This is a genomic window from Pseudomonas sp. BMW13 (assembly GCF_013357275.1).
In the GTDB taxonomy this organism is placed as follows: domain Bacteria; phylum Pseudomonadota; class Gammaproteobacteria; order Pseudomonadales; family Pseudomonadaceae; genus Aquipseudomonas; species Aquipseudomonas khazarica.
The window spans coordinates 107953-164389 of the sequence record NZ_SUKD01000002.1; the positions used below are offsets into that span (position 1 = coordinate 107953).

54 protein-coding genes, 1 pseudogene and 1 riboswitch (2 of these 56 running past the window's edge) are annotated in these 56437 nt (G+C 64.0%); of the genes and pseudogenes, 29 read left to right on the plus strand and 26 right to left on the minus strand.

Features of this window, described 5'->3' with window-relative positions; translation table 11 throughout:
• The 6 genes from rodA to lipB form a co-directional block, all read left to right on the plus strand.
• Positions 1-521, plus strand: the final stretch of a protein-coding gene (gene rodA / locus E4487_RS01595; RefSeq protein WP_172979229.1) for a rod shape-determining protein RodA. Its footprint begins 583 nt before the window's first position; only the last 521 of its 1104 coding nucleotides appear in the window; its start codon lies off the left edge, out of view; the stop codon is at positions 519-521.
• A 17-nt stretch (positions 522-538) separates the two neighbouring features.
• Positions 539-1546 (plus strand): lytic murein transglycosylase B, encoded by a 1008-nt coding sequence (mltB, locus tag E4487_RS01600; RefSeq protein ID WP_134675751.1) that lies wholly within the window; start codon positions 539-541, stop codon positions 1544-1546.
• Positions 1546-2556 carry a septal ring lytic transglycosylase RlpA family protein gene (locus tag E4487_RS01605; RefSeq protein WP_175252576.1) on the plus strand — a complete coding sequence of 337 codons (1011 nt, stop codon included), beginning with the start codon at positions 1546-1548 and terminating at the stop codon, positions 2554-2556. The genes mltB and E4487_RS01605 overlap by 1 nt, the downstream gene beginning before the upstream one ends.
• A 165-nt stretch (positions 2557-2721) precedes the next feature.
• Positions 2722-3897 (plus strand): D-alanyl-D-alanine carboxypeptidase family protein, encoded by a 1176-nt coding sequence (locus tag E4487_RS01610; RefSeq protein ID WP_037051576.1) that lies wholly within the window; start codon positions 2722-2724, stop codon positions 3895-3897.
• 60 nt (positions 3898-3957) lie between these two features.
• Complete coding sequence (locus E4487_RS01615) at positions 3958-4236, plus strand: DUF493 domain-containing protein (RefSeq protein ID WP_175252577.1); 279 nt, start codon at positions 3958-3960, stop codon at positions 4234-4236.
• A 5-nt stretch (positions 4237-4241) separates the two neighbouring features.
• The gene (gene lipB / locus E4487_RS01620) at positions 4242-4865 is read left to right on the plus strand and encodes a lipoyl(octanoyl) transferase LipB (RefSeq protein ID WP_037051580.1); all 624 of its coding nucleotides are present in this window, start codon (positions 4242-4244) and stop codon (positions 4863-4865) included.
• A gap of 61 nt (positions 4866-4926) precedes the next feature.
• Here lipB and lipA read toward each other — a convergent pair whose 3' ends face one another.
• From lipA to leuS, 6 genes and pseudogenes are all read right to left on the minus strand, one after another.
• Positions 4927-5979: a lipoyl synthase gene (lipA, locus tag E4487_RS01625; RefSeq protein WP_037051582.1), complete on the minus strand. Its 1053-nt coding sequence runs from the start codon at positions 5977-5979 to the stop codon at positions 4927-4929.
• A gap of 137 nt (positions 5980-6116) precedes the next feature.
• On the minus strand, positions 6117-7373 hold the full coding sequence (locus E4487_RS01630; protein WP_037051583.1) for a lytic murein transglycosylase: 1257 nt from the start codon (positions 7371-7373) through the stop codon (positions 6117-6119).
• 81 nt (positions 7374-7454) lie between these two features.
• Positions 7455-7601, minus strand: a pseudogene (arfA, locus tag E4487_RS01635) (alternative ribosome rescue factor ArfA); the annotation flags it as partial.
• 96 nt (positions 7602-7697) lie between these two features.
• Positions 7698-8726 carry a DNA polymerase III subunit delta gene (gene holA, locus E4487_RS01640; protein ID WP_175252578.1) on the minus strand — a complete coding sequence of 343 codons (1029 nt, stop codon included), beginning with the start codon at positions 8724-8726 and terminating at the stop codon, positions 7698-7700.
• Positions 8727-8785: 59 nt separating this feature from the next.
• Positions 8786-9397, minus strand: coding sequence for an LPS assembly lipoprotein LptE (gene lptE / locus E4487_RS01645; protein ID WP_175252579.1), 612 nt, complete (start codon positions 9395-9397; stop codon positions 8786-8788).
• A gap of 55 nt (positions 9398-9452) precedes the next feature.
• Entirely contained in the window at positions 9453-12065 is a 2613-nt protein-coding gene (leuS, locus tag E4487_RS01650; RefSeq protein WP_175252580.1) for a leucine--tRNA ligase, read from the minus strand.
• A gap of 178 nt (positions 12066-12243) precedes the next feature.
• On the opposite strand from leuS, the gene E4487_RS01655 reads away from it, so the two are divergent.
• Positions 12244-12672: a hypothetical protein gene (locus E4487_RS01655; RefSeq protein ID WP_037051595.1), complete on the plus strand. Its 429-nt coding sequence runs from the start codon at positions 12244-12246 to the stop codon at positions 12670-12672.
• Positions 12673-12760: 88 nt separating this feature from the next.
• Positions 12761-13531: a YdcF family protein gene (locus E4487_RS01660; protein ID WP_175252581.1), complete on the plus strand. Its 771-nt coding sequence runs from the start codon at positions 12761-12763 to the stop codon at positions 13529-13531.
• Between the two features lie 94 nt (positions 13532-13625).
• Here the strand turns inward: E4487_RS01660 and lnt are convergent, their stop codons facing one another.
• The 5 genes from lnt to miaB form a co-directional block, all read right to left on the minus strand.
• On the minus strand, positions 13626-15149 hold the full coding sequence (lnt, locus tag E4487_RS01665) for an apolipoprotein N-acyltransferase (protein ID WP_134675744.1): 1524 nt from the start codon (positions 15147-15149) through the stop codon (positions 13626-13628).
• 92 nt (positions 15150-15241) lie between these two features.
• Complete coding sequence (locus E4487_RS01670) at positions 15242-16081, minus strand: HlyC/CorC family transporter (RefSeq protein ID WP_047584688.1); 840 nt, start codon at positions 16079-16081, stop codon at positions 15242-15244.
• 6 nt (positions 16082-16087) lie between these two features.
• Entirely contained in the window at positions 16088-16567 is a 480-nt protein-coding gene (gene ybeY / locus E4487_RS01675) for an rRNA maturation RNase YbeY (RefSeq protein WP_037051603.1), read from the minus strand.
• Complete coding sequence (locus E4487_RS01680; protein ID WP_037051606.1) at positions 16560-17552, minus strand: PhoH family protein; 993 nt, start codon at positions 17550-17552, stop codon at positions 16560-16562. Before E4487_RS01680 ends, ybeY begins: the two co-directional genes overlap by 8 nt.
• Positions 17553-17639: 87 nt before the next feature.
• Positions 17640-18983, minus strand: a complete 1344-nt coding sequence (gene miaB / locus E4487_RS01685) for a tRNA (N6-isopentenyl adenosine(37)-C2)-methylthiotransferase MiaB (RefSeq protein WP_037051608.1) — start codon at positions 18981-18983, stop codon at positions 17640-17642.
• 221 nt (positions 18984-19204) lie between these two features.
• On the opposite strand from miaB, the gene E4487_RS01690 reads away from it, so the two are divergent.
• Entirely contained in the window at positions 19205-19528 is a 324-nt protein-coding gene (locus tag E4487_RS01690) for a DUF1820 family protein (RefSeq protein ID WP_004424773.1), read from the plus strand.
• A gap of 87 nt (positions 19529-19615) precedes the next feature.
• On the opposite strand, the gene E4487_RS01695 is transcribed toward E4487_RS01690, so the two are convergent.
• The 5 genes from E4487_RS01695 to E4487_RS01715 all read right to left on the minus strand — a co-directional run bounded on the left by E4487_RS01695 (position 19616) and on the right by E4487_RS01715 (position 23622).
• Positions 19616-20164, minus strand: coding sequence for a tetratricopeptide repeat protein (locus E4487_RS01695; RefSeq protein WP_175252687.1), 549 nt, complete (start codon positions 20162-20164; stop codon positions 19616-19618).
• Between the two features lie 95 nt (positions 20165-20259).
• Positions 20260-20892, minus strand: coding sequence for a hypothetical protein (locus tag E4487_RS01700; protein WP_037051616.1), 633 nt, complete (start codon positions 20890-20892; stop codon positions 20260-20262).
• On the minus strand, positions 20892-22181 hold the full coding sequence (gene hemL, locus E4487_RS01705) for a glutamate-1-semialdehyde 2,1-aminomutase (protein ID WP_037051619.1): 1290 nt from the start codon (positions 22179-22181) through the stop codon (positions 20892-20894). The genes E4487_RS01700 and hemL overlap by 1 nt, the downstream gene beginning before the upstream one ends.
• 23 nt (positions 22182-22204) lie before the next feature.
• A complete protein-coding gene (gene thiE, locus E4487_RS01710; protein ID WP_175252582.1) occupies positions 22205-22828 on the minus strand; it encodes a thiamine phosphate synthase in 624 nt (207 codons plus the stop codon).
• Entirely contained in the window at positions 22825-23622 is a 798-nt protein-coding gene (locus tag E4487_RS01715; RefSeq protein WP_037051623.1) for a hydroxymethylpyrimidine/phosphomethylpyrimidine kinase, read from the minus strand. The genes thiE and E4487_RS01715 overlap by 4 nt, the downstream gene beginning before the upstream one ends.
• 143 nt (positions 23623-23765) lie before the next feature.
• Between E4487_RS01715 and E4487_RS01720 the strand changes: the two genes are divergently transcribed.
• The 8 genes from E4487_RS01720 to E4487_RS01755 all read left to right on the plus strand — a co-directional run bounded on the left by E4487_RS01720 (position 23766) and on the right by E4487_RS01755 (position 34691).
• The gene (locus E4487_RS01720; RefSeq protein ID WP_037051786.1) at positions 23766-24926 is read left to right on the plus strand and encodes an MFS transporter; all 1161 of its coding nucleotides are present in this window, start codon (positions 23766-23768) and stop codon (positions 24924-24926) included.
• A 148-nt stretch (positions 24927-25074) separates the two neighbouring features.
• Positions 25075-25842 (plus strand): ABC transporter ATP-binding protein, encoded by a 768-nt coding sequence (locus tag E4487_RS01725; RefSeq protein WP_047584710.1) that lies wholly within the window; start codon positions 25075-25077, stop codon positions 25840-25842.
• 2 nt (positions 25843-25844) lie between these two features.
• Positions 25845-27821: a Fe(3+)-hydroxamate ABC transporter permease FhuB gene (gene fhuB, locus E4487_RS01730; RefSeq protein ID WP_175252583.1), complete on the plus strand. Its 1977-nt coding sequence runs from the start codon at positions 25845-25847 to the stop codon at positions 27819-27821.
• Complete coding sequence (locus E4487_RS01735) at positions 27818-28687, plus strand: ABC transporter substrate-binding protein (RefSeq protein WP_134675739.1); 870 nt, start codon at positions 27818-27820, stop codon at positions 28685-28687. Before fhuB ends, E4487_RS01735 begins: the two co-directional genes overlap by 4 nt.
• Positions 28688-28823: 136 nt before the next feature.
• Complete coding sequence (locus E4487_RS01740; RefSeq protein ID WP_175252584.1) at positions 28824-31211, plus strand: hybrid sensor histidine kinase/response regulator; 2388 nt, start codon at positions 28824-28826, stop codon at positions 31209-31211.
• 206 nt (positions 31212-31417) lie between these two features.
• Positions 31418-32059, plus strand: coding sequence for a TetR/AcrR family transcriptional regulator (locus E4487_RS01745; RefSeq protein WP_150606616.1), 642 nt, complete (start codon positions 31418-31420; stop codon positions 32057-32059).
• The gene (locus E4487_RS01750; protein ID WP_047591529.1) at positions 32056-33705 is read left to right on the plus strand and encodes an acyl-CoA dehydrogenase family protein; all 1650 of its coding nucleotides are present in this window, start codon (positions 32056-32058) and stop codon (positions 33703-33705) included. The genes E4487_RS01745 and E4487_RS01750 overlap by 4 nt, the downstream gene beginning before the upstream one ends.
• A gap of 48 nt (positions 33706-33753) precedes the next feature.
• Positions 33754-33958: riboswitch (cobalamin riboswitch) on the plus strand.
• 52 nt (positions 33959-34010) lie between these two features.
• Positions 34011-34691 (plus strand): energy-coupling factor ABC transporter permease, encoded by a 681-nt coding sequence (locus E4487_RS01755; protein WP_175252585.1) that lies wholly within the window; start codon positions 34011-34013, stop codon positions 34689-34691.
• A gap of 9 nt (positions 34692-34700) precedes the next feature.
• On the opposite strand, the gene E4487_RS01760 is transcribed toward E4487_RS01755, so the two are convergent.
• Entirely contained in the window at positions 34701-35429 is a 729-nt protein-coding gene (locus E4487_RS01760) for a hypothetical protein (RefSeq protein WP_175252586.1), read from the minus strand.
• A gap of 100 nt (positions 35430-35529) precedes the next feature.
• Here E4487_RS01760 and amn point away from each other — a divergent pair, with 100 nt between their 5' ends.
• Positions 35530-37029 (plus strand): AMP nucleosidase, encoded by a 1500-nt coding sequence (gene amn, locus E4487_RS01765; protein WP_052178386.1) that lies wholly within the window; start codon positions 35530-35532, stop codon positions 37027-37029.
• 104 nt (positions 37030-37133) lie between these two features.
• Positions 37134-37943: a hypothetical protein gene (locus E4487_RS01770; RefSeq protein WP_134675734.1), complete on the plus strand. Its 810-nt coding sequence runs from the start codon at positions 37134-37136 to the stop codon at positions 37941-37943.
• Between the two features lie 2 nt (positions 37944-37945).
• Here the strand turns inward: E4487_RS01770 and E4487_RS01775 are convergent, their stop codons facing one another.
• Positions 37946-38914, minus strand: a complete 969-nt coding sequence (locus E4487_RS01775) for a threonine dehydratase (protein ID WP_175252587.1) — start codon at positions 38912-38914, stop codon at positions 37946-37948.
• Positions 38915-38994: 80 nt separating this feature from the next.
• On the opposite strand from E4487_RS01775, the gene E4487_RS01780 reads away from it, so the two are divergent.
• On the plus strand, positions 38995-40338 hold the full coding sequence (locus E4487_RS01780; RefSeq protein WP_175252588.1) for a PLP-dependent aminotransferase family protein: 1344 nt from the start codon (positions 38995-38997) through the stop codon (positions 40336-40338).
• On the opposite strand, the gene E4487_RS01785 is transcribed toward E4487_RS01780, so the two are convergent.
• Both E4487_RS01785 and E4487_RS01790 read right to left on the minus strand, forming a co-directional pair.
• Positions 40328-40771 carry an acetyltransferase gene (locus E4487_RS01785; protein ID WP_134675731.1) on the minus strand — a complete coding sequence of 148 codons (444 nt, stop codon included), beginning with the start codon at positions 40769-40771 and terminating at the stop codon, positions 40328-40330. The genes E4487_RS01780 and E4487_RS01785 overlap by 11 nt on opposite strands.
• A gap of 60 nt (positions 40772-40831) precedes the next feature.
• Positions 40832-41863 carry an NAD(P)-dependent alcohol dehydrogenase gene (locus tag E4487_RS01790; RefSeq protein WP_134675730.1) on the minus strand — a complete coding sequence of 344 codons (1032 nt, stop codon included), beginning with the start codon at positions 41861-41863 and terminating at the stop codon, positions 40832-40834.
• Positions 41864-42037: 174 nt separating this feature from the next.
• Here E4487_RS01790 and E4487_RS01795 point away from each other — a divergent pair, with 174 nt between their 5' ends.
• A complete protein-coding gene (locus tag E4487_RS01795) occupies positions 42038-42607 on the plus strand; it encodes a pseudouridine synthase (protein ID WP_134675812.1) in 570 nt (189 codons plus the stop codon).
• 50 nt (positions 42608-42657) lie between these two features.
• Here the strand turns inward: E4487_RS01795 and E4487_RS01800 are convergent, their stop codons facing one another.
• The 5 genes from E4487_RS01800 to E4487_RS01820 all read right to left on the minus strand — a co-directional run bounded on the left by E4487_RS01800 (position 42658) and on the right by E4487_RS01820 (position 45565).
• Positions 42658-43050, minus strand: coding sequence for a globin (locus E4487_RS01800; protein WP_037051667.1), 393 nt, complete (start codon positions 43048-43050; stop codon positions 42658-42660).
• A 79-nt stretch (positions 43051-43129) separates the two neighbouring features.
• The gene (locus E4487_RS01805) at positions 43130-43348 is read right to left on the minus strand and encodes a DUF2788 domain-containing protein (protein WP_175252589.1); all 219 of its coding nucleotides are present in this window, start codon (positions 43346-43348) and stop codon (positions 43130-43132) included.
• 90 nt (positions 43349-43438) lie between these two features.
• Positions 43439-43918, minus strand: coding sequence for an Lrp/AsnC family transcriptional regulator (locus E4487_RS01810; RefSeq protein ID WP_037051675.1), 480 nt, complete (start codon positions 43916-43918; stop codon positions 43439-43441).
• A 341-nt stretch (positions 43919-44259) separates the two neighbouring features.
• On the minus strand, positions 44260-45141 hold the full coding sequence (locus tag E4487_RS01815) for a cation diffusion facilitator family transporter (protein ID WP_037051678.1): 882 nt from the start codon (positions 45139-45141) through the stop codon (positions 44260-44262).
• A 4-nt stretch (positions 45142-45145) separates the two neighbouring features.
• Positions 45146-45565, minus strand: a complete 420-nt coding sequence (locus tag E4487_RS01820) for a polyribonucleotide nucleotidyltransferase (protein WP_175252590.1) — start codon at positions 45563-45565, stop codon at positions 45146-45148.
• 147 nt (positions 45566-45712) lie between these two features.
• On the opposite strand from E4487_RS01820, the gene hrpB reads away from it, so the two are divergent.
• The 5 genes from hrpB to E4487_RS01845 all read left to right on the plus strand — a co-directional run bounded on the left by hrpB (position 45713) and on the right by E4487_RS01845 (position 54174).
• Complete coding sequence (gene hrpB / locus E4487_RS01825; RefSeq protein ID WP_175252591.1) at positions 45713-48205, plus strand: ATP-dependent helicase HrpB; 2493 nt, start codon at positions 45713-45715, stop codon at positions 48203-48205.
• A gap of 96 nt (positions 48206-48301) precedes the next feature.
• Positions 48302-49783, plus strand: a complete 1482-nt coding sequence (locus E4487_RS01830) for a site-specific integrase (RefSeq protein ID WP_175252592.1) — start codon at positions 48302-48304, stop codon at positions 49781-49783.
• The gene (locus tag E4487_RS01835) at positions 49783-51675 is read left to right on the plus strand and encodes a hypothetical protein (protein ID WP_175252593.1); all 1893 of its coding nucleotides are present in this window, start codon (positions 49783-49785) and stop codon (positions 51673-51675) included. Before E4487_RS01830 ends, E4487_RS01835 begins: the two co-directional genes overlap by 1 nt.
• Complete coding sequence (locus tag E4487_RS01840; RefSeq protein WP_175252594.1) at positions 51675-53744, plus strand: integrase; 2070 nt, start codon at positions 51675-51677, stop codon at positions 53742-53744. The genes E4487_RS01835 and E4487_RS01840 overlap by 1 nt, the downstream gene beginning before the upstream one ends.
• Position 53745: 1 nt before the next feature.
• The gene (locus E4487_RS01845; RefSeq protein ID WP_175252595.1) at positions 53746-54174 is read left to right on the plus strand and encodes a hypothetical protein; all 429 of its coding nucleotides are present in this window, start codon (positions 53746-53748) and stop codon (positions 54172-54174) included.
• Between the two features lie 157 nt (positions 54175-54331).
• On the opposite strand, the gene E4487_RS01850 is transcribed toward E4487_RS01845, so the two are convergent.
• Positions 54332-54814, minus strand: a complete 483-nt coding sequence (locus E4487_RS01850; RefSeq protein ID WP_175252596.1) for a transcriptional regulator — start codon at positions 54812-54814, stop codon at positions 54332-54334.
• Between the two features lie 177 nt (positions 54815-54991).
• On the opposite strand from E4487_RS01850, the gene E4487_RS01855 reads away from it, so the two are divergent.
• The 3 genes from E4487_RS01855 to E4487_RS01865 form a co-directional block, all read left to right on the plus strand.
• Positions 54992-55450 carry a hypothetical protein gene (locus E4487_RS01855; RefSeq protein WP_175252597.1) on the plus strand — a complete coding sequence of 153 codons (459 nt, stop codon included), beginning with the start codon at positions 54992-54994 and terminating at the stop codon, positions 55448-55450.
• A 2-nt stretch (positions 55451-55452) separates the two neighbouring features.
• On the plus strand, positions 55453-55851 hold the full coding sequence (locus E4487_RS01860) for a hypothetical protein (RefSeq protein ID WP_257229322.1): 399 nt from the start codon (positions 55453-55455) through the stop codon (positions 55849-55851).
• 330 nt (positions 55852-56181) lie between these two features.
• On the plus strand, positions 56182-56437 hold the start of the coding sequence (locus E4487_RS01865; RefSeq protein WP_257229323.1) for a hypothetical protein. Its footprint extends 398 nt past the window's final position; only the first 256 of its 654 coding nucleotides appear in the window; it begins with the start codon at positions 56182-56184; its stop codon lies off the right edge, out of view.

Here is a 56437-nt window from a genome sequence, read left to right on the forward strand (position 1 = left end):
GCATGTGGTTCTTCTTCATGCACGACTACCAGAAGCGCCGCGTGCTGACCTTCCTCAATCCGGAGAGCGACCCGCTGGGCTCGGGCTGGAACATCATCCAGTCCAAGGCCGCCATCGGTTCCGGTGGCGTGCTGGGCAAGGGCTGGCTGCTGGGCACCCAGTCGCACCTGGATTTTTTGCCGGAAAGTCACACGGACTTTATCATTGCCGTGCTTGCCGAAGAGTTCGGCCTGGTGGGCGTCTGCATCCTGCTGCTGTTGTATCTGCTGCTGCTCGCGCGCGGCCTGGTGATCACCGCCCAGGCGCAGACGCTGTTCGGCAAGCTGCTGGCGGGGGCGCTGACCATGACCTTCTTCGTCTACGTATTCGTCAACATCGGCATGGTCAGTGGCTTGCTGCCGGTGGTTGGGGTGCCGCTGCCCTTCATTAGCTACGGCGGAACCCATCTGGTCACCTTGTTGTCAGGCTTCGGGATATTGATGGCGATTCACACGCATCGAAAGTGGATCGCTCAGGTTTGATTGGGAGTTTGGATTCAATGCATTCACTGCGCAGTTGGGCAGCTCGGACGTTCATCGGGGCCGGTATGGTAGGTCTGCTCGGCGCGACGTCCCAGGTGCTCGCGGCCGATTACGACGGCTCGCCCCAGGTGGCCGAGTTCATCGAGGAAATGACCCGCGATTATGGCTTCGCCGGGGAGCAACTGGTGAGCCTGTTCGCCGAGGTCGAGCGCAAGCAGGCGATCCTCGACGCGATCTCGCGGCCCGCCGAGAAGGTCAAGCCGTGGAAGGAATACCGGCCGATCTTCATCACCGACAAGCGCATCGCCCAGGGCGTGGCCTTCTGGAAGCAGAACCAGGCCGCGCTGGAGAAAGCCGAGGCCGAGTACGGGGTGCCGGCGCAGTTCATCGTCGCCATCATCGGTGTGGAAACCTTCTATGGCGGCAACACCGGCAACTGGCGGGTGATGGACGCGCTGTCGACCCTGGCCTTCGATTACCCGCCGCGTGCGCCGTTCTTCCGCAAGGAGCTGCGCGAGTTCCTCATGCTGACCCGCGAGGAGCAGGTCGATCCGATCTCGCTGAAAGGTTCCTATGCCGGTGCCATGGGCCTGCCGCAGTTCATGCCGAGCAGCTTCCGCGCCTACGCGGTGGATTTCGATGGCGACGGCCATATCAACATCTGGAGCAATCCGACCGATGCCATCGGCAGCGTTGCCAGCTACTTCAAGCGCCATGGCTGGCAGGCCGGTGGCCAGGTGGCCAGCCGCGTCGAAGTCTCGGGCGAGCGCGTCGAGGAGGGCATGACCCAGGGGCTCGATCCGGTGAAGAACGTCGCCGAGCTGCGCGAGCTGGGCTGGACCAGCCAGGACGCGCTTGCCGAGGACGTACCGGTCACCGCATTTCGTCTGGAAGGCGCCGCAGGCGACGAATACTGGTTCGGTTTACCCAACTTCTACACCATCACCCGCTACAATCGCAGCGTGATGTACGCCATGGCGGTCAACCAACTGGCCGAGTTGCTGGTCGAAGCGCGGGGTAACTGATGAATCTGTCCAAACTGCTGCCACTGGCTGCGTGCATGAGCGCAGCCCTGTTGTTGGCCAGCTGTTCCTCCAATCGAGCGCCGCAGCCAGGCACCGCGCCGGGGCAATCGGCCGGCCTGTCCGGGCCGGACGACTTCAACCGTCCGCACAAGGACGGCGCGCCCTGGTGGGACGTCGACGTCTCGCGTATTCCCGATGCGATCCCCATGCCGCACTACGGCCCGGTCAAGGCGGCGCCCTATACGGTGTTCGGCAAGCAGTACTACCCGATCCAGGACGCGCGCCGCTACCAGGCCGTCGGCCCGGCCTCCTGGTACGGCACCAAGTTCCATGGGCAGGCCACCGCCAACGGCGAGACCTACGACCTGTACGGCATGACCGCCGCGCACAAGACCCTGCCGCTGCCGAGCTACGTGCGCGTCACCAACCTGGAGAATGGCAAGAGCGTGATCCTGCGGGTCAACGACCGTGGACCGTTCTACTCCGACCGCATCATCGACCTGTCCTTTGCCGCGGCGAAGAAGCTCGGTTATGCCGAGAAAGGCACCGCGCGGGTCAAGGTCGAGGGGATCGACCCGCACGAGTGGTGGGCGCAGCAGGGCCGTCCGGTGCCGATGGTGCTGGCCAACAACCAGCCGGCCAAGGCCGCCGTCGCGCCGCCGCTGGCCAAGCCCGCTCCCGTCGTCGAACAGTACGCACCGCCTCCTGCGCAGCACGCAGCGGCCGTGGTGCCTGTGCAGATCGACGCAAAAAAAAACGATTCACTCGGAGCCTCTGGCCTGTATCTCCAGGTTGGAGCCTTCGCCAATCCGGACGCTGCGGAGCTGCTCAAGGACAAGCTGAGCCAGACCACCAGTGTGCCGGTGTTCATCAGCTCAGTGGTGCGCGACCAGCAGATTCTGCACCGGGTTCGCCTGGGGCCGATCAGCAACCAGGGCGAGGCTGAGCAGCTGCAGAGCAGCGTCCGGGTCGCCAACCTCGGCCAACCGACGCTGGTACGCGGCGACTGATTCGACCCCGCAGGGCCTCGGCAGGCGCAAGCGCAATTCTTTCCGGGCCCAGGGGCACTAAACCGGCATTGGCCGGACTAACCCACGTGCTGTCATGATTGGCGGCCGGGGAAAGGCCCCTTCGGGGGCTGTTTCACAATCCACGCAACGATTTTCGAGAGACGGATGAACATCACCAGCTTCGCGCAACGTGCCTTTCTCCTCATGACCCTGTTGGTTTCGCCACTGGTCTGGGCCAGCCCGCAGGTCGTACCTGCACCGCCGCAACTGGCGGCCAGCGCCTATGTGCTGATGGATGCCGCCACCGGCCAGGTACTGGTGGGCGAGAACGGTGACCAGCGCCTGCCGCCCGCCAGCCTGACCAAACTGATGACCGCCTACATCGCCACCCTGGAAATTCGCAACGGCAAGATCGGCGAGAAGGACATGGTCACCATCAGCGAACACGCCTGGCGTACCGGCGGTGCCGGTTCGGGCGGTTCGACCATGTTCCTGCCGGTCAACAGCCAGGCCAGTGTCGACGACCTGCTGCACGGCATCATCATCCAGTCCGGCAACGACGCCAGCATCGCCCTGGCCGAGTACATCGCCGGCAGCGAAGATGCCTTCGCCGACATGATGAACGCCACCGCCGAGCGCCTCGGCATGAAGAACAGCCACTTCATGAACGCCACCGGCCTGCCGGACCCGCAGCACTACTCCAGTGCCCACGACATGGCGATCCTGGCCCGCGCGATCATCAACGAGGACGCCGACCACTATGCGATCTACTCGCAGAAGGAATTCCTCTGGAACAACATCAAGCAGCCCAACCGCAACCTGCTGCTGTGGCGCGACAAGACCGTCGACGGCCTGAAGACCGGCCACACCAACGAGGCCGGCTACTGCCTGGTGTCCTCCGCCGTGCGTGACGGTGCGCGCATGATCACCTCCGTGTTCGGCACCACCAGCGAGCAGGCGCGTGCCGCCGAAACCCAGAAGCTGCTGACCTACGGTTTCCGCTTCTTCGAGAGCCGCACCTTCTACCAGAAGGGCGCCGAGTTGGCCCAGGCCACCGTCTGGAAAGGCCAGGCCAGCCAGGTCAAGGCCGGTCTTGCCCAGGACCTGGCGCTGACCATGCCCAAGGGCCAGCTGGAGAAACTGCAAGCCAGCATGACCCTCAACCCGCAGCTGATCGCCCCGATCCAGCAGGGTGACGTGATCGGCAAGGTGGAGGTCAAGCTGGGTGACGAGGTCGTGCACAGCGCCGATCTGGTGGCTCTGCAGTCGGTCGAGGAGGCTGGCCTGTTCGGTCGCCTGTGGGACAGCATCCGCCTGTTCTTCTTCGGCCTGTTCAACTGATAGCTCCGGCCGCCCCCATGGGCGGCCCTTTTCTGGACGGGCCGCGAGCCCGCTGATGCCATGACCGATACCGACGTTCAACCGCCAAAAATCGAATTCCCCTGCGAGCGCTACCCGATCAAGGTGATCGGCACCGCAGGCGATGATTTCGCCGATCTGGTGATCGAGGTCATCCAGCGCCATGCCCCGGACCTGGATGCGTCCACCCTGGTGATGCGCGACAGCCGCAACGGCAATTTCCTCTCCGTGCAGGTGCTGATCACCGCGACCAGTGTCGCGCAGTTGCAGGCGATTCATGTCGACCTGCGTGCGACCGGCCGTGTGCACATGGTGCTCTGACCTCCATGCCTGAACTCGTTGTGCGTCACCTGGGGCTGGTCGAGTATCAGCCGACGCTGGAGGCCATGCGCCAGTTGACCCGTGAGCGCGATGAGCACACGGCGGATGAAATCTGGCTGTTGCAACATCCCAAGGTGTTCACCCAGGGCCAGGCCGGCAAGGCCGAGCATCTGCTGGCACCGGGGGATATCCCGGTGGTGCAGGTCGAGCGCGGCGGGCAGGTGACCTACCATGGTCCGGGGCAACTGGTCGCCTACCTGATGCTCGACCTGCGCCGTCTCGATCTGGGCGTGCGCGAGCTGGTCACGGCGATGGAGCAGAGCCTGGTCGAGCTGCTGGCCAGCTACGCCATCGAGGCCGCGCCCAAGGCCGATGCCCCGGGTGTCTACGTCGCCGGTGACAAGATCGCCTCACTGGGCCTGCGGGTCAGTCGTGGTTGTTCATTCCACGGCCTGGCGCTGAACGTCGACATGGACATGACGCCGTTCCTGCGCATCAACCCCTGTGGTTATGCCGGATTGAAGATGGTGCAGATGCGCGATCTGCTGGCTACCCCGCCGGCATTCGACGAGGTCGCGCAGCGACTGGAACAGGTGCTGCGCAAGCGCCTGGGCTACGCTGCCGCGTAGTGTTCGGTCAGGCATGAAAAAGGGACGCCGCGGCGTCCCTTTTTTCTTTCGTGCGGATCGCTCAGTTCAGATTGAGCGCCGGAATCAGGCTGCTGTCGACTTGCTGGCCCGGTACCGGAACGGGAGCGGCCAGGCCCAGGTTGTTCTTCTCGAACACCCGGTCAGCGCGGTAGCTGGAGCGCACCAGCGGGCCGGCGGCGACTTCCATGAAGCCCTTCTCCAGGCCGATGTCGCGCAAGCGATTGAACTCCTCCGGGCTGACCCAGCGCTGCACCTTGAGGTGGTTGCGGGTCGGCTGCAGGTACTGGCCGAGGGTGAGGATGTCCACGCCGATGGCGCGCAGGTCGTCCATGGTTTCCAGCACTTCCTCGTCGGTCTCGCCCAGGCCGAGCATCAGGCTGGTCTTGGTCAGTACGTCCGGGCGGTGCTTCTTGGCGTGCTCGAGGACCTTGAGGGTCTTCTCGTAGCCGGCGCGCGGGTCACGCACCACGTGCGTCAGGCGTTCGACCGTCTCGACGTTCTGCGCGAACACTTCCAGGCCGGAATCCACGACGCGTTCGATGGCCTGGTGATCGCCATCGAAGTCCGGCGTCAGGGCTTCGACCACGACCTGCGGGGTATTGGCCTTGATTGCCCGCACGCAGGCCGCGTAGTGACCGGCGCCGCCATCGTCGAGGTCGTCACGGTCCACCGAGGTCAGGACGATGTAGCGCAGTGCCATGAGCTCGACCGACTTGGCCGTGTTCTGGGGTTCTTCCAGATCCAGCCAGCCGTTGGGGTTGCCGGTATCCACCGCACAGAAGCGGCAGGCGCGGGTGCACACCGAGCCCATCAGCATGATGGTGGCGGTGCCGTTGGACCAGCACTCGCCCATGTTCGGGCAGTGCGATTCCTGGCACACGGTGCTCAGGCGATGTTCGCCGACGTTGCGCTTGACCGCCTCGAAGCGGCTGCCGCCCGGTGCCTTGACCCGCAGCCACTTGGGCTTGGGCTCGAAGACCTGGGGTTCGGCCGAGGCACGGCGCTTCTGACCATCCTTGATCGCGGTGATGCCTTGGGCAGTGCGGAATTTTTCGCCGCTGGCGACGGATTTGGGCGAGGAGGTATCGGACATCGGAAATCTGGGCTCCGGTAGAGGCTCCGTGGGGCGGGTGGCTTTTGGCCGCCCGCCAGTCTATCACAGAAGCTGTATGCAGACGCCGGGGCCGTCTGTCGACAAAGTGCCCTGTCGCGCCACGGCTGGCGCTGCGCTCAGCGTGCGCGCAGCTGTTGCAGCAGCTGGGTGTTGGGATAGCCGTCGGCCGGCCATTTCAGCTGCAGTTGCAGGGCACGAATCGCCTTGCGCGTGTTGGCGCCGATGATGCCGTCCGCCGGCCCCGGATCGAAACCGGCCTTGGCCAGCAGTTCCTGCAGCTCGATGCGTTCGCTGCGGCCGAGCTGGCGTTCGCCTCGGGGCCACTGTCCCTGGACGTCGCTGGGGCGCAGCAGGTTGTCCGCGAGCAGGCCGATGGCCAGGGCATAGGAGGTGGAGTTGTTGTACTTGAGAATGCTGCGGAAGTTATCCAGCAGGAGGAACGCCGGGCCGCTGTGGCCGGCCGGCAGTTGCAGGCTGGCGCGCGCGTTGGCGGCGGCACCGGTGGCCGACAGCGGGCGTACGCCCAGCTCGGCCCATTCGGTGAGGGTGCGGCGCTGCTCCGGATCGGCCAGGGCATAGTCGAAGCCGGCCGGCAGGTTGACCTCGAACCCCCAGGGCTGCCCGCGCTGCCAGCCGGAAGCCTGCAGGTAATGTGCGGCCGAGGCCAAGGCGTCGGTCGAGGAGTTCCACAGGTCGCGCTTGCCGTCCTTGTCGAAGTCCACGGCGTGCTGGTTGTAGGTCGTCGGCATGAACTGGGTCTGGCCCATGGCGCCGGCCCAGGAGCCGATCATGCGCTCGCCGGAGATGTCGCCGTTCTGCAGGATCTGCAGGGCGGCCAGCAACTGGACGCGCCAGAAGCCCTGGCGTCGCCCGTCATAGGCCAGTGTCGCCAGGGAGCGGATCACGCTGTGGCTGCCGATATTGTTGCCGAAGTTGCTTTCCAGGCCCCAGATGGCCACCAGTATCCGCGCGTCGACACCGTACTGTTGCTCGATGCGCTGCAGGACCAGGTTGTGTTGCGCCAGCAGGACGCGGCCGCGACCGATGCGGCTCGAGGACACGGCGCCATCGAGATACTCCCACACCGGGCGGGTGAACTCCGGCTGGCTGCTGTCGGCCTTGAGTACCGCCGGGTCGGGGGTGATGTCCGCGAACACCCGGTCGAACAAGGCCGCATCGATGCCGGCGGCCAGTGCTTCGCTACGCAGTGCCTGGCGCCAGTCGGCGAAGCTCGGAACCAGGCTTTCGCTGCGGGTCTGAGCGGTGCTCGGGGTGAGGGCGGTCGGGAGATTTTCGGCTGGAGCCTGGGCGCAGGCGGCCAGTAGCAGGAGAGGAAGCAGGGCCAGGGCGCGACGTGGAAACTGGTGTGGCATGTCTATCTCAGGGCATATAGGCAGGCCGTTACCTTAGCATGCTCGGGCCGCAGGCTGGGCTATCCATGAGCTGAACAACCCCATAAAGCAAGAAGCCTCCCAATTCTGGGAGGCTTCGCGGCGGTAACTGCCTTTGCCCTTCAGCGGTCGCTCCTGACGGGAGCGGAACAGGGGCTGGGCGACGATGGATTTGGCCTTGTTCGGCCGTTTGCCGTTCTTCTTGCTCATGCTGTATTTCTCCTGACTCGTCTGCGCCGATGCAGACGGCGCGGACTATGCGCCGCTGTACAGAGAATGTCCAGATGAGGAGGGCGGTATCCCGGGTTACAGGCTCAGGCGCTGGCCAGCCAGTTGCAGGCTCAGCAGCGCCAGGTTGCTCCAGGGATCGCCGGGCGCCTGGCCCTTGATCTGCGCGTCGATCTGCTGGGCCTGTTGCAGCAGCAGGCCCCAGCGCTTGCTGCTGTGGCGCTGCAGGGCCTTGGAAACCAGCGGGCGGCGCTTGTCCCAGACCGGTGGGCGGGCGCTGGAGAAGGCCTTGTCCAGGGGAATGCCCTGGCTGTGCTGGTGGGCGATGCTGGCGAGCAGGCGTATCTCGCGTGCCAGCGCCCAGAGAATCACCGGGGGCTCGACGCCTTCGCCGCGCAGCCCTTCGAGCACGCGCAGGGCATGCGCGGCGTCACCGGCGAGTGCGCAATCGATCAGGCCGAAGACGTCGAAGCGCGCGCTGTCGGCGACAGCGGCCTGGACGGTTTCGGCGTCCACCTGGTTGCCTTCGGCAAGCAGTTTGAGCTTCTCGACTTCCTGTGCAGCCGCCAGCAGGTTGCCTTCCACCCGCGCGGCGATCATTTCCACCGCGTCGGCACTGGCGCTCAGCCCGGCCTGAGCCAGACGCTGGCGCACCCACTGCGGTAGCTGGTTGGCATCCACCGGCCAGATCTGGATGAACTGGCAGGCCTGGCCGTCGATCAGCGCCTTGGCCCATTTGCTTTTCTGCGTGCTGCCATCGAGCTTGGGCAGGCTCAGCAGCAGCACGGTATCTTCCGGTGGGCGGGCGAGGTATTCGAGCAGGGCTGAGGCGCCCTTGTCGCCGGGCTTGCCCGAGGGCAGGCGCAGCTCCAGCAGGCGCTTCTCCGCGAACAGGGACAGGCTGGCGCCAGCCTGCAGCAGGTTGCCCCAGTCGAAGTTGGCTTCGGCGTTGAACACCTGGCGTTCGCCAAAACCCTGCTGACGGCAAGCCTGGCGGATGGCGTCAGCAGCCTCCTGGCAGAGCAGCGGCTCGTCGCCACTGATCACGTAGACAGGGGCGAGTGAACCCTGCAGGTGTTTGCCGAGTTGGGCGGGGGCAAGCTTCATCGCGCTGAGGTCATCGAGGCAGAAGGGCAGGGGGGGCTGCAGGCGCAGCCCCGGGGCCGTTACTGGGCCGGCAGTTCGATGGGCGATTGCTGCGGCGCGACCTGGCTTTCGCGGGCATTGCGCGCGGCTTCCAGCGCCTCGGCTTCTGCTTGGGCGCGGGCTTCGGCGGCCTGCTGCAGCTGGTCCAGCTGCGCCGGAGTGATCTGTTGCAGGCGCAGGCTGAGCTGCTGGAGCAGCTCGCGGCGCAGCTCGTTGCGCAGTTGCAGGGCTTCCTGGTCCGAACCGGTCAGGTTGTTGTCATCCTGCATGTAGTAGTTCTGCACTTCGACCTGATCGTTGCTGAGCAGCAGGTTGCGTGCGCCACGGATCTCATAGTCCAGTTTCATGGTCAGCTCGTACTCGGCGCTGCGGGCGCCGCCACTGAAGCTGGCCGTGCGACGATTCTCGGACTCGTTGACGAGAATCAGCTTGTAGGGTGCGCCCGGATGGACGTTGACGTCATTGTTCTCCAGAAGCTCGCGCAGTTCCTGCACGGTCTGGCCATAGGCGTTGCGAGCGCTGACGTCGAGTTCCTTGAGGGCGAACTGAACGTCGCCAGTGCCGCGCAGCTGGAAGCCACATGCGCTGAGCAGGCCGGCCAGGCCGATGATCAGCAGATTCCGTTTCATCATTCTCATATCCCCTTGGCGGATCAGGGCGCCAGCCGAAGTCTGGCGCCGAGCTTAATCAGTTGGCGACGATGTTGACCAGCTTGCCCGGTACCACGATGACCTTGCGGATGCTCAGGCCTTCGGTGAAGCGCAGCACGTTCTCGTTGGCACGTGCGGCTGCCTCGACCTCGTCGCGGCTGGCGCTGGCCGGTACCTCGATCTGCCCGCGCAGCTTGCCGTTGACCTGCACCACCAGAGTCAGGCTGTCCTGCACCAGGGCAGCCTCGTCGACCTGCGGCCACTGGGCATCGATCACCGCGTCGCCGTGACCGAGACGCTGCCACAGCTCGTGGCTGATGTGCGGGGTGATCGGCGCCAGCAGCAGGGTGACGACCTGCAGGCCTTCCTGCACCAGGGCACGATCCTGCTCGGTCGCGGTGGCGGCCTTTTCCAGCACGTTCATCAGGGTCATCACCTGGGCGACGGCGGTGTTGAACTTGTGGTGCTGGCCGATATCGTTGCTGGCCTGCTTGACCGCCAGGTGAATGGCGCGGCGCACGGCCTTCTGCTCGTCGCTCAGGGCGCTGATATCCAGCTGGCCCGGCAAGCCGGCACTGACGTGGGCCTGGGCCAGGCGCCAGACGCGGCGCAGGAAGCGGTTGGCACCCTCGACACCGGCGTCCGACCACTCGCAGCTCTGGTCGGGCGGCGAGGCGAACATCATGAACAGACGGCAGGTGTCGGCGCCGTACTGGTCGATCATGTCCTGCGGGTCGACACCGTTGTTCTTCGACTTGGACATCTTCTCGGTGCCGCCGATTTCCACCGGCAGGCCGTCGCTCTTCAGCTTGGCGCCGATGACCTTGGCCTTGGCGTCACGCTCGACCTCGACATCGGCCGGGTTGAACCAGTCCTTGCCGCCGTTCTCCAGGGTGCGGTAGTAGGTCTCGGCGACCACCATGCCCTGGGTCAGCAGGTTCTTGAACGGCTCGTTGGAGCTGACCAGGCCTTCGTCGCGCATCAGCTTGTGGAAGAAGCGCGCGTACAGCAGGTGGAGGATGGCGTGTTCGATACCGCCGATGTACTGATCCACCGGCAGCCAGTGATTGGCCGCGGCCGGGTCGACCATGCCGCCCTCGTAGTTCGGGCTGGCGTAGCGGGCGAAGTACCAGGAACTTTCCACGAAGGTGTCCATGGTGTCGGTTTCGCGCTTGGCCGGCGCACCGCATTTCGGGCAGGTGCAGCTGTAGAACTCGGGCATCTTCGCCAGGGGCGAGCCGGCGCCGTCCGGTACCACGTCTTCGGGCAGCACGACCGGCAGCTGGTCTTCCGGCACCGGTACGTCACCGCAGGCGTCGCAGTGGATGATCGGGATCGGGCAGCCCCAGTAGCGCTGGCGGCTGATGCCCCAGTCGCGCAGGCGGAACTGGGTCTTGCGTGCACCGTGCTCGCTGGCTTCCAGATCGCCGACGATGGCGTCGAAGGCGGCGCTGAAATCCTTGCCGTCGTACTTGCCGGAGTTGATGGTGGTCAGGCCGGCCTTGTCGCCGTACCAGTCCTGCCAGGTGCTGGCGTCGTAGTCCTTGCCTTCGCCGGCGTACACCTGACGGATCGGCAGGTCGTACTTGTTGGCGAATTCGAAGTCGCGCTCGTCATGGGCCGGCACGGCCATGACCGCGCCTTCGCCATAGCCCCACAGCACGTAGTTGGCGACGAACACCGGCAGCTTGTCGCCGGTCAGCGGGTGGATGACGAACTGGCCGGTGGCCAGGCCCTTCTTCTCCATGGTGGCCATGTCGGCCTCGGCCACGGAGCCGGCCTTGCACTCGGCGATGAAGGCCTGCAGCTCGGCACTGTTCTCGGCGGCGCGCTGCGCCAGCGGGTGCTCGGCGGCCACGGCCACGTAGGTGGCGCCCATCAGGGTGTCGGGGCGGGTCGAGTAGACTTTCAGCTGGCCAGCGCTGCCGATGCTGTCGACGTCGTAGTCGAAGGCGATGTCGGCACCGAAGCTCTTGCCGATCCAGTTGCGCTGCATGGTCTTGACCTGTTCGGGCCAGCCATCGAGCTCATCCAGGCTGCTTAGCAGCTCTTCGGCGTAAGCGGTGATCTTGAAGTAGTACATCGGGATTTCACGCTTCTCGATCAGCGCGCCCGAACGCCAGCCACGGCCGTCGATGACCTGCTCGTTGGCCAGCACGGTCTGGTCGACCGGGTCCCAGTTGACGGTGCCGTTCTTGCGGTAGATCACGCCCTTCTCGAACAGGCGGGTGAACAGCCACTGCTCCCAGCGGTAGTAGTCCGGCTTGCAGGTGGTGACTTCACGCGTCCAGTCGATGGCCAGGCCCAGCGACTTGAGCTGGGACTTCATGTAGGCGATGTTCTCGTAGGTCCATTTGGCCGGCGCCACCTGGTTCTTCATCGCGGCGTTTTCCGCCGGCATGCCGAAGGCGTCCCAGCCCATCGGCTGCAGCACGTTCTTGCCCTGCATGCGCTGGTAGCGGGCGATCACGTCACCGATGGTGTAGTTGCGCACGTGGCCCATGTGTAGCTTGCCGCTGGGGTAAGGGAACATCGACAGGCAGTAGAAGGTGTCCTTGCCGGGCTGTTCGCTGACGACGAAGGAATTCTGCGCGTCCCAGTGGGACTGCGCGGCGGCTTCTATTTCACGGGGCGAGTACTGTTCGTGCATGGCTCTGGCGCTGAAGGAAAGGGACTTTCGGAAAACGTCGTAGCATACATGAGCGCCGTCTATCGAGGGAAACCCAGATTGTCCCGTGCTCGCCGTTTGTCGCGGCACCGCGCCGCTTGCATGGCCTTCGCTAAGCTTTGTTAAAGGCCCGCAATCGGTGGGGCTCGCGAGGTGTTCGATGGCTGATGCACGGCAAACGGAGCGGGGCGCCGGTCTCTATGAACGGTTGCTGCAGCGTCTCGCCCTGGCGCTGGAGGAGGCCGACACGGCCAGTCGTCTGCATGCCGAGCCGATGCGCGAGCTGGAACTCGATGGCCTCAGTCCGGCCGAACTGGAATTGATCCGTGCCTACCTCAACCGCGACCTGCACTGGCTGCGTGGCTGGCATGCGGCGGCCGAGGAACTGGCCCTGATCCAGCGGCAACCCATGCGCAGCGCCAAGTCCGCAGGCGGCAGGCCGCTGGGCAGGCTCAAGCCCATGGCGAAACGCCGTCAGGCACTGTGCTGCGCGCTCTGCGGTGCGCCGGTGAGCTGGCATCGGGGGCAGGATGCGCAGGCATGTCAGGCCTGTGGCTCGAAGCTGTTTCGTAGCGGCAACCCCCGCTAGCAGATGCCTGAGCGCGACCGCGCAAGCGCTGTGCGTCTCACTCGGCATCTCAGTGACCTGCTAGGCTTGGGCGCCCCGGAGGTGCCTGATGCCGATTCGCTACATCCTCAAACAATTGCTGATGCCGCCAGGCGTGCTGCTGCTGGCGATCCTGCTCGCCTGGTGGCTGCGCCGCAGGTTCCCGCGCCTGGCGACGCTGTGCTTCCTGTTCGGCTTTGGCGGGCTCTGGCTGATGAGCCTGCCCGCCGTCATGCAGTGGGGCGCCAGCCTGCTCGAGCGTGAACCCGTGCTGGCCGAGGCGCAGTGGTCAGGCTTGGCGCAGCGCGCCGATGCCATCGTCATCCTGGGCGCCGGGCGCGAGCAGAACGATCCCGGCTGGGGCGGTACCGACCAGCCGGGATTGATGGCGCTGGAGCGTCTGCGTTATGCCGCGCGCCTTGCCCGGGCCTCCGGCTTGCCGCTGGCCGCGAGCGGTGGTCTGCACTATGGCCAGCCGCCCAGCGAGGCGGCGTTGATGGCCGATTCGATGGCGCGCGATTACGGCCTGACCATCCGCTGGCTGGAGGAGGAAAGCCGTACCACCTGGGAGAATGCGCTGTTCAGTGCGCAGCTGCTGCAGCCGCAGGGCGTCCGCCGGGTCGTGCTGGTGACCCAGGCCTGGCACATGCCACGGGCGCGCTGGTGTTTCGAGCAGGCCGGCTTCGAGGTGATCACTGCGCCCATGGGCTATCTCAGCGCGGGTTACGCCCGGCCAATGGGCGGCTGGTTGCCCGAGTCACGCGTGATCTCGCAGAGCAGTCAGCTGCTCAACGAGACCATCGGTCTGTTCGCCTATCCGCTGGCCCATGGTCGTGACTGAGTGATGCGCGATCTTGCCGGCGCCGGCTTGTCAGCGATCTTGCGAGCACCTCGGCCGCACTGATCGCCCGCAAGCGGGCCCCTGCGAAGTGTCTCTACAGCGTTTTGGCCATGCGGCTGGCCAGCAGCGCCCAGCCGAGCAGCAGGGCGCAGAGAATGGCCAGCGGCCAGATGCGCCATTGCAGGTACGGGGTCAGCCCGCGCATCGGCAGGACCTCGCCGTACAGCACGCCGCGCTCGAACTGCGGCAGGCTGAACTGGATGCGGCCCTGCGGGTCGATCACCACGGTCATGCCGTTGTTGGTGGCGCGGATCATCCAGCGCCCGGCCTCCAGCGCCCGCATCTGTGCCATCTGCAGGTGCTGCAGCGGGCCGATGGAGGTGCCGAACCAGGCATCGTTGCTCACCGTCAGCAGGATGTCGCTGTCCGCCGCCAGTGCCGCCGCGAATTCCGGGTAGACCACTTCGTAGCAGATGAACGGTGCGATGCTGTACCCCTTGGCCAGCAGCGGCGGCTGCTCGGCCGGCCCGCGGGCGAAGTCGGACATGGGCAGGTCGAAGAATGCGATCAGCCCGCGCAGCAGATCCTGCAGCGGCACGTATTCGCCGAACGGCACCAGTTTCTGTTTCAGGTAGGTGCCCTGGGCGTCGCCCAGGCTGGTGATCGCGTTGTAGTAGCGCTGTTCGCCGCGTTCGTTGGACTGGCGCACCGGCACGCCGGTGATCAGCGCGCTCTGACGATCACGGGCGAAGCGATCCATCACGCCGATGTAGCCCTGGGCCAGGTCCTTGAGGACCGGGATGGCGGTTTCCGGCCAGACCAGCAGGTCCACCTGCTCCGCGCTGAAGCTGAGGTCGCGATACAGCGCCAGCTGTGCATTGAGCTGGGCGGGGTCCCACTTCATGTTCTGCTCGACGTTGCCCTGCACGGCCGCCACGCTGAGGCTGTTGCCGGAGGGGTAGGTCCAGCTGTGCCCCTGCAGTGACAGACCGGCCACCCAGGGCGCGATGAGCAGCGCCAGGGCGGCGATGTAGCGTGGCTTGTGCGGGCGCAGTCGCTCGAGGTTGACGATCAGGGCGGCGGAGAGCGCGATCAGGAAGGACGCCAGCCACACGCCGCCGACCGGGACCAGGCCGTTCAGCGGGCCGTCGAGCTGGCTGTAGCCTGCGTAGAGCCAGGGGAAGCCGGTGAGGAACCAGCCGCGAAACACTTCCTGAAGGACCCACAGTGCGGCGAATGCCAGGGCATCGGCCAGTGGTGCCTCGCTGCGCCGTAGCCAACGTGCCCAGAGTGCGGCGGTCAGGGCGAAGAACAGGCCCAGGCCGGCGACGAAACCCAGGGTGAGGATGCCGGCCAGGGCAGGCGAGGCGGCGCCGTAGTCATGGATGCTGACGTACACCCAGCTGGTGCCGGAGGCGAACAGACCGAAGCCGTAGGCCCAGCCGCGCAGCGCCGCCTGCTTCGGGCTCAGCTGGCGCAGCCCCAGGTAGAACAGGGCGATGGACAGCACGGCCAGCGGCCAGAGATCGAAGGGCGCCAGAGCCAGGGTGGTCAGGGCGCCGGCGCCACAGGCGAGCAGGTGGCCGGGCCAGCCCGGACGGGTGATCCATTGCAACATGAGCAGATCCTTGGATGCGGGGTGGCGCAAGGGTAGAGCGGAATCGAGGCGGGGGAAAGCGTTCGCCCTCTCCCGGCGGAGAGGGCGAGGGGTCAGCGACTGACCGGGGTTAGGCGCAGCAGGTGGATGCGCCGGCTGTCGGCGTTGAGCACGCGGAAGCGGAACTCGCCGATCTCGGTCACTTCGTTGCGCTTGGGCAGGTGGCCGAAGGCGTTCATCACCAGGCCGCCGACGGTGTCGTACTCGTCGTCGGAGAACTCGCTGTCGAAGGTTTCGTTGAAGCTGTCGATGGGCGTCAGGGCCTTGATCAGGTAGTCGCCGGACGGCAGTGGCTTGATGTAGCCGTCCTCTTCGACGTCATGCTCGTCCTCGATGTCGCCAACGATCTGTTCCAGTACGTCCTCGATGGTCACCAGGCCGGCGACGCCGCCGTATTCGTCGATCACCACGGCCATGTGGTTGTGGTTGGCGCGGAACTCGCGCAGCAGCACGTTGAGGCGCTTGGACTCGGGCACGAAGGTGGCCGGGCGCAGCAGGTCCTTGATGTTGAAGCTGGGCTGCTCGCCCTGCAGGATCAGCGGCAGCAGGTCCTTGGCCAGCAGGATGCCGATGACGTCGTCGAGGCTTTCGCCGATCACCGGGTAGCGCGAGTGCGCGGCGTCGATGATGGCAGGGAGGAATTCGCGGGGAGTCTGGCTGGCCTTGATGCTGATCATCTGCGAGCGCGGCACCATGATGTCGCGTACCTGCAGGTCGGCGACCTGAATGGCGCCTTCGACGATGGTCAGCGCCTCGCTGTCGAGCAATTTGTTCTGGTGGGCATCGCGCAGGACTTCCAGCAGTTCCTGGCGGTTTCTCGGCTCATGAGCAAAAGCCTGGGTCAGCTTGTTGAACCAGGACTTCTGCTCGTTGCTCGATCGGTCTTCGCTCATGGCGTTTTACTCGGGATCCTTATCAATAGGAGATTCGTCGTCCGCATACGGGTCGGCATGACCCAGTTCGGCGAGCAATTGTCGTTCCAGATCTTCCATCTCGAGGGCTTCATCTTCCTCGATGTGGTCATAGCCCAGCAGGTGCAGGCAGCCGTGGATCACCAGGTGGGCCCAGTGTGCCTCCGGCGTCTTGCCCTGTTCGGCCGCTTCGCGCTCGACCACCGGTACGCAGATCACCAGGTCGCCCAGCAGCGGGATGTCGAGAATGCCTTCCGGCACGTCGGCGGGGAAGGACAATACGTTGGTGGCGTAGTCCTTGTGTCGCCAGGTGTGGTTGAGTTCGCGGCCCTCGGCCTCGTCGACCAGGCGGATGGTCAGCTCGGAATCGGCCGTGCGCTGGCGCAGCGCCAGTTCGCACCACTGTCGCAGCAGGGCCGCGTCAGGATGCTGGCCGTCTGTGGCCAGCTGCAGATCCAGCTCAAGCATCCTTGCCCTCGGCCTTGCTCTGCTGGCGGGCATCGTGGCGCTCGTAGGCCTCGACGATGCGCTGCACCAGCGGGTGGCGGACCACGTCCTTGGGCAGGAAGTGGGTGAAGCTGATGCCGGGGACGTCGCGCAGCACTTCGATCACGTGCGCCAGGCCGCTCCTGGTGCCGCGTGGCAGATCGACCTGGGTGATGTCGCCGGTGATCACGGCAGTGGAGCCGAAACCGATACGGGTGAGGAACATCTTCATCTGCTCGACGGTGGTGTTCTGACTTTCGTCGAGAATGATGAAGCTATTGTTGAGCGTGCGCCCGCGCATGTAGGCCAGCGGGGCGATCTCGATCACCTGCTTTTCGATCAGCTTGGCCACGTGGTCGAAGCCGAGCATCTCGTACAGGGCGTCGTACAGCGGGCGCAGGTAGGGGTCGATCTTCTGCGCCAGATCGCCGGGCAGGAAGCCGAGCTTCTCGCCGGCTTCCACCGCCGGGCGCACCAGCAGGATGCGCCGCACCTGCTCGCGCTCCAGCGCGTCCACCGCGCAGGCCACGGCCAGGTAGGTCTTGCCGGTACCGGCGGGGCCGATGCCGAAGTTGATGTCGTTGTCGAGGATCGCCTTGACGTAGCGCTGCTGGTTGGCGCCACGCGGCTTGATCACGCCCTTGCGCGTGCGCAGGGTCACCTGTGGGGTGTTGCTCGGGTTGACCAGCTCCTCGACCCCGGACTCCTGCAGGTACAGGTGCACCAGGTCCGGCGACAGCTCGGTGGCCTTGGTTTCGCGGTACAGCTTGCGCAGCAGGGTTTCGGCGGCCAGGGTCTTGTCGGCGCTGCCGAGCATTTCGAACTGGTTGCCACGGTTGCGGATTTCCAGGCCGAGGCGTTCCTCGATCAGGCGCAGGTGCTCGTCGAACTGGCCGCAGAGATTGGCGAAACGGCGGGCCTCGAAGGGTTCGAGGGTGAAGCGATGGGGTTCTAGGGAGGCGTTCAAGGTGATGTTGTGATCGTCACTTGGCTGGGTAGTTGAAGGCAGCATAACGCTGGCTGCCCACAACGCAAAGTGTGGGCGAGCGCGACGTTAGTGGAGGGTCTCGGCGTCCAGCAGGGTGCCACGCAGCGAGTGCGGCAGGGCATCGTCGATGTGCACGTCGACGAACTGGCCGATCAGGCGCGGATTGTCGCAACGGAAATTGACGATACGATTCTGCTCGGTGCGGCCCTGGAGCATGCCCGGGTCCTTCTTCGAGTAATCGCTGACCAGGATGCGCTGCACCGTGCCGACCATGCGCCGGCTGTTCTCGAAACCGTTCTGGCTGATGCGGTGCTGGAGCAGGGCCAGGCGCTGTTTCTTCACCTCGTCCGGGGTGTCGTCGAGCAGGTCGGCGGCCGGCGTGCCGGGGCGCGAGCTGTAGATGAAGGAGAAGGAGAAGTCGAAGCCGACGTCATCGATCAGCTTCATGGTCTGCTCGAAATCCTTCTCGGTCTCGCCGGGGAAGCCGACGATGAAGTCCGAGCTGATCAGGATGTCCGGCACCGCTGCGCGCAGCTTGCGGATGCGCGACTTGTACTCCAGCGCGGTGTGGTTGCGCTTCATCGCCGCGAGGATGCGGTCGGAGCCGGACTGCACCGGCAGGTGCAGGTATTTGACCAGCTGCGGAATCTCGGCGTGGGCCTGGATGATCGCGTCGGAGAACTCCAGCGGGTGACTGGTGGTATAGCGGATGCGCTCGATGCCGTCGAGGGCGGCCACGGCATGCAGCAGTTCGGCGAAGTCGGCGATGCGACCATCCGGCGTCTCGCCGCGGTAGCCGTTGACGTTCTGCCCGAGCAGGGTGACTTCCTTGACGCCCTTGTCGGTGAGCTGGGTGATCTCCAGCAGCACGTCGGCCAGTGGCCGGCTGACTTCCTCGCCACGGGTGTAGGGCACCACGCAGAAGGTGCAGTACTTGCTGCAGCCTTCCATCACCGAGACGAACGCGCTGGGGCCGTCGACGCGCGGCTCGGGCAGGCGGTCGAACTTCTCGATCTCGGGGAAGCTGATGTCCACCTGGGCAGTCTTGGTCACGCGCGCGGCGTCGATCATTTCCGGCAGACGGTGCAGGGTCTGCGGGCCGAACACCACGTCGACATAGGGCGCGCGGTCGCGAATGGCGGCGCCTTCCTGGCTGGCCACGCAGCCGCCGACACCGATCACCAGGTCCGGGTTGGCTTGCTTCAGTTCGCGCCAGCGGCCGAGTTGGGAGAACACCTTGTCCTGGGCCTTCTCACGGATCGAGCAGGTATTGAGCAGGATCACGTCGGCTTCTTCGGGCTTTTCCGTAACCTCCAGGGCCTGATGCTCGCCCAGCAGGTCGACCATGCGCGAGCTGTCGTACTCGTTCATCTGGCAACCGTGGGTTTCGATATAGAGCTTCTTGGTCATGGCACTGTCTGGTTGGTTAAAAAATGACCGCGCATTATAGGGGAGAGGCAGGCAACAGGCTACAAGCGGCGAATGACTCCCGAGGCTCAGGTAGCCCGGATGCAATCCGCGGCGGATGTCCTGGGGCACTGCATTCACGGATTGCATCCGGGCTACGCTAGCTTGCAGCTTTCGGCCTTGTGCTATCCTGCGCGCCCCGTTTTTCCTGACTTCGAGTCTCCATGAGCAAGCGTGACCCCATCTACAAGGTGATTTTCCTCAACCAGGGCCAGGTGTACGAGATGTATGCCAAGCAGATCTTTCAGAGCGATCTGTGGGGCTTTCTGGAGGTGGAGGAGTTCGTCTTCGGCGAGCGTAGCCAACTGGTGGTCGACCCCAGCGAGGAGAAGCTCAAGGCGCAGTTCGAGGGCGTGGTGCGCAGCTTCGTGCCGATGCACGCGATCATCCGCATCGACGAGGTGGAGCGCCTGGGTACGGCGAAGATCAGCGAAGCCAAGGGTGGCGGCAACGTGATGCCGTTCCCCATGCCGATGCCGGACAAGTAACGGCAAGAAGGCAGCAAGCCATAAGTTGCAAGTGGGTTCGGTGTTGGCGTGGCTGTTACCTGGGACTTGCCGCTTGCGGCTGCTTTTTCAGGGCAGTGGCGAGAAGGGCGAGCGACCTTCGGCGGTCTGCAGTTCCAGCAGGTAGCTACGGAAGATCTGCCCCAGCACCTGGCTGGCGATTTCCAGCTCGTCGCGACGCATCTGCGCCGATACCAGGTCGGCGCTGTCCATGGCTTCGTCCGAGCCATTGACCGACGCCATCTTCAGGACGATATAGGCCTGCACGTTGTTGGCCGGTACGCCTTCGCCACGGAAGAACATGGTGCCCAGGCGCAGTTGCGCTTCGGCGTGGCCCTGCAGCGACGCCCGCTCGAACCAGGTCAGCGCCTGCTTGAGGTCACGCGGGGTGCGCTTGCCATCGTAGTAGTACTCGCCGAGCTCGAAGGCTGCCTGCATATCGCCGCCACGCGCCATCTCCTGGCAGTTCGCCAGGGCATCGGGCATATCGTCGGGGGTGGCGTTCAGGGCGCAACTGCCGGTTGCGGGAATCAGCAGGGAGTTGCCGCCTGCGGATGCAAACAGCGGGAGGAAAAGCAACAGGCAGCCCAGTGACAGGGTGCGGCCGGTGCGGTTCATCTGGATAACGGGACCTCGGCAGTTCAGGGCGGGAGACATGCCCGGTCGACGCGATGCGTGCCGACCGGCGCATTATGGAATAAACCGCCCGCTTGTTACAAAGCCTGTTTCGTCGCACTTCCCGGCAGGCTCAGCAGCAACCAGGCCAGCAGCGGATAGGCCAGTGCGAGCAGCACGTGGAACAGGTCCACGCGCAGCAGCGGGCCGATCTTGCCCGTGCTGCCCACTCCGATGCCGGCGAGCAGGAACAGGCCCACGACACCGACGGCGGCGAGCAGTGCGCGGCGCTGCGGCCATTGCATGGCGCCCGCATAGAGAATCAGCACCAGGGTGAGCAGATTCAGCGCCAGGCGGTAGTCCTCGAGGTAGCCGAGCTGGCGGAACAGCTCGAAGAAGGCGCACAGTCCAAGCAGGATGCGCCCCCAGTTCGGTCGGCTCCAGGCCCAGCCACGGCCCAGCGCCAGTGCCGCAGCGCCCAGCAGTGGCAGACCGAGGAAGGCACTGGCCTGGCTCAGCCACAGGTGTGCGCCTTGCCAGCTCGGGTCGAAGCCGTAGCGCACCACGCCGACGCTGGCGGCCGCCGCCGGCAACAGGAAGCCCAGCAGTGCACAGAACAGTGCCGGCTGATCGCCTTCGCCATGACGCCCGCGTGCCCGGCCGATGAGCCAGGCGCACGTGGCGCAGGCGATGGCCAGCAGGGCATCGCTGCAGGCGGTGCTGTACTGCATCAGGCTTTTTTCAGTTCGGCGAAGGCGCGTTCGGCCGCAGCGAAGGTGATCTCCAGTTCCTTGTCGCCATGGGCGATCGAGGTGAAGCCGGCTTCGAAGGCGCTTGGCGCCAGGTACACGCCACCCTCGAGCATGAGGTGGAAGAAGCGGTTGAAGCGCGCGCTGTCGCTGGCCATCACGTCGGCGAAGGTGACGATGTCGTCGGCGCCGCTGAAGTACAGGCCGAACATGGCGCCTGCCTGCGTGGTGACGAACGGAATGCCGGCGGCATCGGCGCGCTCCTGCAGGCCGGCGAGCATGCGCGAGGTGTAGTCGCTCAGCTCGGCGTGGAAGCCCGGGCGGCTGATCAGCTTGAGGGTGGTCAGGCCGGCGGCCATGGCCAGCGGGTTACCCGACAGTGTGCCGGCCTGGTAGACCGGGCCGAGCGGGGCGATGCATTCCATGATCGCGCGCTTGCCGCCGAAGCAGCCGACCGGCATGCCGCCGCCGATGATCTTGCCGAAGGTGGTCAGGTCGGGGTCGACGCCGTAGTGCGCCTGGGCGCCGCCGAGGGCGACGCGGAAGCCGGTCATCACTTCGTCGAAGATCAGCACCACGCCGTGCTTGTCGCACTGCTCGCGCAGGCCCTGGAGGAAGCCCGGCGCCGGCGGTACGCAGTTCATGTTGCCAGCCACCGGCTCGACGATGATGCACGCCACTTCGTTGCCGACCTGGGCCAGGCACTCGGCCACGGCGTCGATGTCGTTGAAGGGCAGGGTTAGGGTGTGCTTGGCGAAGGCCGCCGGTACGCCGGCGGAGTTCGGCACGCCCTGGGTCAGGGCGCCGGAGCCGGCCTTGACCAGCAGGCTGTCGGAGTGACCGTGGTAGCAGCCCTCGAACTTGATGATGCTGTCGCGGCCGGTGTAGCCACGGGCCAGGCGGATGGCGCTCATGGTCGCCTCGGTGCCGGAGCTGACCATGCGCACCATCTCCATCGACGGCACCAGGCCGCAGACCAGCTCGGCCATCTCGGTCTCGAGCGCGGTCGGTGCGCCGTAGGAGAGGCCGTGGTCGAGCTGGCGACGGACCGAGTCGAGCACCTCGGGATGGCTGTGGCCGAGGATCATCGGGCCCCAGGAGCCGACGTAGTCGACGTAGCGCTTGTCGTCTTCATCGACCACGTACGCGCCTTCGGCATGCTTGAAGAACAGCGGGGTGCCGCCGACGCTGCGGAAGGCGCGTACCGGCGAATTGACGCCGCCGGGGATGTGCTTCTGGGCGTTGGCGAAGAGGATCTCGGAGCGGGACATGACGGGTTCTCTCTGCAAAAGGGTCAATCGAACAGCGCCGCGAAGGCGCGGGCGCGGTCTTCCACCTCGGAGGCGGAGTCCGCAGCGAACAGGGCGTGGATCACGGCGACCATGCTGGCGCCACGGGCGATCAGGCCGGGGGCGGTGTCCAGGCTCACGCCACCGATGGCGACGATGGGCCGGTCGAAGCGCGCACTGGCCTGATCCAGCAGCTCCACGGTGGCGGCAGGGGCACCGGGTTTGGTGTTGGAGTTGAAGAAACGTCCGAAGGCGATGTAGCTGGCGCCCTCGGCTACGGCGCGCTCGGCCAGCTCCAGCTGGGCATGGCAGGTGCCGCCGAGCACGCAGTCGCCGCCCAGGCGGGCACGGGCCGCGGCCAGCGAACCGTCGCCCTGTCCCAGGTGCAGGCCCACGCCCAGGCGTGCGGCCAGCTCCAGGTCGTCGTTGATGATCAGCATGGCGTCGTGGTGCCGGCACAGCTCGGCCAGCGCCTGGGCCTCATCGAAACGGCGGGCGTCGTCGCCGGACTTGTCGCGGTACTGCAGCAGGCGCGCGCCACCGCGCAAGGCCGCCTCGGCGTAGGGCAGCAGCCTGCCGCCGGCCAGCAACGGGGTGTCGGTGATGGCGTAAAGGCCGCGCAAGGTCATGCGCCGAAGTCCAGGGGCAGGCGGCGCGGCACGTACTGGCCGTGACCCGGTTGTTCGGCGTCGCGCAGGGTGCGCCAGGTGTAGTCGAGGGCGCTGCGCACGGCGCTGACCAGTTCCTCGCCCAGGGCCAGGCGGCCCGCGAGCGTGCTGGCCAGGGTGCAGCCGGAACCGTGGTAGCTGCCGGGCAGGCGGGCGCAGGTGAAGGTGTGGCGGCTGCCATCGCGGCTGTACAGGCGGTTGTGCACCTCGGCTTCGTCGCCGTGGCCGCCGGTGATCAGCAGGTGTTCGATGAAGGGCAGCAGCTTGTCGGCGCACGCGTCGGCGCTGCCGTCTGGCAGTTCGGCCAGGATACGGGCTTCCGGCAGGTTCGGTGTGGCGATGGTGGACACGGCGAACAGCCGCTCGCGCATGGCGTAGCCGACGTCGTCCCTGCCCAGCGAACCGCCGCCGCCGGCACGCAGCACCGGGTCGCAGACCAGCGGTACGCCGGGCAGCTGGCTCATCACCTCGAGCACGGTATCGACCATCTCCACCGAACCGAGCATGCCCAGCTTGACTGCCGCGACCGGCAGGTCGGCGATCACGGCGCGGGCCTGGGCCAGCACCCAGTCGCGGTCGAGCACGCGGAAGTCGCTGACATTGACCGTGTCCTGCACGGTCAGCGCGGTTACCGTCGGGGCGGCGTGGCAACCCTGGGCGAGCAGGGCTTCGATATCGGCCTGCAGGCCGGCACCACCGCTGGGGTCGTGGCCGGACATGCAGAGCACTACGGGGCGGGAGTTTGGCGTTTTCATGGTGCGCGAGCTTATCACTAACCAGGCTCAGACGGCTGCACGGCATGCCTGGCGTTAGCCTTTCTGATTCTCGTCTGTATTGGCGTTCGCCTGCCTGGAAGTGGCATCATGCGCGGTCCTGCCGCCTTGCCCGATTGCTGCCGATGCCTCTGCGTACCTGCCTGATCATGATGACCGCCCTGGCGGTGATCACCGATAACCTGATCATCCCGTTCTACCCACAGTATTTCGCCGAGCGCTTCGGCAATCCGCCGGAACAGTACGTCGGCCTCTACCTGGCCGTGGTCAGCCTGGTGGTGATGGCGGTGTTTCCGCTCTGGGCGCGCCTGGCCAAGCGCGTGCACCCGGTGCGGATCCTGATCAGCGCGCAGTTCATGGCCGGCAGCCTCACCGCTGCCTGCTACTTCATCGACTCGCTGCCGCTGTTCTGGGTGGTGTCGCTGGTGATGGTGCTGTTCAAGGGCAGCTACCTGCTGATGTACCCCTACGTGATGAGCCTGCAGCAGCAGGACAATCACACGCAGACCATCGGCACGCTGTCGGTGGTGGTGCACTTCGGTGCCATTCTCGGTGCCGCGCTGGGTGGCCTGGTCCTGCAGGTCATGAACATCGGCGACGTGTTCCTGGTGATGGCGGCCGGCGATTTCATCCAGATGGCCATCTGCATGCACCTGGTGCGCGGCTATCTGCCCGCGCCCGGCGAGCAGCCTGCGAGCGACGAGGCGCCGGTGCGTAACACGGCGCGCAGCCTGCCCGCCATCTACCGGCTGTGCGTGGTGATGCTGCTGTTCTACTGCGTGGGTTACATCACTCGCCCGTTCTTCGCCGTGTACTGGCAGCAGGTGGCGCACTGGAACAGCGAGATGGCCGCTGGCTTCGTCTATTCGCTGCCGGGAGCGGTGGCCGTGCTGGCACTGTGGTGGGGACGTCGTGCTACCCGGCAGGGCAACACCCGTGACGGCATCCTCGCCGGCCTGCTGCTGGGCGCCGTCGCCACCTTCATCCAGGGCTTCGCCGACCAGTGGCTGATCCTGCTCGGGCGGGTGCTGTTCGGCTGGGCGCTGTATCAGGTCACGGTGCGCCTCGATGCGCTGCTGTTCGAGCTGAGCTCGCCGGAGCACTACGCGGTGGACTTCAGCAAGATCAACATCTTCCAGTGCCTGGGCAACATGGGCTCGGCCTACGGTGCCGGCCTGCTGGTCAGTCATTACGGCCAGGTCGTGCCGTTCTGGGTGGGGGCGGCCGGCCTGGTGCTGACGGCTGCGCTGTTCCCCTTGCTGGTGCGCAAGCCCGGCACGGCGTGAGACTTCAGTGGCGAATGATAATTTGATGCATATGCGTATCGATGATTAAATTCGCCCCTCTTTATCTCATGTCGCCCGGATTCGTCGCGATGCCCGACCTTCACCCCCTGTTCGATGTGACCGTGCGCAGCCTGGCGGGGACTTCGTCGTGCTGAAGCTGCGTGATATCGAAGTCCGCCGTGGCGAGCGGGTGACCCTGGCCCTGGACGAGCTGCACCTCGAGGGTGATCGCTTTACCGTGATCCTCGGCCACAACGGCTCGGGCAAATCCACCCTGATGAACCTGCTGGCGCGTCAGCTGGAGCCGACGCGTGGCAGCCTGCAGCTCGACGATCAGCCCCTGTCGCGTTTCTCCGCCCGTGACTTCGCCCGGCGCGTGGCGTTCCTGCCGCAACACCTGCCGGACGTCGCCGGGCTGACCGTACGCGAGCTGGTGCGCCTGGGACGCTTCCCCTGGCGTGGCCTGCTCGGCCGCTGGCGCGCCGAGGACCATGCGGCGGTCGATCAGGCACTGGCGCAGACCGATGTCGCCCACTACGCCGAGCAGCTGGCCGACGGCCTGTCCGGTGGCGAGCGGCAGCGGGCCTGGATCGCCATGCTGCTGGCCCAGCATTCGCCGCTGCTGCTGCTCGACGAGCCGACCTCGGCGCTGGACCTGGCCCACCAGTACGAGCTGATGGGCCTGCTGCGCCAGCTCAACCGCGACAGCGGTCGTGGCATCGTCGCCATCCTGCATGACATCAACCTCACCGCACGGCATGCCGACCGGGTGATCGCGCTGAAACAGGGGCGCATCTTCTTCGATGGCAGCCCGGACGAGCTGCTCGACGGGCCGCTGCTCAGCCAGCTCTACGACATCGACATCGAACTGATCGAGCAGCCCGGCGGCGCCCGCAAGATTGCCGTGGTGGCCTGAACGTGGCGGCAGTTTCGGCGCCGGCACGCCACGTTCTGACACTGCTCGCGCTGCTGCCGCTGATGCTGGTGCACCTGTGGCTGGCGGCCGAGGTCGCTCCGCTGGAGCTGTGGGCGCTGCTGGGCGCGCCGGCGCAGAGCTTCGCGTTCCTCCAGCTGCAGCTGTCGGCGTTGCCCAGGCTGAGCATGGCGTTGCTGACGGGCGCCGCGCTGGGCCTGTCCGGCAGCCTGTTGCAGCAGATCACGCAGAATCGCCTGGTGTCGCCGATGACCATTGGCGCCTCGTCCGGCGCCTGGCTGGGGCTGGTCCTGGCCACGCTGCTGCTGCCCGCCTTCGCCGCCGAGCAGGGGCAGTGGGCGGCCCTCGGCGGTGCCCTGGTGGCCGTCGGCCTGGTGCTGCTGATCGCCGGTCGCAGCGGTATCGGCGGCCTGCCGCTGGTGCTCGGCGGCATGGCGATGAACCTGCTGCTGGGGGCGCTGGCAGCGGGGCTGGTGCTGATCAACAACCAGTACACCCAGGGCCTGTTCGTCTGGGGTGCGGGTGACTTGGCGCAGATCGACTGGCACTGGGTGCAATGGCTGTGGCCCAAGTTGCTGCTGGCGCTGCCCGTGCTGGTCCTGGCGCCGCGTCCGCTGAGCCTGCTGCAGCTGGGTGGCGACGCCGCCCAGGCGCGCGGTCTGGCGCTGTGGCCGGTGATGCTGGCGCTGTTCCTGGCGGCGCTGTGGCTGTGCTCGGTGTCGATCACGGCGGTCGGCCTGATCGGCTTCATCGGCCTGCTCACGCCCAACCTGGCGCGCCTGCTCGGTGCCCGCAGTGCACGCGACGAACTGCTCTACAGCACCTTGCTCGGCGCCTTGTTGCTGCTCGCCACCGACGTACTGGCGCTGCTGGCCAATTATATCGGCGGCCAGCTGGTGCCCAGCGGTGCGGCTGCTGCGCTGATCGGGGCGCCGGTGTTGCTGTGGATGGCCCGTCGGCACCTGGCGGCCGAAGACCCGCACGGCCTGCAGTTGCCGGCCGGGGCCGAGCGCTTCGGCTGGCGCAGCGCGCTGTGGGTGGCGGCGTTCGCCCTGCTGGCGCTGACGCTGGCACTGGGGCTGGCCCGTGGCCTGGACGGCTGGCGTCTGCAGTGGCCGTCGGCGCTGGTCTGGTCGCTGCGCTGGCCGCGTGTGCTGACCGCCGCGTCGGCGGGGGCGGGCCTGGCGATATCCGGCCTGCTGCTGCAGCGCCTGCTGCGCAACCCGCTGGCCAGCCCGGACATCCTCGGGCTGTCGGCCGGCGCCACCCTGGCAGTGATGGTGGCGCTGATGCTGTTCGGCGGCGGTGTGCTCGGCGCCGTGGCCCCGCTGGCGGCCTTCCTCGGCAGCCTGGCGGTGCTGATCGTGCTGATGCTGCTCGGCCGACGGCATCGCTACTCCCCGGCGTTGATGGCGCTGCTGGGCATCTCCCTCGGTGCGCTGCTCAATGCCGCGCTGCAGTTCGTGCTGGCCAAGGGCTCGGGGGACTCCTTCGCGCTGCTGGGCTGGCTGGCCGGCTCCACCTACCGCTCCACGCCCGCGCAGGCGCTGTGGCTGAGCGCCGGTGTGCTGTTGCTGGGCGGCCTGGCCGCACTGTTCCAGCGCGCCTTGACGCTGATCGGGATCGGCGATGGCGTGGCGGCCAGCCGTGGCCTGGACGTGCCGCGCGTGCGCCTGGCGCTGCTGGTCCTGGTGGCGCTGCTCTGCGCGCTGGTCACCAGCCTGCTCGGGCCGGTGGCCTTTCTCGGCCTGCTGGCGCCGCACATCGCCGTGCTGCTCGGGGCGCGGCGGGTGCTGCCGCAACTGCTGCTGGCGGCGGCGCTGGGCGCGGTGCTGATGCTGCTGGCGGACTGGGCCGGGCGCACGCTGATCTTCCCGTTGCAGATTCCGGTGGGCATCGTCGCCTCGGTACTGTGCGGCGCTTACTTCGTGTACCTGCTGATTCGCGGGAGGCTGGCATGAGAGCCGGATTGTTCGGTCTGCTGCTGCTCTGGCTGACGCCCCTGTGGGCCCAGGATGCGCCGCGGGTCGCGGCGCTGAGCTGGGAGGCGGCGGAGCACCTGCTGATGCTCGACGTCACGCCGCTGACCGTCGCCGATGCCGGCGACTATCGCACCTGGGTGGTACGGCCGACCCTGCCGGATGGCGTGCCGTCGGCCGGCTCGCGTCTGGAGCCGAATCTCGAGTTGCTGGCCGAGCTGCAGCCACAGCTGATCGTCATCGCCCCCCAGCTCGAAGACATCCGTCCGTTGCTCGAACGCATCGCGCCAGTGCAGCTGTACCCGGGCTTCGGCCAGCAGCACGACAACCAGCAGGCGCAGCGCGAAGCATTCCTCGACCTGGCGCGTGTCCTTGGGCGTGAGGCGCTGGCCAGGCGCCGCCTGCAGGCGATGGATGCCGAGCTGGTGCAGCTGCGTGAGCGGCTGCAGACACATTTCGCGGGGCAACTGCCGGCGGTGACGGTGATTCGCTTCTCCTCGCCGACGGCCGCCTTCATCAACGGTCCCAATTCCATGCCGCAGCATGCGCTGACGCTGCTCGGCCTGCAGCCGGCGCTGCAGCTGGAGCCCAGCCCCTGGGGCATCACCCAGGTGCCCATCACCACGCTGGGGCATATCGAGCGCGGCGTGGTCCTGCACATCGAGCCCTTCGCCCAGGAGGCGCAACTGTTCGCGTCGCCGCTGTGGCAGGCGATGCCTTTCGTGCGCGGCGGACGCTTCGCCGCGATGCCCTCGACCTGGACCTACGGTGGGGTGTTTTCCCTGCAGTACCTGGCCGAATCCATCGGTGGGACATTGCTTAAACTGCCTGCCGAATCTGGCAAATAGCCTCGACAGTCCCTAGAGTAGGGCGATTCGAATATAAGTCTGCCCTGCGTGGCGATATCGATCATGGGCTGATGGGAGTCCGATATCGTTCGACAGGTGTTAGTGGAGTCGTATGTCCCGGCTGCTCGCGCTCGTCATGAGCCTCGTTTTTTCCTCGCTCGTGGGCGCTGTCACCTTCGACGAACAGGTGCGTGCCCTGCCGCTGGGGCAGAGCATGTACGTCTTCGAAGACGTGCGCGGTGATGCCAGCATCGACGACGTTTCCTCGCAGGCGGTGCAGGGCAGTTTTCGCCTGCATGACAAGCCCGTGCTCAATGCCGGCTATTCGCGCTCGGTGTTCTGGTTGCGCCTGGACCTGCAGTACCTGCCCCGGCAGGAGCAGGGCGCGCGCAGCTGGCTGCTGGAGCTGGCCTACCCGCCGCTCGACCATCTGGAACTCTACCTGCCCGACGACAGCGGCAGTTTCGCCCTGGCCCAGCGCACCGGCGACGCACTGCCGTTCGACAGCCGGCAGATTCGTCAGAACAACTACCTGTTCGAGCTGAGCCTCGAACCGGGGCAGACCAAGCGCATCTACCTGCGCCTGGAGAGCCAGGGCTCGATCCAGGCGCCGCTGACCCTGTGGTCGCCCAATGCCTATCTGGAAGAGCAGCCCGGGCGCATCTACGTGCTCGGCATCATCTACGGCGTGCTGCTGGTGATGCTGGTGTACAACCTGTTCATCTTCCTCAGCGTGCGCGACACCAGCTACCTCTACTACATCCTCTACATCGCCTCGTTCGGCCTGTACCAGATCTCGGTCAACGGTGCCGGCATCGAGTACTTCTGGCCCGACAGCCCCTGGTGGGCGAATGCCGCGACGCCATTTCTGATCGGCTCCGCCGCGCTGTTCGGCTGTCAGTTCGCCCGCAGTTTCCTGCACACCGCCGAGCACAGCCCGTGGGTCGACCGCCTGCTGCTGGTACTCATGGCCAGTGGTGCCGCAGTCATGATCCTGGCGCTGTGCATCAGCTACGCCACGGCCCTGCGCCTGGCCACCTACCTGGCCCTGCTGTTCACCGTGGTGATCTTCGCTGCCGGCATCCTGGCCTGGCTGCGCGGCATGCGTGTGGCGCGCTACTTCATCTTCGCCTGGACCGCCTTCCTCGTCGGCGGCATCGTCAACACCCTGATGGTGCTGGGCTATGTGCCCAACGTCTTTCTCACCATGTACGCCAGCCAGATCGGCTCTGCGCTGGAGGTCGGCCTGTTGTCGCTGGCGCTGGCCGACCGCATCAACGCGATGAAGGAAGAGCGCACGCGCATCCTGCAGGAGGCCGGGCGCAAGCTGGAGGCGCTGAACCAGGAGCTGGCGGACAGCAACCGCTTCAAGGACGAATTCCTCGCTACCGTCACCCATGAGCTGCGTACGCCGATGAATGGCGTGATCGGCTCGCTGGAGCTGATGCAGACGGTGAAGATGGACGTCGAACTGGAGCAGTACCAGAAGACGGCTGCTGCCTCGGCGCGCGACATGATGCGCATGGTCAACGACATCCTCGCCCTCACCGAACTGCAGGCCGGCAAGCTTTACCCCCGGCGCGACGCCTTCAGCCTGCGCGGGCTGCTCGACGGGCTGTGCGCCCAGTACGCCCCCCGCGCCGAGGACAAGGGGCTGAGTTTCACCCTGGAGCTGGATGACAGCCTGCCGGACACCCTCGAAGGGGACGCCGCCAAGCTGGCGCAGGCGCTGGGCTACCTGCTGGACAACGCCATCAAGTTCACCAGCGAGGGCGGCGTGACCCTGGAGGTCGGCCGGGCCGGCAGCATTGGCAGCAACCTGCCGCTCAGTGTGGTGGTCAGCGACAGCGGGATCGGCTTCGCCCATGTCGAGGGGGACCTCTACCAGCGTTTCCACCAACTCGACGGCTCCATGACCCGTAAATATGGCGGTCTCGGCATTGGCCTGGCGATCTGCCGGCACCTGGTCGACCTGCTCGGCGGCAGCCTTAGCCACGAGTCGCAACCCGGCGTTGGCAGCCGCTTTCGCCTCAACGTGCCGCTGACCTTGCCCGAGCAGCCTGTCACGCCGGTCGCCCGTTTGCCGCGCCAGTCGAGTGGCACGGTGCAGCGCCAGGCGCAGCAGTGCACGGTGCTGATCGTCGAGGACAACGCGATCAACCAGCTGGTGACACGCGGCATGCTGCTCAAGCTCGGCTACCGCGTGCGCACGGCCGACAACGGCGCGGAGGCCTTGACGCTGCTGCGCGAAGAGTCCGTGGATGCCGTGCTGCTGGATTGCCAGATGCCGGTCATGGACGGCTTCGCCACGTGCCGGGCGATCCGCGCCCTGCCTGGCTGCGCCGAGGTGCCGGTGCTGGCGATAACGGCGCACAGCCATAGCGGCGATCGCGAACGCTGCCTGGCCGCCGGCATGAGCGACTACCTGGCCAAGCCGGTCAAATTCGAGGAACTGCGCGTGCTGCTGCACGACTGGGTGCTGTGCCGCCCGGCGGCAGTTTCCGGCGGCTCCGCGCCGCTCTGAGGGCCACTCGGGTGCCGTCCTGTCCGGCGCCGCCTGGTGAGGCGGGTGCTCCCGCTCTGTTCCCTTCTTCGCGGCAGGCGCTGCTGACTGCGGGGCTGACGAGCCGCCACTTGCTTCCCGGTTCGTCCGCAGATTTGGCCGGATCACCCCTTTAGCCATGATCTGAATCCTGATTCACTGGGAAAAAGTGAATCAGGATTCAGATCATGGCCTATCGCACCACCGAAGCCCGACTGGACCGCGACCAGGCGCAGCGCCAGCTCATCCTCGCCTGTGCCCTGCAGCGGGTCAGCGCCGGTGGTTTTGCCGCGCTGACCATGCAGGCGCTGGCCGAGGATGTCGGTATCGCCACCGGCAGCCTGTACCGCCATTTCCGCAGCAAGGGCGAGCTGGCCGCGGAAGTCTTCGCCAGCGCCAGCCAGCGCGAGGTCGATGCCTTGGCCAGCGCCCTGCGCGGCACGGGTAGCGCGACGCAGCGTCTGCGCCTCGGCCTCGAGCAGTTCGCTGCCCGTGCCTGGCACAGCCGGCGCCTGGCCTTTGCCCTGATCGCCGAACCGGTCGACCCGGAGGTCGACGAGCAGCGCCTGCTCTACCGCGAGGCCTATGCCGAGCTGTTCAGCGAGCTGCTCGAAGAGGGGGTTCGCGTCGGCGAGTTTCGCGTCGAACGGATCGGCCTGGTGGCAGCCTGCCTGGTTGGCGCCATCGCCGAAGCCCTGGTCGGACCGCTGTCTCCGCCAGCCCGCGCCGCCCGCGAAGCCGGACAACCCACACTGGAACTGGCGCAGGTCAGCGCCGGCCTTGCCACCTTCTGTCTGCGCGCCGTCGGCGCCGAGGAGCCCACGCGATGAAACCCAGCCTGCACGCCGAAACCCACGAGGTGTTCAACCAGGTACCGAGCCTGGACGGCGCCAATCTCTACCGCCTCGACCTGCCGCTGCAGGAGTGGATTCGGCGCTACGACGGCGGCTGGGCGGACGAGCGCCTGAGTGCCTACGGCGCCCTGGCCGGTGGCGCGCTGATGCAGGCGGGGTTCCTCGCCAACGAGAACAAGCCGGTGTTCAAGAGCCATGACCGCTATGGCAACCGCATCGACCTGATCGAGTTCCACCCGGCCTATCATGAGCTGATGCGCACGGCCATCGAGCATGGCCTGCCGTCGCTGCCCTGGACCGATCCCCGGGCTGGCGCCCATGTCGCCCGTGCCGGTCTCACCTACCTGCACAGCCAGGCCGAGGCCGCCAGCGGTTGTCCGCTGACCATGACCTTCGCCGCCGTGCCGGCCATCAGCCTGCAGGCCAACGTCGCCGAGCAGTGGCTGCCGAAGATCCTCGCGACCGAGTACGACCCGCGCAACCTGCCGATGGAGCAGAAGAGCGGCGTCACCATCGGCATGGCCATGACCGAGAAACAGGGCGGCACCGACGTGCGTGCCAACACCACGCGCGCCTATCCCATCGGCCTCGGCGGGCCGGGGCAGGGCTACGAGCTGGTCGGCCACAAGTGGTTCTGCTCGGCGCCGATGTGCGACGCCTTCCTGACTCTGGCCTACACCGACCGTGGCTTGTCCTGCTTCCTCCTGCCGCGCCATCGCCCGGATGGCTCGCGCAACGAGTTCTACGTCCAGCGCCTGAAGAACAAGCTGGGCAACTGGGCCAACGCCTCCAGCGAGGTGGAATACCGTGGCGCCTTCGCCTGGATGCTGGGTGAGGAGGGGCGCGGCGTGCCGACCATCATCGAGATGGTGGCCATGACCCGCTTCGACTGCATGGTCGGCTCCAGCAGCCTGATGCGCCAGGCCCTGACCCATGCGGCGCACCACTGCGCGCATCGCCAGGTCGGCGGCAAGCTGCTCGCCGAGCAGCCGCTGATGCAGAACGTGCTGGCCGACCTGGCGCTGGAAAGCGAGGCGGCACTGGCGCTGTGCATGCGCATGGGCCGGGCGCTTGACCATCAGCATGACGAGCAGGAGGACAAGTTCGCTCGCCTGGTCACCGCCGTGGGCAAGTACTGGATCTGCAAGCGCGCCCCGGAAATGATCTACGAGGCCAGCGAATGCATGGGCGGTGCCGGCTACGTCGAGGAAACCATCATGCCGCGCCTGTACCGCGAAGCGCCGGTCAACTCGATCTGGGAAGGCTCGGGCAACGTGCAATGCCTGGACGTGCTGCGCGCGCTGTCCAAGGAGCCCGGCGTGCTCGACGCGCTGTTCGCCGAGCTGGGTGACGGCCATGGTGATGCCCGCCTCAAGGCGCATATCCAGCGCCTGCAGGCGGACTTCCGTGACACCGCCGACATCCAGTACCGCGCACGCCAGCTCACCGAGGACATGGCCGTGGCACTGCAGGCCAAGTTGCTGCTCGAGGCGGGCAACAGCCTGGTGAGCGATGCCTTCATCGCCAGCCGTCTGGAAGGGCGAGGGCGGGTCTACGGGACCTTGCCACGCGGCGTCGATGTCGAGGCACTGCTGGCGCGCAGCACGCCACACCTGGCCTGAGGTTCAGGCATCGATCGCCTGATGCGCTGTTTTTTGGCGCAACAGGCGAGTAATCTGGCGGCCGATGGTTCTGCGTGCGCACGCGTCACGCGGATGAAAAGGGAACAGGGTGCGGCGACTCTCGCCAAGGCCCTGGCTGCCCCCGCAACTGTAAGCGGCGAACGACACCCCTTGTGCCACTGACGATGGTCGGGAAGGCGGGTGAAGTGGCAAGCCGTGAGCCAGGAGACCTGCCATCGCTCACGGGCGTATTGCCCTTTCTCCCATCCGAATCGTCGCGCGGTGGGCGCGGCCAAGGAACCCCAATGCATATCGAACCCGGTGTCGTCGAAGGCGCCAAGATCCTGCTCAGCTACGCAACCGCCGTCAGCGCTCTCGGCCTCACCGCCAAGCTCGCCCTGGACAGCATCCGCAACAACGGCGGCGTCGCCGCACTGGCACTGCGCAGCCTGCTGACCACTGCGCTGGTGTTCTGCTTCTTCGAGGTCTTCCCGCACCACGCTGTGGGCGTGTCCGAGGTGCACCTGATCCTCGGCTCGACCCTGTTGCTGCTGTTCGGCGCCGGCGCCGCCGCCATCGGCCTGGCCGCCGGCCTGCTGCTGCAAGGGCTGTTTTTCGCGCCCTTCGACCTGCCGCAGTACGGGATGAACGTCACCACGCTGCTGCTGCCGCTGTGGGGCATCAGCCTGCTGGCCAAGCGCATCGTCGCGCCGGGCACCGCCTACGTGGACCTCTCCTACAAGCAGGCGCTGGCGCTGTCGACTGCCTACCAGGGTGGCATCGTCGCCTGGGTGGCATTCTGGGCCGTCTATGGCCATGGTTTCTCCGCCGAAAACCTGGCGGCGGTGGGCAGCTTCGGCCTGGCCTACATGAGCGTGATCCTGGTCGAGCCGCTGATCGACCTGGGCGTGCTGGCAGCCGCCAAGACGCTGTCGCGTTTCAGCCAGGGGCCACTGTTCAACGTGCGCCTGCACCAGGCGGCCTGATTCCGCTGATCAGCGGCGGCGCTGCCAGATCATCTGGCCGCTATTGCTCTCGGTGACCAGGTACTGGTCACTGAAGCGGTAGTAGGCCGCCGGGCGATAGTCGGGCGCGCCGCTCAGACGCACCATCAGCAGGCCGTCCTGACTGCGCCAGTGACCGCTGTACTGCACCTCGCCCGGGCTGTCGTAGCTCCACTCGGCACCACCTGCGGCGGAGCGGCTCCATTGCGTGACGCTGCCGTCCGGGTTCAGCTGCAGCGTCATCACGCTGTTGAACGAGGCGAAGCTGGCGCCGCCGCTGTTGACGATCTTCTCGTGCACCCAGGTGCCGATCAGTGCCGGGTCGTGAATGACGGCGACGGCAGGCGCCTGCTCGGTCTGCGCCGCTTCGCGCTGGAACAGGGCCTGGCGCTCCAGCACCTGCCCGTTGCGCGGGTCGCGTGCGGCGATCGAGGCGTTGAGCATCGCGTTGGCGTAGGTGGCATTCATGTTCGCCAGCAGCAGGCCGGAGCGTGGATCGCTGATCTCGGCGCGCAGCAACTGGCCGTCGTAGCGGCCCCTGAGGGTCAGGCGCAGGCTGCGGTTCTCCACATATTGCCCCTCCACCTGATCACCCTGCTGGTGCAGGATCAGCTCGGCGGGCTGACCGTCGAGCGTCGTCCGGTAGTGGCCATCGAGTTCGCCGGCGCGGGCGCCGAGACACACGGCGACGGCCAGCAGCAGGCAGAGTGCTCGAAGCATGGGGATGACCTCTGGGCAATTGCTGCAAGCCTAGCTGCTGGCATCGTGCCGCGAGCGTCGTCGCGCTATGTTTTCGTCGGCGTATGCAGGCAAGATAGGGATGTCCGTTCAGTCAGGAAGATGCATCGTGAAAGCCTGCTCAGATGATTTCATCGTTGTTCACACCCCCGAGGAGGCGGTGGACCGTCTCGCCGCCCTGCACCAGGAGGCCACTGGTGCGTTGAGCCAGGCGCTCAAGCGTTATCTCAAGGAGCGCATCCGTCCGGACGCCAGCGAGCACTGCCTGTTCCGCTACCCCGAGCTGCGCCTGACCTACCTGTGCCAGGGCGAGGTGCCGACCACCGTGCGCGCTTACGCCAAGGTGCAGGTGCCGGGAACCTACGCCATCACCGTGACCCAGCCGGCAGCGTTCCGCAAATACCTGCTGGAGCAACTGCGCCCGCTGATGAACGATTTCACCCTGCGCGTGGAAGTCGGCCGCAGCCAGCAGAACATCCCCTATCCCTACGTGGTCGAGGGCGGCGATGAGCTGGCCGGCAGTGGTGTGACCGCCGCAGAACTGGCGCGGGTGTTCCCCAGCACCGATCTGTCCGCCGCCACCGATGGCACGGCCGACGGCCTGTACGACTGGGAAAACATCGACCCGCTGCCGTTGGCGCTGTTCGATGCGGCGCGCACCGACTTTTCCCTCAAGCGCATCCAGCACTACACCGGCAGCGACTGGCGCCATGTGCAGCCGTGGATCCTGCTGACCAACTATCACCGCTACGTCGATCAGTTCATCCGCCATGGCCTGGACATGCTGGTGGGCAACTCGCGCTTCAGCCGCATGGTGCTGCCGGGCAACGTGGTGATCAGTCGCGGTATGACCGAAGGCGAGATGCAGGCGATCATCGAGAACGTGGTCTGGCACCGCTACCAGATGCCGGCCTATCACCTGCAGGCCGAGGATGGCCACGGTGTGACCCTGGTCAACATCGGCGTCGGCCCGTCCAACGCCAAGAACATCACCGATCACCTCGCCGTGCTGCGTCCGCACTGCTGGCTGATGATCGGCCACTGCGGCGGCCTGCGTCAGTCGCAGACCATCGGCGACTACGTGCTGGCGCACGCCTACATGCGCCGCGACGGCATTCTCGATCGCGTACTGCCGCCGCATATCCCGCTGCCGGCGCTGGCCGAGGTGCAGCAGGCGCTGCAGGAGGCGGCCAAGCTGGTGACCGGCGAGCAGGGTGACGAGCTGAAGAAGCGCCTGCGCACCGGCACCGTGCTGACCTACGACGACCGCAACTGGGAGCTGCGCTGGGCCCAGGAACGACCGCTGATCAACCTGTCGCGCGCGGTGGCGGTGGACATGGAAAGCGGCACCATCGCCGCGCAAGGCTACCGCCTGCGGGTGCCCTACGGCACGCTGCTGTGCGTATCGGACAAACCCCTGCACAGCGAGATCAAGCTGCCCGGTGCGGCTGGCGCCTTCTACGAGCGCGCCGTGACCCAGCACCTGCACATCGGCATTGCCGCGCTGGAGCTGATGCGCAGCCAGCTCGACTCGCTGCATTCGCGCAAGCTGCGCAGCTTCGACGAGCCGCCGTTCCGCTGACGAGTACCTGCGTGGCCTGGCGCACAGTCCGGCCACGCAGTGGCGACGCCGCATCGCGCTTTGCCTTAGACTGACGCGCATCATGGATGAACGAGGCAATACGCATGGAACAGGCGCGTCTGCTGCTCACCGCGTTGTGGGAGCCCTTCAGTTTTCTCAGTCTTTTCCTCTACACCGGCCTGGCCTTGTTGCTCGGCGCGGGTGCCGGCCTGCTGCTGGCGTTCAAGCTGCAGCGCCTGGGCTGGCTGGCACGCAACAAGCGCTGGCACCACTGGCTGCTCAAGCTCTATTTCCTGCTGTTGCCGCTGGCCGGCGGCTTCCTCGGTTTCCAGGGCGGGATGCTGTACGGCAGCCAGCAGCAGATCTACCGCCACCTCGACAGTTATGCGCCACTGGTGCAGACCTTGGCCGACGAGGTCTGGAGCGACTTCCAGGCTTATGTCGAAACCCAGGACGAGCAGGGCCAGCTGGCGGTGCGTGATGTCAGCGTGCAGGCGCTGCTCGATCAACTGGCGATGGACTACCTGCGCAGCGAGCGCCAGGCGGAGGCGGCGCTGCGTGCCGACGCGTCGACCGCCGAGCGGATTGCCCTGGACCTGCTCGACCGTCTGCGCGCCAGCCTGCTGGGCAAGGCCATTGGCGAGCTGGCCGTGGAGAAGACGGCCCGCTACAGCGGGCTCGACGAGAAAGTGCTGACGCAGGTGCTGGATGCGCGTATCGGGCAACTGTTCCAGGCCGACTTCCTGCTCGGCCTGCTCAAGCGGCAGATCGGTCATGTCTTCAAGCCGTTCTACATCGCCCTGCTGATCCAGTTTGGCCTGTTGCTGGCGCTGGTCGCGGCGGAGTGGGGCGTCTCCCGCTGGCTGCGCCAGTTGCCTGCGCGCCAGCCGGCCGAGCCGCTGGCGCAGCTCTGATCTCAGGCTGCGGCGGCCTCGTCGCAGAGCAGCTCCGCGAGCACCGCCCGGTCGATGTTGGCGCCGCTGAGCACCACGGCGACGCGCTGCCCGGCGTTGCGCTCGCGCTCCTGCATCAGCGCGGCCAGGGCGGTGGCACCAGCGCCTTCGGCGAGGTTGTGGGTGTCTTCGTGGTAGCTGCGGATGGCGTCGCGGATCTCGTCGTCGTCGACCCGCACGATGCGCGCTGCGCCGGCACGAATCATGTCCAGCGCCAGCTGCTGCGGTTGGCGACAGGCCATGCCGTCGGCCAGGGTGTCGGCGCGTTCGGTCTGCACCAGACAGCCCTGTTCGAAGCTCTGCGCGTAGGCATCGGCGCCAGTGGCGACCACGCCGACGATCTCGGTGTCGAGGCCGAGCAGGTCGCGGGTGCGGATCATCCCGCAGATGCCCGAGCCGAGGCCGATGGGCACGTAGACCCGACGCAGGTTCGGCACCGCCTCCAGCAGTTCCAGGGCGTAGGTGGCGACGCCGCGCACCAGGTCCTCGTGCAGTGACGGCACCCAGTGCAGGCCGTCGCGCTCGGCCAGGCGTGCCGCCTCGGCGCGGGCCTCATCGAAGTCGCGGCCATGCTCGATCACTTCTGCGCCGAGGGCGCGCATCGCGGCGTTCTTCTCGCGGGCATTGCCGTGCGGCACCAGGATGCGGATCGCCAGTCCCGCCGCGCGGGCAGCCAGCGCCAGGCTCTGGCCATGGTTGCCGCGGGTGGCGGTGACCAGGCCACGGACCTGCGGCTCGCGGCGCAGCAGTGCGTCGATGTAGACCAGGCCGCCGCGCACCTTGAAGGCCGCGGTCGGTGCATGGTTCTCGTGCTTGACCCACACCTCGCAACCGCTGCGCTCGCACAGCAGCGGCCAGCTCAGCTGCGGCGTGGGAGTCATGTGGCGGTGGACCAGTTGGGCGCTCTGGCGCAGTTGGGTGAGGTCGAACATGGCAGGGGCTCCGGGTGACGTTGACTCGGATGCTAGTGCGGCGCATTGTATGGGTAAATATTTATATTGCATGGCAAGCAATGTGGCTCCCTGATCTGCAAGACAGCGCCTTACCCACCTACCTGGCATTGGTCGAGGCCATCGCCACGGCGATCGGTCGTGGCGAACTCAAGCCTGGCGAGCGTCTGCCGCCGCAGCGCCGCCTGGCCTGGACGCTGGGCATCAACCCGAGCACGGTGATGCTCGCTTACCGCGAGGCGGCCCGGCGCCACCTGGTTTCCGGCGAGGTCGGCCGAGGCACCTACGTGCTCACCGGTAGCCGCGAGGCCAGCCTTTTCCGTCTCAAGCAGCCGACCGCAGCCGGGGACCTGATCGACCTGTCGACCAACGTCCCGGTGCACGACCCGGACAACCGCGACCTTTCCACCAGCCTCGCGGCGCTGGCGGCCCGTGGCGAGCTGGATATGCTGCAGACCTACCCCTCGGCGGCACTGGTCGAGCGCGCGCACCTGGCGGGCGCCAGCTGGCTGCGCCGACGCGGCCTGGAGCTGGCACCCGGTGGCCTGCTGCTGTGTGCCGGTGCCCAGCAGGGGGTCTCGGCCGCCCTGCTGGCACTCTGCGAGGCGGGTGAGCCGATTCTGGTGGAGCGCTACACCGCGCCTGGGATCAAGGCTGCTGCCCGCCAGCTGCGCCTGCCGCTGCACGGTGTGGCGATGGATCGGCACGGCGTCCTGCCCGATGACCTCGACCGCCAGGCGCGTGCCACGGGTGCCCGCGTGGTGGTGCTCACCCCTTGCCTGCAGAATCCCACCGGCGCCAGCCTGGATGGCGAGCGCCGTGCCGCCATCGCCGAGGTGGCCAGGCAGCGTGGGCTGTGGTTCGTCGAGGATGATGTCTACGGCGTGCTGGGCAGTGAGGCACCTCTGGCGGTGCAACTGCCCGAGCGCTGCCTGCTGATCAGCAGCCTGTCCAAGAGCGTGGCGCCGGGCCTGCGTCTGGGCTTCATCGCCGGAGCGCCGCAGTTGCTCGAGCGTATCGATCGCGAAGCCCAGGCCACGCGCTGGGCGGTGGCGCCGCTGAGCCTGGCGCTGGCCTGTGAATGGATCGAGAGCGGCCTCGCCGAGCAGCGTCTGGCCTGGCAGATCGACGAGATGCAGCAGCGCTGGCGCCTGGCCGCGCGTGTGCTGGGGGCGCGCATGCCGCAGGGCAGGGCGGTGGCACCGCACCTGTGGCTGGACGTCGAGCCGCCCGTTGCGCTGGCCGAGGCCTGTCGGCAGAAGGGCGTGGAGGTGGTGCCCGCCGAGGTGTTCGCGGTCGAGGCCAATCCGGGGCACGCCGTACGCGTGAGCCTTGCCGCTGCGCTCAGCCGGGCGCAGCTCAAGCAGGCGCTGGAGGGGATCTCGGCCGCCTGGCCTATCGGCTGAGGGCCATGTGCAGGATCGGGAACGGCCTGCCGCCGCCATCCAGGCGCGAGCGATCCGTGACCACGAATCCCAGGTGCTGATAGAAGCCAACGGCCTGCGGATTCTGCTCGTTGACGTCGACCCGGGTCGCACCCAGCGCGTCGATGGCATGCTGCATCAGGCGTCTGCCCACGCCCTGGCCGTGGCTGTGCGGATCGACGAAGAGCATCTCCACCCTGTCCTCGGCATGACCGAGGAAGCCAAGTATCCGCCCGGCCTCATCGCGGGCGCAGGTCAGCTGTACGGCGGGGAAATACTGCTCGCGCAGCAGCGGCTTGATCACCTGCAGATCGCTTTCCGGGAGAAAGTGATGGGTGGCACGTACCGCCGCCTCCCAGATCTCCACCAGGGTGGGCAGGTCATCGGGCGTGGGGGTGTCGAGAGTCAGGGGCATGGCGATCGCCGCTCACGGGAAAAACAGGGCGCAGAGCATGCCAGCTCTGCGCCCGTGCTGTCACCGGCTGGCGTCCAGTACCACGCGGTAGCGCGCCTTGCCGCTGCGCAGGTGATCGATGGCGGCGTTCACCTGGCTCATGGGGAAGTGCTCGACCTGCGGCAGAATCTGATGGCGGGCGCAGAACTCGAGCATGCTCGCCATGCTCGATGGCGAGCCCACCGGCGAGCCGGACAGGCTCTTCTGTTGCGGGATCAGGTTGAACACATGCACCGGGATCGCGCTTGGCACGATGCCGACGAAGTGCAGGCGGCCCTTGCCGCGCAGGGTGCCGAGCAGGGCGATCCAGTCGAGGTCGGCGCTGGCCGTGACCAGGAGAAAGTCCAGGCTGCCGGCAATCGCCTTCATCGCCGCGCTGTCGGTCGAGGCCACCACCTTGTGAGCGCCCAGGCGCTTGGCCTCGTCCTGCTTGTTCAGCGACGAGGTGAAGGCCGTCACTTCGCAGCCCCAGGCATTGAGGAAACGCAGCGCCAGGTGGCCAAGGCCGCCGATGCCAACGACGCCGACGCGATCGGTGGGCTTGATGTCGAACTCCAGCAGCGGGCTGAACACCGTGGAGCCGGCGCAGAACAGCGGCCCGACCAGCGCCGGGTCGAGTCCGGCGGGCAGCGGCACCGCCCAGGCCCAGTGCGCACGCAGGCGGTCGGCGAAGCCGCCGTGGCTGCCGACGATGGTCGGCTTCACCGAGCGGCAGAGCTGGTGCGAACCCTCCATGCAGGAGCCGCAGTGCATGCAGCTGCCCTTGTACCAGCCGATGCCGACGCGCTGACCCAGTTCGAGGCCGCGGACCTGCTCGCCGAGGCGCACGATGCGGCCGACCACTTCATGGCCGGGGATGAAGGGGTAGCGGGCATTGCCCCATTCGTTGTCGATCATCGACTGGTCGGAGTGGCAGATGCCGCAGTACTCCACTGCGACCTCGACCTCTTCGGCGCCGAGTGGCCCGGGGTCGTAGCTCAGGCGCTCCAGCGGCGCCTTTGGGGCGGTGGCGGCCCAGCCGGTGAAGGTGGCGAGTTCGGCGCTGTTGCTCATGGACGGCTCCTGAGTGCTGAAGTTGAATCAGCAGCTTAGTCGCTGTGCCAAGCTGTGGAAGCACCATCAGCGCCGCTTATCGTGGGGTACACTGCACGACCCTGTTCCGCTGAAGCCCGTTGCATGTCGCGCCCTCGTCCTCCTGCCAAGTCTCGTCCTGCTGCGCCACGCCGTGTGGCCAAGGCGCCGCCCGCGCAACCGCGCCTGCTGCTGCTGAACAAGCCGTTCGACGTGCTTACCCAGTTCAACGACGACCAGGGGCGCACCACGCTGAAGGATTTCGTCGACCTGCCCGGCGTGTATCCGGCCGGGCGCCTGGATCGAGACAGCGAGGGCCTGCTGCTGCTGACCAATGACGGTCGCCTGCAGGCGCGCATCGCCGATCCCAGGCACAAGCTGCCGAAGACCTACTGGGTGCAGGTGGAGGGTGAACCGAGTGACGAGCAGCTGCAGCAACTGCGCAGCGGCGTGACGCTCAACGATGGCCCGACGCTGCCGGCCGAGGCCCGCCGTCTGGCCGAGCCCGAGCTGTGGCCGCGCAACCCGCCGGTACGTTTTCGCAAGAGCGTGCCGACCGCCTGGCTGGAGTTGGTGATTCGCGAAGGGCGCAATCGCCAGGTGCGACGCATGACTGCCGCTGTCGGCCTGCCCACCCTGCGCCTGGTGCGCGTGGCCATCGGCCCCTGGCGTCTGGAGGGGCTGCAGCCTGGCCAGTGGCGCGAGGTCGCGGCCAGGCTGGAGTGACACTCAGGCGTTTTGTCGCAGCGCCCGGGTGCCGGCGAACATGATCTGAGTCAATAACCGGCCTTGATCACGGCGATACCTTTGTTCAGCACTTCACGCCAGGCCTGACGCACATCGGCGTCGCATTCCTTGTCGTGTTCGCTGATGGTCAACAGCAATGCGTCGAGCCACAGGTCGTAGAGTTCGGGGCGGATGTCCAGATGCTGGCGCGAGTGCGACTCGCCGAGGGCGCGCAACTTGGTGTCGGGCATACCACGGGCATGCATCACCAGGTTGAGGATGCCCTGGCGCAGCAGCTGCTTCTGCGCGGTCATGTCGGTGTCGACGAACTTCTCGCGGATCAGTGGTGAACTCGCAAGGAAATGGCGGTAGAAGCTGTCGAAGAAATCTGGGCTGGCGCAGCAGCGTCCATAGCTTTGCATCACCAGATTGGCGGCGCTCATGTGAACTCCTTGTTAACAACGGGCCGTTTCTGCTGACGGCTTGGGGTCGGTGAGAAATTGTGTGGGGCGGGCGCCGGCGTCAGTTGTGGATGCCGCGCGCGGTCTCGATGATGTAGGTGATGATCGGCTTGGCCAGGAAGGCGAACAGGCACAGTCCCAGGCCGAGGAACAGAATGGCGGTACCCAGGCGGCCGGCCTTGGACTTCTTGGCCAGGTCCCAGATGATGAAGAACATGAACAGGATCAGTCCGCCCACCAGGACGTACATCATCAGCGCTTCGAATTGTTCGGTTTCCATGGAGCCTCGTGATTCGGATGGAAAACGCGGGGCTGGCATTATACGCGCCCTGATCCAGAGCGCGTCGTGATCCTGTACTCCCTGCGACCTTCAGTCGCGCAGGTGTTGCAGCGGCAGCTGAGTGCTGGAAAGGATCTGCTGCAGCACGAAGCTCGAGCGCACGCTGGACACCCCGTCGATGCGGGTCAGCGTACCTAGTAGCAGCTTCTGATAGTGATCCATGTCCGGCACCACCACCTTGAGCTGGTAGTCGGCATCCATCCCGGTGACCAGGCAGCACTCCAGCACCTCGGGGCACTTGCGGATCTCCTCCTGGAAATGCTCGAAGCGCTCCGGCGTATGCCGGTCCATGCCGATCAGCACGTAGGCGGTCAGGCTCAGGCCGAGTTTCTTGCGATCCAGCAGGGCGACCTGGCCGGTGATGTAGCCATCGTCTTCCAGCTGCTTGACCCGGCGCGAGCAGGGGGAGGGCGACAGGCCGATGCGTTCGGCGAGTTCCTGGTTGGACAGGGCAGCGTTGCGCTGCAATTCGGCGAGAATGTTCAGGTCGTAACGGTCGAGTTTGTCCATTTTTCTACTGGCTCATTATTGAATTGCGATAAATAGTGCTCCTTTAGCTGTAAATTGCGCAATCGATAAGTTTGTAAGCAATCTTAGCAATCTTATTTCGGCGCCATGGGCGTAAGCTTTCTCTCAGTTTCACGGCCCGGACGATAAGTCCTACCGGCATCGCCCAACCAGGTGAGTCGGCGCCGACGGTCCTACCGGATCGCACCGGCACCCGGGTCCGCACTGCCCAACCAGGCGGGCGACGAAAGCGGCGACAACACCGCCAGCACCGGACAGATTTCCCGAGGGGGCCGCGAGGCCCCTTTTTTATTGCCCGCTGTCTGGCAGGGGCTGGTGGGGGATCAGTGCTTGACCACTTCCTGCGGGTCGGCATGCACCAGCACTTCGGCACGTGGGTAGCGCTCGTGGATGGCCTTCTCCACGGCTTCGCAATGCTCATGCGCCTGCGACAGGCTCATCTCGCCGGGAAGCTCCAGGTGCAGCTGGACGAACCAGCGCGTGCCGGAAACGCGGGTGCGCAGGTCATGCGCGCCGAGTACGCCGGGGACGGCGCATGCCAGTTCGTGCATCTGCGTGCTGACGTCGGCGGGCAGCTCCTCGTCCATCAGCACGGCCACCGCGCCGCGAACGATGCTGATGGCGCTCCAGAAGATGTAGAGGGCGATGCCGATGGCGAAGAGGGCGTCCATCTGCAGCCAGCCGAAGCGGGTCAGGAGCAGGGCGACGAGGATGCTGCCGTTGAGCAGGATGTCGGAGCGGTAGTGCAGGGAGTCGGCGTGGATCGCCGTGGAGCCGGTTTCGCGCACCACCTTGCGCTGGAAGGCCAGCAGGCCGATGGTCAGCGCCAGGGCCAGCAGCATCACGGCGATGCCGGCTCCTTCGGCTTCCAGTGGTTGCGGCGTCTGCAGGCGTTCGAGGCCCTGCATGCCGATGAGAATGGCGCTGACGCCGATGAACAGCGCCTGGCCGAGCCCGGCCAGAGCCTCGGCCTTGCCGTGACCGTAGCGATGGTCCTCGTCGGCAGGGCGCAGGGCGAAATGCACGGCGACCAGGTTGATCAGCGAGGCGGCGCTGTCGAGCAGCGAGTCGGTGAGGCCGGCCAGCAGGCTGACCGAGCCACTCAGCCACCAGGCGACGGCCTTGGCCAGTACCAGGGTCAGCGCCACCGCGAGCGCGGCCCGGGTGGCCAGGCGCATCAGCCTGGCATGCTGCGGATCGTGCATGGACTCAGGCCGCCGGGCGCAGGCCGTAGGTGGCCAGCTGTTCGCTGCTGCCGCTGTGCTGGATCAGGCGCGGGTCGTCCAGCGGCAGCTGGTGGCCGGTGCTGGTTTCGATCAGCGCCTTGAGCGCCAGCGGGTCGACCTGGCCGTCAGCACCGACCAGTTGCTTGAGCTGTTGCGGGTCGACCTGAGCGGTCTGCCCTTCCGGCAGGTAGATGGCGCCGGTGGCGAAGTCCACGGCGAAGGCGATCAGCCCGGGGATGACGTAGAACAGGATGCCAATGGCGTTGGCGCCGGCGATCACGGGGTCGATCCTGCCCTCGATCTGGCCGCGACGATCCGGGTAGAAGATCGAGCCGCAGGCCGTCAGTTGAGCCAGCAGGGTCGCGGCGACGACGCCAGCGATGACACGGGATTTCGTGCGCATGAGCACCTCCAGAAAAAGTGGCGCAACTATAGCAGTTCGCCATTGCAAAACCGCGACGTGCACGCGGTTGCCAATGAGACCGGTCAGGGCGCCGGCGGTTCGCCATGCCGAGCTGCTCTATAATCGCCGGCTCGCTGTGGAGATATGATGAACACCCTGCCTATCGACGTCCTGTTACCTGCCTTGCGCGCGGCCCTGAGCGAACGCCACGAAGTGGTGCTGGAGGCCCCGCCCGGCGCCGGCAAGACCACCCGCGTACCCCTGGCCCTGCTCGATGCACCCTGGTTGGCCGGGCAGACCATCGTCATGCTCGAACCGCGTCGCCTGGCCGCGCGGGCGGCTGCCGAGCGTCTGGCCAGCGAGCTGGGCGAGCGCGTTGGCGAGACGGTGGGCTATCGCATCCGCCTGGACAGCAAGGTGGGGCCGAACACCCGTATCGAGGTGGTCACCGAAGGTATTCTCGCCCGGCGTCTGCAGGACGATCCGGCGCTGGAAGGCGTCGGCCTGGTGATCTTCGACGAGTTCCACGAACGCAGCCTGGATGCTGATCTGGCTCTGGCGCTGACGCTCAACGGCCGCGCCATGTTCCGTGCGCAAGACAGCGGTGAGGCGCCGCTCAAGGTGCTGCTGATGTCCGCCACGCTGGAGGGCGAGCGCCTGGCCAGCCTGCTGGGCGATGCCCCGGTGCTGCGCAGCGAAGGCCGCATGTTCCCGGTGGATATCCGCTGGGGGGCGCCGTTCCAGGCTGGCGAGTGGATCGAACCCCGGGTGCTGCAGACCGTCCAGCAGGCACTGGCCGACGAGCCCGGCAGCCTGCTGGTGTTCCTGCCCGGGCAGGCGGAGATTCGCCGGGTGGCCGAGCAACTGGGCGAGGTCCTGGCGGGGCGCGACGACATCCTGCTCTGCCCGCTGCATGGCGAGCTGGACCTCGACGCCCAGCGTGCGGCCATCGACCCGGCGCCTGCCGGCAAGCGCAAGGTGGTGCTGGCCACCAACATCGCCGAAACCAGCCTGACCATCGACGGTGTGCGTGTGGTGGTGGACGCCGGTCTGGCGCGCGTCCCGCGCTTCGACCCCGCCAGCGGCATGACCCGCCTCGACACCCAGCGCATTTCCCGTGCCTCCGCCACCCAGCGTGCGGGGCGCGCAGGGCGCTTGCAGCCCGGCGTGTGCTACCGGCTGTGGTCGCAGAGCCAGCACGAACAGCTCAGCGCCTATTCCACGGCGGAAATCCTCCAGGCCGATCTCGCCGGCCTGGCCCTGCAACTGCTGCGCTGGGGCGTGACGCCACAGGAGCTGAGCTGGCTCGACATGCCGCCACAGGCCGCCTATGCCCAGGCGCTCGATCTGCTGGGACGGCTCGGCGCCCTGGATGCGCGCGGCGCCTTGAATGCCCACGGGCAGGCCATGGCCGAGTTGCCCAGCCACCCGCGAATCGCCCATCTGCTGCTGCGTGGCCAGGCGTTGGGGCTGGGCGCATTGGCCTGTGACCTGGCGGCGCTGCTGGCGGAACGCGACATCCTGCGCGGTGGCGGCGCCGACCTGCACAGCCGCCTGGCCCTGCTCGGCGGGGAAGGCCGCGTCGCACGTAACGCACAGGGCGCCGTGCAGCGCGCCCGGCAACTGGCCCGGCAGTTCCGCGGGCAGCTCAAGGGGCGGCCGGTGACGCAGGCGGTGAGCGACCCCGATCAGCCGCGCTGGCTTGGTTGCCTGCTGGCGTTCGCCTACCCCGATCGCATCGCCCAGCAGCGGCGTGCCGGTGGCGCCGACTACCGCCTGGCCAATGGCCGCGCTGCGCAGTTCGGCGAGGCCGATGCCCTGATGAAGCACGAATGGCTGGTGGTGGCCGATCTGGGTAGCCGCCAAGGGCAGCGCGAGGAGCGGATCTACCTGGCGGCCGATCTCGACCCGGCATTGTTCGCCGGCGAGCTGGCCGAGCAGGTCGAGGAGCAGGAGGTGCTCGACTGGGACGAGCGCGAAGGTGCGCTGCGTGCCGAGCGCCAGCGCAAGGTCGGCGAGCTGGTGCTGGAGCGCCAGGCCCTGGCCTCGCTCGATGAGTCGGCGCGCTGCCGGGCGCTGGTTGGCCTGGTGCGGCGCAAGGGCCTGGAACTGCTGCCCTGGACGCCCGAGCTGCGCCAATGGCAGGCGCGCGTGGCGCTGCTGCGCGAGCTGGACCTGCAGGCGCAGGGGCAGAGCGAATGGCCGGACCTGGCCGATGCGGCGCTGCTGGCCAGTCTCGATCAGTGGCTGAGGCCGTTCCTGGGCAAGGTCAACCGACTCAGCCACTTCGCCAGCCTCGACCTGTCGGCGATCCTGCAGACGCTGCTGCCCTGGCCGCTGCCGCAACGCCTCGACGAGCTGGCCCCGCGCGCGCTGAGCGTGCCGTCCGGTTCGCGCATCGCCATCGATTACACGGAAAACCCGCCGGTACTCGCGGTGCGCCTGCAGGAGCTGTTCGGCCTGGCGGCCACGCCGCGCATCGCAGGCGGTCGCCTGGGCCTCAAGTTGCACCTGCTGTCGCCGGCGCGCCGGCCGGTACAGGTGACCCAGGACCTGGCCAGCTTCTGGGCCAATACCTACCTGGACGTGAAGAAGGACCTGAAGGGGCGCTACCCGAAGCTACCACGCAACGTGGCGTAAAATAAAGCGCCGCGTAACGTTCTCTGATTGACAGAGTGCCTGACAAATGCGACACGTAACGTCAGGTATTGACAGATTATCAGAGTGGAGAGTCTTGTGGCTGCTTTTCAGAACCCTGATCACGAAGGTCGACTGGTAACCATCCCCCAGGTGGTGGATGCGTTTGCTGATCTTCACTTCACCCAGGAACCCCTAGGATCAGTGCCCACGGTCATACAGACTGCTGATGGTGAGCAAAAAGGTTTTCAAGTAAACGACGCACTTGGCGATGCGGTGGCCAGAAGCGTTTTTAATCTTCCATTTCTATTCCATCGCAGTGGTGAACCTTGGCTTGAGGCTAATTCGTACCTCATTAGCCTTGTTAAAGATAAGCACGCTCAAACTCGACCAACAGATGATACAAGACGTCAAGCTAGTCGGCTCTTGGATTACTTAATCTTCTGTGAAAACAATAATGTCGATTGGCTCGATTTCTCCGGGAAGCGACTGCCGCAGCGGCCAACATATAAGTACCATCGTTATTTGATGGATATGCCAGAGCGAGGCCCTCAGGTCGCTAATCAATATACCGGGACGGTTTATCGGTTTTATAAATTCGTATCACAGAGCTGGCATGATATCGATATTTCACGAGTCGACTCAGTAAAGCAAATATCGCTCTTTATTGAGGATCGTTATGGGCTTAGTAAGAGGATCACTGTCGAGAAACGGAGTCAAACTCAAGCGTATAACCGCCGTAAGATCGTCCCAATGGGGTATGTCGATGATGAGGGGGAGTGCCTACGTCCGCTAAGCAACGTGCACCTGGCTGAAGTGGTGGCTGCGGTCAATTCTGACGAGTGGAGTGCGCTGGATCGACTTATAGTGCTGTTTGCGGTTATGACTGGAGCTCGCAAACAAACCATTTTGACTATACGAGTCAAGCACATTCAGCGGTTGATGGATGGAAAGTTACAGTCAGATGGGACTTATGTCTTAAAAGCTGGGCCGGGCACTGGAATTGATACTAAAAACAACAAACCTCAAGTCTTATATGTGCCCAGGCAACTAGCTATCGACTTGTTGACCTACATTTCCAGCTCGCACGCTAAAAAGAGGAGGCAAGGATTCCAGGCTTCGTACGCCGCAAAATACAGTGAGCTTGATCTGATCGCTGATGAAGACATGTATGTCTTTATTTCGGAGCAGTGCAACTGCTATTACATGGCTTCGTCCGATCCACGTTATAAGTTTGTCAAATCCAGACCAACAGGGGCGGTTACCAATAATCTGAAGGAGAAACTGCGAAAAAGCGTATCCGCAGACTTTCCAAAGGATTTCACTTTTCATTGGCTAAGGGCAACTTTTGCGTACCAGTTGCATCAGTTGCTACAACCCAGATTAAAAGATGGGACATTGCAGCCGGGGGACGATGTTTCAATTATCCAGTCACGCCTGCATCATGAGCGTCGTGAGACTACAGAGAATTATCTGAAGCTATTTTCTATGATTCCTGAGAAAATAAGGGCTCAGGAAAGTTATGAAAGTGCGCTTTTCATGTTTTCGTCATACAAAGATTTGATTGTGGGTAAGATTTGATGGATGTCGATTATAAGGCTAGAGATGTCCATGTTATCGAGTTGTCTGACATGGGGCGAGATCACTCGATCCTATCACCCCAAATGCTTGCTCTGAATTTGCCCAAAAGAGCCACCCCCTTAGATGTGGGCGTCTTTGCATTCTCCGTTCGAGGTCGACTCGATTCTCGAAAAGGTACGTACTGGGTTGATGAGAACTCACTGGTACCGAGTCGGAAGAAATTGATCATTGCGTTGTTGGACTTTTTCTATATATCTGGTGCTAGACCTGGTTCTATCAATACCGCCATCAAGAATTTCGAATACGGCGTAAGTTGGTGTGATGCTAATGGGTGCGTAGATGTGTTTTGTGATCCGCAGTCTGCAAGAACTGCTTACTTTAAATACTCTAATCATCTTTTTCAGAATATTCTCAGTCCTAATGGAGGGACGCCGCTTACTAATCGTACTCGTCAGATGATATTTAGGAGGGTCTTGCAGCTTCAGTTTCCGGAAAGCTATGAGAATATTGTGGCGGGTGTGTCAAGTATTAGTTGCAAAAGAGAGGGTTTGGAGCCTCCTGAGAAAGAATCTGTAAGCAATTATTTAGATGTCACGCTAAATATTGCACTCACCTTTTCAAGGTTCTTAATTGATGGAGCGCCTTTCCCTCTGCGATTTGAGGCTCCAAGCTATCATACATACATTTTTCCCGGGAATGGGCATTTTGTAACCCCATACTCACCGAAAGATTCATCTTATAATGCTTATGATTTTGTTGAAGGTAGGATTAAATCTATTTCGGAGGTGAGCGAAACTGGTATCAAGGAACCGCTGGTTAGTGTATCGGATGCGCATACAAATTTACAGGATGCTAATTCTGATCAATTTCACACTTCAAGAATGCGCCTAGCTAGCCTTGCAATGCTTGCATATGCGAGTGTAATCAACATGGTTGTAGGCGCCAATTCCAGCGAGTTAACACAGTTTTTGTATGATGATGCTTTGGAGCTTGTTAAGTCGCCTCTAAAAAAGGAGTTGTCTGCTGTCAAGTTAAGGGCTCAAGGCCTGGGGGTTCGTTATCCAATTGGGCGCGGGCCAGGGTTGCAAATTCTTAAGGAATATTTGTTATTCAGGGAATGGGTGCTCAATGGTCGTGATTGTGCTTATCTGTTCTTTAAGCCAATTGTTAACAGCCCTGCTGGCCGCGTATGGGGCAGTGAGAAGCTAAATCCTGACTACTCTAATTCATATTTTAAAAGGGTCAGGGGAGTTTTTTTGCCGGATAATTTTAAGAATATACCTCCAGCTCGTGTAAGGAAGTACAAGAGTCTCACTCTTCATTTGTTGAGGCACTCTCCGTTCCTAGTGTCCGCAGTTATGAATCACCTCCCTAATACAAATTTGCAATCTTATTCAGAGATAGGAGTAACTGACCACAAAGCTGAGTTCTCAAGCTACTGGGAAGCAGTTAGAAAGGCTGCTGCTAGGGCCAGGGATGCGGATCAGAAAGATAGTGTATCCATTGCTACAGGTCACTGTGGGGGAATGAACACTCCAATCAAAGATATCCCTGTGGTTGCCATTGAACCTGATTGTAACTCACCATACGGTTGCTTGTTTTGTGAGAACTACCAAGTGCACTCCGATGAAACAGATGTTTTTAAGCTGACCAGCTTCCAGTATGTAATTGATGCTATTAGACGGAATGCGCCGGTTATTAGTTTCTCAGAGGAGACTTTCAGGGATTTGGCGGTCAGAATTGAATTTGTATTAGACGCGATTTCCGAAAAGTCGGAACCAGCACGTGTATTGGTTGAGGAGGTCAGGCGTAAAGTTTTTTATCTGGGCATCTTAACGCCATTTTGGGAGCAAAGGCTTCAGCGGTACGAAAAGATGGGGATATACCTGTAATGGTAGATGTTTTCGATAGCATTGGGGAGGAGATTGATAGTCTAAGTAATCTCTCGGAAATCCCTGTTGATCCGATGTGGCGGCCCGCTGATGACTTTGTGATTTGTCGCGACCTAGATGGAAAACCAACAGCTGTATATGGCGGAGCTTTTTGGGATCTCAATCCCATGCGTCTGAGTACCAAGCCTTTACGTTTAATTAGGTTTGACAAAATCTTTCAATCGAATTGCGCCGATGTAATGCCGCTAATTTCAGAGGTTCGCTATCTCGTTTTCTGTCTCTTATTTTCTGCTAAGTCGGGCAGGCTTGGAAGAATGAGTGCCGGTGGGATTGTTATGCATGCAAGGGCTATAAGAGCGGCAGCTCGATTCTGTTACAGTCAGAGAAATAATCCACTAGTCGGTGTGATTAGCCTTAGTCAGCTATTCTCAACACCAGCATACATGAGTTCCTACAAGTCTTGGATGGACTCCAATAATATTGCAAATGCTGTTAGGCTGCACACGCGCACGCTGATTCTTCATTTGAATAATATTGGTGAGTCGCGAGTAGGCTTTCCTGTTAAAGGAGTTTTCGGGGAAACATTCGGTGGTCAGAAAATTAAAGGTAATCAGACCCCAATCATTCCAACGAGAATCTACGTTGGAATTATCAACGATTTGGGCGATTTTTTAGACATGCTTTACAGTTGTAAAGATCGCCTTGAAGACCTAGTTTATTTGTTTCAAGACCCATGCTTTGGGCGCAGTGAGCGTCAGCAGATCAACCGTTTTAATATTGATGTTTCATCTCTACGTCCCACTCTCGGTCAGGCTATCGTGTCTCATGATCTTGGCTCCCTGTTTACGGGTGATCTCCAGCCTTTGGGTTATAGGAGGGCTGGTTATCGCTCAGGGTTTTGTACCGTATTAATGCGGATTCAATGGGTACTCAAAAATATTGTTCACCTATATACGGGTATGCGGGACGATGAGGTATTGCGCCTGCCCTACAATTGTATAGACTCAGAGGAGCTGACATCTACAACATCCGATGATGAGGGGGTTGTTCGTGATCCTGAAATGATGGTCAATGTGATTTCTACTACGACGAAGTTTTCTGGGTATCGCAAAGAGGCAGCCTGGCTCGCTACCGAGAGCGTTGTGCGTGCGGTTGAGGTTGCTCAAGCAATTTGCAGGGGGATTTCACACCTATACAGTGTTGATCATCGAAAGATGCCTTTATTTTTGAGCCCAGTTGTAATCAATATGCCTGATGCCGAGGCTAAGGTTTGCTCTTTTACACAGTCACATCATTCTGATTTATTTGGTAAGTACTCTATTCTAGAGTCTGATCTTGCAGAATTGGAAGCCAGTGATCCTTCCCGCAGTTTCACTGATGATGAGAAGTTTCAGCTAGGAGCCACTTGGCGATTTGCCAGTCACCAATTCAGAAGGTCGCTTGCATTCTATGGTAGTAGCAGCGGATTTATCTCTCTTCCGAGTCTTCGCAAGCAGTTTAAGCATTTGTCGACTCAGATGACGCGCTATTATGCGAATAATTTTGACAGGCTAAAGACTATTTTTGGTTACTACGACGAGGATAAGCAAGATTTTGTTCTTCCGAAGAACCATTTCTTGTTCGAGTATCAAACGGGCGTCCCCCTGAATATTGCCTACGATCTCCTCGATCATGCATTCGGCGATGGTTCAGTTTTATTCGGTGGTGTTGGTACTTACATCTCCAGCCAACGTGAAAAGATGGGTGCTGGCGATATCCATGTCGCTGAGCTTCGGAAGGATACCGAGAAACTGGCGAAGGAAGGAAAAATTGCCTACCGGGAAACATTGTTAGGTGGATGCACCACAGTCGGAAAATGCGACTCCTATCTATTGGGAAAAGCCGTGAGCTGCCTGTCCTGTGATGAAGGCATCATTGAGAAAGAGAAGCTGGAGAGCGCCATAGCCGATGACGAGGCGTTGCTTGAACGGTTAGAGCCGGGCACTGGTGAGTATCAAGTGGTCGAGTCTGAACTGAATGGCTTCAAGAAATTCCACCAGAAATTCATCTCTGTAAAGGCGGTGGAGTGACATGACATCGAATGGCCTTGCGAAGTGCTATGAAGCCTTCGAGCGTCTGAAAGCCGGCAAGCCCCTCGTGGCTAGCCATGTCGATCTGCCGCCCTCCAAACTTACCGCTGGCATCGTGAGCTTTGAGGCAGGTCTCGACAGGGGCTATTTGAAGAAGAGCCGCCCAAGCCACCTGCCGCTGATTGCTCAGATCGAGGCCTACCGCAAGAGCTTTGGGTCTGCGGACGCCTCAAAAGCGATGCAGATAAAGCGCGCCAATGACAAGGTCGATAAGGCCCGCAGAGAGCTTGAGATCGCTAGACAGCAGCTTTATCACGTCATGGCGCAGAATGTTCAGTTGGTTGAAAGAGTTCGTTCTCTAGAGGCCCAGGTTAAGCTGCTAAATAACGTCAAAGAGCTGAAGCCAGGAAGCAAGCGAGGCGGAAGTTGATTTCCCCACAAGGCGGTCGATAGCTGGCCGATGGTCTTTCCGGCCTGTCCAATCTAATACTGCTAGGCCCAGCGCACGCACTTTTCAGCTGCGTGTGCGGTCGCGCATGACACCTATCGACGCCCGCTGTCGCACCGCATGGTCGATCTCGTCGGCACTACTTGCTTGAGGTTCCGTCGGTCGCCGATGGCTTTGCGCAGTATCGCTCAACCGTCCTTACCGTGACCCCCAGCTCTCTTGCTATCTGCGCTTTTGAAATACCTGCTTCCCGCATGCGAAGTGCTTCGCTACGAGCGAAGTTAGCTCTCTGACCTCGGACACCCCTAGCCGCTTCTTCCGGGGGAATAGGATCAAAAACGCCTTGCTCCAGATGCTTTCGAAACATCTTCGTGTTAACGGCTAGAGTTGCTTCAAGCGCCTGCCCTGAAAGCCGAGCCTCAACAACTAGGAGCGCTTGGCTAGGGGTGATGCCAAATGCTTTGCACAGGGCAATGAGCGTGCTCAGCTTGCTGACGGATATGCCTTTCTCTATATCGCGCAAATTCGTTTCGCTGATGATGCCGGCGAGATTTTCATACGGGATGCCAGCGTGCAACCGTACATCCCGGAGCACCTCTCCAAGCACCTTCTCGTAACTCATAGCTGTCGCGCCTGGCAAAAGCGAGCATATAGCCATTTTTGACGCGACATATCTTGGATGTGTAGGATTGGTGCGTGTCGCATTGTTTGGATTTCCTGCTGTCAATAAACATCAATGGAAATCCAAGGCTGCGGCCAGTGCAACGTGTTCCGCTCACGCCACTCTGAGACTTACCACATGCGTCCCCACGATCCAGCCCTCAAGGGCAAGGCTGACTTTTCCTTCACTTCCAACTCCCCTGGCACATGGAGCCTCGCTCTGGAGGGCAGCGGAGCTTGGATGCACCTGACCATGGCCAGTTCGACCGACCAGATCGTTGTCCGTGCAGTCTCAACAAATGACATCGGGCTCGTGAAGCAGACGCTTATTTCGCCTGGAGAAGGTCTATTCGTGAGGTCGTTCCAAGCGGTTTTCGCTAGTGACTTTCCCGATAACTCCGGCATAGGCGTGGCAGAGGTTTACGAACTCGTCGAAGGAAAAACGAAAAAGGGAGAGGTGTTCTACCGGCTCAAAACGAAATACGGGGTGTTCAGATTTGGCGGCCCGGCTCACCTGCTATCAAGCCATGAAAATCTCGACTGGAACGTGAGGATTTACTCCAGTGAACGCCCGCCCAAGCGCTATTACTCCGACTGATTATGGCCACCCTCCAACAAGCTGGCGATCTTATCTACGGCGAAGGAATCCCTATGCCTGGAGTGGAAGTGCACCAGGACGAGGCCGTCCGAATCATGCGCAAGTACTTTCCGTATTTCGAGTACTGCCTAGTTCGAGATTGGATCTGGATCGATCTCGACCTAACCCCAGAGCAAAGTGCTACTTTCGCTAGAAACCAGCGTAAGCCGTCGCTCATTTTTGCGCATACGGTCATCTACGACAGCTCGCGACGCTTCGACATTGGAGACTTCGTGCGCACGAGCCCTCTGTACAAATTTGAGGAAGGCTTCATTTTCGCGACGCTTAACAGCGCGTACATCCTCTTGGGTGACGGCGTGCGCAAGCGAGCCAACCTGGAAACGGTAGCCAGCTTTTTTTGACCACAAACAGGGCTTGCTGCGGCCTATTCAGCCAATGTCCAAATGCGAGGTGATCAGGATGGTTGATCAGAATAAAACAGCCGAACCCATCCACTGTTTTGTATGTGGCGATCCATGCCTTGAGGGTCGTTGTGGCGCCTTGCATGGAGACCGTCCGAACGACAATGGCGGAAGTGACCTCTTCTTTGCTCCTCTATGCCAGGGCTGCTTTCTCAGTGCTTTAAGTTACTTGAGACAAGAGCGTGAGATCATGAACCTCTTCGATCACGAAGCCAGCGCTGAAGAGACATTCGTCCTGGATATTGAGCACAAAGAACAACCGAGGCCATGATGCGACAGTCGATCCGAGACGAAGTGATGAAACTGACGTCTCGGCTCGCGCAGAGATGTCACCAGAACGTTGCGGAAGAGCACGGTGCGCTGATCGCAAGGTACGCACGTCTGGATACTGCATGCGACGCGTTCAATGCCTTTACAGGTTGCCGACCAGTTGATGATGCAGACGTCTTCGATTCGCTGTCCCAGCGCCGAAGGGGCATCGCAGATCTACTGGCCAGGGCCAACCTTGATGCTTTCGAGCAGGAAA

Coding starts and splice junctions, on each gene's coding strand:
- E4487_RS01695 (WP_175252687.1), bottom strand. CDS start 20,164: ATGAACCGCACCGGCCGCACCCTGTCACTGGGCTGCCTGTTGCTTTTC.
- E4487_RS01750 (WP_047591529.1), top strand. CDS start 32,056: ATGAAACCCAGCCTGCACGCCGAAACCCACGAGGTGTTCAACCAGGTA.
- E4487_RS01755 (WP_175252585.1), top strand. CDS start 34,011: ATGCATATCGAACCCGGTGTCGTCGAAGGCGCCAAGATCCTGCTCAGC.
- leuS (WP_175252580.1), bottom strand. CDS start 12,065: ATGCACGAACAGTACTCGCCCCGTGAAATAGAAGCCGCCGCGCAGTCC.
- E4487_RS01805 (WP_175252589.1), bottom strand. CDS start 43,348: ATGGAAACCGAACAATTCGAAGCGCTGATGATGTACGTCCTGGTGGGC.
- E4487_RS01720 (WP_037051786.1), top strand. CDS start 23,766: ATGCCTCTGCGTACCTGCCTGATCATGATGACCGCCCTGGCGGTGATC.
- E4487_RS01800 (WP_037051667.1), bottom strand. CDS start 43,050: ATGAGCGCCGCCAATCTGGTGATGCAAAGCTATGGACGCTGCTGCGCC.
- E4487_RS01660 (WP_175252581.1), top strand. CDS start 12,761: ATGCCGATTCGCTACATCCTCAAACAATTGCTGATGCCGCCAGGCGTG.
- E4487_RS01820 (WP_175252590.1), bottom strand. CDS start 45,565: ATGCGCACGAAATCCCGTGTCATCGCTGGCGTCGTCGCCGCGACCCTG.
- lptE (WP_175252579.1), bottom strand. CDS start 9,397: ATGATGAAACGGAATCTGCTGATCATCGGCCTGGCCGGCCTGCTCAGC.
- ybeY (WP_037051603.1), bottom strand. CDS start 16,567: ATGCTTGAGCTGGATCTGCAGCTGGCCACAGACGGCCAGCATCCTGAC.
- E4487_RS01670 (WP_047584688.1), bottom strand. CDS start 16,081: ATGAGCGAAGACCGATCGAGCAACGAGCAGAAGTCCTGGTTCAACAAG.
- E4487_RS01690 (WP_004424773.1), top strand. CDS start 19,205: ATGAGCAAGCGTGACCCCATCTACAAGGTGATTTTCCTCAACCAGGGC.
- E4487_RS01790 (WP_134675730.1), bottom strand. CDS start 41,863: ATGAGCAACAGCGCCGAACTCGCCACCTTCACCGGCTGGGCCGCCACC.
- E4487_RS01815 (WP_037051678.1), bottom strand. CDS start 45,141: ATGCACGATCCGCAGCATGCCAGGCTGATGCGCCTGGCCACCCGGGCC.
- E4487_RS01700 (WP_037051616.1), bottom strand. CDS start 20,892: ATGCAGTACAGCACCGCCTGCAGCGATGCCCTGCTGGCCATCGCCTGC.
- E4487_RS01840 (WP_175252594.1), top strand. CDS start 51,675: ATGGTAGATGTTTTCGATAGCATTGGGGAGGAGATTGATAGTCTAAGT.
- E4487_RS01740 (WP_175252584.1), top strand. CDS start 28,824: ATGAGCCTCGTTTTTTCCTCGCTCGTGGGCGCTGTCACCTTCGACGAA.
- E4487_RS01735 (WP_134675739.1), top strand. CDS start 27,818: ATGAGAGCCGGATTGTTCGGTCTGCTGCTGCTCTGGCTGACGCCCCTG.
- E4487_RS01835 (WP_175252593.1), top strand. CDS start 49,783: ATGGATGTCGATTATAAGGCTAGAGATGTCCATGTTATCGAGTTGTCT.
- holA (WP_175252578.1), bottom strand. CDS start 8,726: ATGAAGCTTGCCCCCGCCCAACTCGGCAAACACCTGCAGGGTTCACTC.
- hemL (WP_037051619.1), bottom strand. CDS start 22,181: ATGTCCCGCTCCGAGATCCTCTTCGCCAACGCCCAGAAGCACATCCCC.
- E4487_RS01655 (WP_037051595.1), top strand. CDS start 12,244: ATGGCTGATGCACGGCAAACGGAGCGGGGCGCCGGTCTCTATGAACGG.
- E4487_RS01760 (WP_175252586.1), bottom strand. CDS start 35,429: ATGCTTCGAGCACTCTGCCTGCTGCTGGCCGTCGCCGTGTGTCTCGGC.
- hrpB (WP_175252591.1), top strand. CDS start 45,713: ATGAACACCCTGCCTATCGACGTCCTGTTACCTGCCTTGCGCGCGGCC.
- E4487_RS01845 (WP_175252595.1), top strand. CDS start 53,746: ATGACATCGAATGGCCTTGCGAAGTGCTATGAAGCCTTCGAGCGTCTG.
- E4487_RS01785 (WP_134675731.1), bottom strand. CDS start 40,771: ATGCCCCTGACTCTCGACACCCCCACGCCCGATGACCTGCCCACCCTG.
- E4487_RS01860 (WP_257229322.1), top strand. CDS start 55,453: ATGGCCACCCTCCAACAAGCTGGCGATCTTATCTACGGCGAAGGAATC.
- mltB (WP_134675751.1), top strand. CDS start 539: ATGCATTCACTGCGCAGTTGGGCAGCTCGGACGTTCATCGGGGCCGGT.
- E4487_RS01745 (WP_150606616.1), top strand. CDS start 31,418: ATGGCCTATCGCACCACCGAAGCCCGACTGGACCGCGACCAGGCGCAG.
- lipA (WP_037051582.1), bottom strand. CDS start 5,979: ATGTCCGATACCTCCTCGCCCAAATCCGTCGCCAGCGGCGAAAAATTC.
- E4487_RS01780 (WP_175252588.1), top strand. CDS start 38,995: ATGTGGCTCCCTGATCTGCAAGACAGCGCCTTACCCACCTACCTGGCA.
- E4487_RS01775 (WP_175252587.1), bottom strand. CDS start 38,914: ATGTTCGACCTCACCCAACTGCGCCAGAGCGCCCAACTGGTCCACCGC.
- E4487_RS01605 (WP_175252576.1), top strand. CDS start 1,546: ATGAATCTGTCCAAACTGCTGCCACTGGCTGCGTGCATGAGCGCAGCC.
- E4487_RS01615 (WP_175252577.1), top strand. CDS start 3,958: ATGACCGATACCGACGTTCAACCGCCAAAAATCGAATTCCCCTGCGAG.
- E4487_RS01770 (WP_134675734.1), top strand. CDS start 37,134: ATGGAACAGGCGCGTCTGCTGCTCACCGCGTTGTGGGAGCCCTTCAGT.
- miaB (WP_037051608.1), bottom strand. CDS start 18,983: ATGACCAAGAAGCTCTATATCGAAACCCACGGTTGCCAGATGAACGAG.
- amn (WP_052178386.1), top strand. CDS start 35,530: ATGTCCGTTCAGTCAGGAAGATGCATCGTGAAAGCCTGCTCAGATGAT.
- E4487_RS01810 (WP_037051675.1), bottom strand. CDS start 43,918: ATGGACAAACTCGACCGTTACGACCTGAACATTCTCGCCGAATTGCAG.
- E4487_RS01610 (WP_037051576.1), top strand. CDS start 2,722: ATGAACATCACCAGCTTCGCGCAACGTGCCTTTCTCCTCATGACCCTG.
- lnt (WP_134675744.1), bottom strand. CDS start 15,149: ATGTTGCAATGGATCACCCGTCCGGGCTGGCCCGGCCACCTGCTCGCC.
- E4487_RS01850 (WP_175252596.1), bottom strand. CDS start 54,814: ATGAGTTACGAGAAGGTGCTTGGAGAGGTGCTCCGGGATGTACGGTTG.
- lipB (WP_037051580.1), top strand. CDS start 4,242: ATGCCTGAACTCGTTGTGCGTCACCTGGGGCTGGTCGAGTATCAGCCG.
- thiE (WP_175252582.1), bottom strand. CDS start 22,828: ATGACCTTGCGCGGCCTTTACGCCATCACCGACACCCCGTTGCTGGCC.
- E4487_RS01715 (WP_037051623.1), bottom strand. CDS start 23,622: ATGAAAACGCCAAACTCCCGCCCCGTAGTGCTCTGCATGTCCGGCCAC.
- E4487_RS01855 (WP_175252597.1), top strand. CDS start 54,992: ATGCGTCCCCACGATCCAGCCCTCAAGGGCAAGGCTGACTTTTCCTTC.
- E4487_RS01630 (WP_037051583.1), bottom strand. CDS start 7,373: ATGCCACACCAGTTTCCACGTCGCGCCCTGGCCCTGCTTCCTCTCCTG.